58 protein-coding genes (2 of these 58 only partly in view) are annotated in these 57,228 nt (G+C 54.6%); 42 read left to right on the top strand and 16 right to left on the bottom strand.

Annotated features, from left to right (window positions below):
- The 6 genes from HW115_RS14050 to HW115_RS14025 all read left to right on the top strand — a co-directional run.
- Positions 1-560, top strand: the 3' portion of a protein-coding gene (locus HW115_RS14050; RefSeq protein WP_178933538.1) for an MBL fold metallo-hydrolase. The gene continues 49 nt to the left of window position 1, outside the view; 560 of the gene's 609 nt are visible here — the last part of the coding sequence; the start codon falls outside the window, past its left edge; the stop codon is at positions 558-560.
- 235 nt (positions 561-795) lie between these two features.
- Positions 796-1,167 (top strand): ElaB/YgaM/YqjD family protein, encoded by a 372-nt coding sequence (locus tag HW115_RS14045; RefSeq protein WP_178933537.1) that lies wholly within the window; start codon positions 796-798, stop codon positions 1,165-1,167.
- A 336-nt stretch (positions 1,168-1,503) separates the two neighbouring features.
- A complete protein-coding gene (locus HW115_RS14040) occupies positions 1,504-1,977 on the top strand; it encodes a phage holin family protein (protein WP_178933536.1) in 474 nt (157 codons plus the stop codon).
- Positions 1,956-2,348, top strand: coding sequence for a hypothetical protein (locus HW115_RS14035; protein WP_178933535.1), 393 nt, complete (start codon positions 1,956-1,958; stop codon positions 2,346-2,348). The genes HW115_RS14040 and HW115_RS14035 overlap by 22 nt, the downstream gene beginning before the upstream one ends.
- 61 nt (positions 2,349-2,409) lie before the next feature.
- Positions 2,410-4,914, top strand: a complete 2,505-nt coding sequence (locus tag HW115_RS14030) for an LPS-assembly protein LptD (protein ID WP_178933534.1) — start codon at positions 2,410-2,412, stop codon at positions 4,912-4,914.
- Positions 4,915-4,934: 20 nt separating this feature from the next.
- Positions 4,935-5,594 carry an NAD(P)H-dependent oxidoreductase gene (locus tag HW115_RS14025; RefSeq protein ID WP_178933533.1) on the top strand — a complete coding sequence of 220 codons (660 nt, stop codon included), beginning with the start codon at positions 4,935-4,937 and terminating at the stop codon, positions 5,592-5,594.
- A 53-nt stretch (positions 5,595-5,647) separates the two neighbouring features.
- Here the strand turns inward: HW115_RS14025 and HW115_RS14020 are convergent, their stop codons facing one another.
- The 3 genes from HW115_RS14020 to HW115_RS14010 all read right to left on the bottom strand — a co-directional run bounded on the left by HW115_RS14020 (position 5,648) and on the right by HW115_RS14010 (position 8,119).
- Positions 5,648-6,439, bottom strand: coding sequence for an endonuclease/exonuclease/phosphatase family protein (locus HW115_RS14020; protein WP_178933532.1), 792 nt, complete (start codon positions 6,437-6,439; stop codon positions 5,648-5,650).
- 110 nt (positions 6,440-6,549) lie between these two features.
- Positions 6,550-6,972, bottom strand: a complete 423-nt coding sequence (locus tag HW115_RS14015) for a hypothetical protein (protein WP_178933531.1) — start codon at positions 6,970-6,972, stop codon at positions 6,550-6,552.
- 43 nt (positions 6,973-7,015) lie between these two features.
- Entirely contained in the window at positions 7,016-8,119 is a 1,104-nt protein-coding gene (locus HW115_RS14010) for an MGDG synthase family glycosyltransferase (RefSeq protein ID WP_227021531.1), read from the bottom strand.
- An 89-nt stretch (positions 8,120-8,208) separates the two neighbouring features.
- Here HW115_RS14010 and HW115_RS14005 point away from each other — a divergent pair, with 89 nt between their 5' ends.
- From HW115_RS14005 to HW115_RS13945, 13 genes are all read left to right on the top strand, one after another.
- Positions 8,209-9,291 (top strand): hypothetical protein, encoded by a 1,083-nt coding sequence (locus HW115_RS14005; protein ID WP_178933529.1) that lies wholly within the window; start codon positions 8,209-8,211, stop codon positions 9,289-9,291.
- Between the two features lie 72 nt (positions 9,292-9,363).
- Complete coding sequence (gene aroC / locus HW115_RS14000) at positions 9,364-10,446, top strand: chorismate synthase (protein WP_178933528.1); 1,083 nt, start codon at positions 9,364-9,366, stop codon at positions 10,444-10,446.
- Positions 10,447-10,525: 79 nt separating this feature from the next.
- Positions 10,526-11,362: a CvpA family protein gene (locus HW115_RS13995; RefSeq protein WP_178933527.1), complete on the top strand. Its 837-nt coding sequence runs from the start codon at positions 10,526-10,528 to the stop codon at positions 11,360-11,362.
- A 133-nt stretch (positions 11,363-11,495) separates the two neighbouring features.
- A complete protein-coding gene (locus HW115_RS13990) occupies positions 11,496-11,696 on the top strand; it encodes a hypothetical protein (RefSeq protein WP_178933526.1) in 201 nt (66 codons plus the stop codon).
- A gap of 34 nt (positions 11,697-11,730) precedes the next feature.
- Entirely contained in the window at positions 11,731-14,277 is a 2,547-nt protein-coding gene (ccoN, locus tag HW115_RS13985) for a cytochrome-c oxidase, cbb3-type subunit I (RefSeq protein ID WP_178933525.1), read from the top strand.
- 36 nt (positions 14,278-14,313) lie between these two features.
- Positions 14,314-14,508, top strand: a complete 195-nt coding sequence (locus HW115_RS13980) for a hypothetical protein (RefSeq protein ID WP_178933524.1) — start codon at positions 14,314-14,316, stop codon at positions 14,506-14,508.
- Positions 14,505-15,098, top strand: a complete 594-nt coding sequence (locus HW115_RS13975; protein ID WP_178933523.1) for a cbb3-type cytochrome c oxidase N-terminal domain-containing protein — start codon at positions 14,505-14,507, stop codon at positions 15,096-15,098. The genes HW115_RS13980 and HW115_RS13975 overlap by 4 nt, the downstream gene beginning before the upstream one ends.
- Positions 15,099-15,303: 205 nt before the next feature.
- Positions 15,304-16,725 (top strand): cytochrome c oxidase accessory protein CcoG, encoded by a 1,422-nt coding sequence (gene ccoG, locus HW115_RS13970; protein ID WP_178933522.1) that lies wholly within the window; start codon positions 15,304-15,306, stop codon positions 16,723-16,725.
- A gap of 112 nt (positions 16,726-16,837) precedes the next feature.
- Positions 16,838-17,050, top strand: coding sequence for a hypothetical protein (locus tag HW115_RS13965; protein ID WP_178933521.1), 213 nt, complete (start codon positions 16,838-16,840; stop codon positions 17,048-17,050).
- A gap of 32 nt (positions 17,051-17,082) precedes the next feature.
- Positions 17,083-17,820, top strand: coding sequence for a sulfite exporter TauE/SafE family protein (locus HW115_RS13960; protein WP_178933520.1), 738 nt, complete (start codon positions 17,083-17,085; stop codon positions 17,818-17,820).
- Positions 17,821-18,008: 188 nt separating this feature from the next.
- Positions 18,009-18,977, top strand: a complete 969-nt coding sequence (locus HW115_RS13955; protein WP_178933519.1) for a transporter — start codon at positions 18,009-18,011, stop codon at positions 18,975-18,977.
- 416 nt (positions 18,978-19,393) lie between these two features.
- The gene (locus HW115_RS13950) at positions 19,394-21,802 is read left to right on the top strand and encodes a heavy metal translocating P-type ATPase metal-binding domain-containing protein (protein ID WP_178933518.1); all 2,409 of its coding nucleotides are present in this window, start codon (positions 19,394-19,396) and stop codon (positions 21,800-21,802) included.
- A 13-nt stretch (positions 21,803-21,815) separates the two neighbouring features.
- The gene (locus tag HW115_RS13945; protein WP_178933517.1) at positions 21,816-22,748 is read left to right on the top strand and encodes a helix-turn-helix domain-containing protein; all 933 of its coding nucleotides are present in this window, start codon (positions 21,816-21,818) and stop codon (positions 22,746-22,748) included.
- Between the two features lie 281 nt (positions 22,749-23,029).
- On the opposite strand, the gene HW115_RS13940 is transcribed toward HW115_RS13945, so the two are convergent.
- On the bottom strand, positions 23,030-23,479 hold the full coding sequence (locus tag HW115_RS13940) for a c-type cytochrome (protein ID WP_178933516.1): 450 nt from the start codon (positions 23,477-23,479) through the stop codon (positions 23,030-23,032).
- Positions 23,480-23,753: 274 nt separating this feature from the next.
- Complete coding sequence (ilvD, locus tag HW115_RS13935; RefSeq protein ID WP_178933515.1) at positions 23,754-25,454, bottom strand: dihydroxy-acid dehydratase; 1,701 nt, start codon at positions 25,452-25,454, stop codon at positions 23,754-23,756.
- A gap of 134 nt (positions 25,455-25,588) precedes the next feature.
- Between ilvD and HW115_RS13930 the strand changes: the two genes are divergently transcribed.
- A complete protein-coding gene (locus HW115_RS13930) occupies positions 25,589-26,059 on the top strand; it encodes an outer membrane lipoprotein (RefSeq protein WP_178933514.1) in 471 nt (156 codons plus the stop codon).
- Between the two features lie 123 nt (positions 26,060-26,182).
- Here HW115_RS13930 and moaA read toward each other — a convergent pair whose 3' ends face one another.
- The 6 genes from moaA to HW115_RS13900 all read right to left on the bottom strand — a co-directional run bounded on the left by moaA (position 26,183) and on the right by HW115_RS13900 (position 31,776).
- On the bottom strand, positions 26,183-27,202 hold the full coding sequence (gene moaA / locus HW115_RS13925) for a GTP 3',8-cyclase MoaA (protein WP_178933546.1): 1,020 nt from the start codon (positions 27,200-27,202) through the stop codon (positions 26,183-26,185).
- Positions 27,202-27,537, bottom strand: a complete 336-nt coding sequence (locus tag HW115_RS13920) for a hypothetical protein (RefSeq protein WP_178933513.1) — start codon at positions 27,535-27,537, stop codon at positions 27,202-27,204. Before HW115_RS13920 ends, moaA begins: the two co-directional genes overlap by 1 nt.
- Before the next feature lie 26 nt (positions 27,538-27,563).
- Complete coding sequence (locus HW115_RS13915) at positions 27,564-27,941, bottom strand: 4Fe-4S dicluster domain-containing protein (RefSeq protein ID WP_178933512.1); 378 nt, start codon at positions 27,939-27,941, stop codon at positions 27,564-27,566.
- A 110-nt stretch (positions 27,942-28,051) separates the two neighbouring features.
- Positions 28,052-28,873: a nitrate reductase cytochrome c-type subunit gene (locus tag HW115_RS13910; RefSeq protein WP_178933511.1), complete on the bottom strand. Its 822-nt coding sequence runs from the start codon at positions 28,871-28,873 to the stop codon at positions 28,052-28,054.
- 87 nt (positions 28,874-28,960) lie between these two features.
- A complete protein-coding gene (locus HW115_RS13905) occupies positions 28,961-31,381 on the bottom strand; it encodes a molybdopterin-dependent oxidoreductase (RefSeq protein WP_178933510.1) in 2,421 nt (806 codons plus the stop codon).
- 71 nt (positions 31,382-31,452) lie between these two features.
- Complete coding sequence (locus HW115_RS13900) at positions 31,453-31,776, bottom strand: hypothetical protein (protein ID WP_178933509.1); 324 nt, start codon at positions 31,774-31,776, stop codon at positions 31,453-31,455.
- Between the two features lie 180 nt (positions 31,777-31,956).
- Here HW115_RS13900 and HW115_RS13895 point away from each other — a divergent pair, with 180 nt between their 5' ends.
- From HW115_RS13895 to HW115_RS13860, 8 genes are all read left to right on the top strand, one after another.
- On the top strand, positions 31,957-32,595 hold the full coding sequence (locus HW115_RS13895; protein WP_178933508.1) for a hypothetical protein: 639 nt from the start codon (positions 31,957-31,959) through the stop codon (positions 32,593-32,595).
- Positions 32,596-32,616: 21 nt separating this feature from the next.
- Complete coding sequence (locus HW115_RS13890; protein WP_178933507.1) at positions 32,617-33,579, top strand: 4Fe-4S dicluster domain-containing protein; 963 nt, start codon at positions 32,617-32,619, stop codon at positions 33,577-33,579.
- An 84-nt stretch (positions 33,580-33,663) separates the two neighbouring features.
- Entirely contained in the window at positions 33,664-34,971 is a 1,308-nt protein-coding gene (gene dsrP / locus HW115_RS13885; protein ID WP_178933506.1) for a sulfate reduction electron transfer complex DsrMKJOP subunit DsrP, read from the top strand.
- Positions 34,972-35,150: 179 nt separating this feature from the next.
- Entirely contained in the window at positions 35,151-36,353 is a 1,203-nt protein-coding gene (locus tag HW115_RS13880) for a molybdopterin molybdotransferase MoeA (protein ID WP_178933505.1), read from the top strand.
- Between the two features lie 14 nt (positions 36,354-36,367).
- Positions 36,368-36,841: a cyclic pyranopterin monophosphate synthase MoaC gene (gene moaC, locus HW115_RS13875; RefSeq protein ID WP_178933504.1), complete on the top strand. Its 474-nt coding sequence runs from the start codon at positions 36,368-36,370 to the stop codon at positions 36,839-36,841.
- Positions 36,842-36,861: 20 nt separating this feature from the next.
- Positions 36,862-37,674, top strand: a complete 813-nt coding sequence (locus HW115_RS13870) for an NTP transferase domain-containing protein (RefSeq protein WP_178933503.1) — start codon at positions 36,862-36,864, stop codon at positions 37,672-37,674.
- Positions 37,675-37,705: 31 nt separating this feature from the next.
- Positions 37,706-38,140: a molybdenum cofactor biosynthesis protein MoaE gene (locus tag HW115_RS13865; RefSeq protein ID WP_178933502.1), complete on the top strand. Its 435-nt coding sequence runs from the start codon at positions 37,706-37,708 to the stop codon at positions 38,138-38,140.
- A gap of 113 nt (positions 38,141-38,253) precedes the next feature.
- Entirely contained in the window at positions 38,254-38,703 is a 450-nt protein-coding gene (locus HW115_RS13860; protein WP_178933501.1) for a hypothetical protein, read from the top strand.
- A 46-nt stretch (positions 38,704-38,749) separates the two neighbouring features.
- Here the strand turns inward: HW115_RS13860 and HW115_RS13855 are convergent, their stop codons facing one another.
- Positions 38,750-39,106: an MmcQ/YjbR family DNA-binding protein gene (locus tag HW115_RS13855; RefSeq protein WP_178933545.1), complete on the bottom strand. Its 357-nt coding sequence runs from the start codon at positions 39,104-39,106 to the stop codon at positions 38,750-38,752.
- Entirely contained in the window at positions 39,106-39,618 is a 513-nt protein-coding gene (locus HW115_RS13850; RefSeq protein WP_178933500.1) for a plasmid pRiA4b ORF-3 family protein, read from the bottom strand. The genes HW115_RS13855 and HW115_RS13850 overlap by 1 nt, the downstream gene beginning before the upstream one ends.
- A 121-nt stretch (positions 39,619-39,739) precedes the next feature.
- Between HW115_RS13850 and HW115_RS13845 the strand changes: the two genes are divergently transcribed.
- Together HW115_RS13845 and HW115_RS13840 are read left to right on the top strand one after the other, a co-directional pair.
- Positions 39,740-40,045, top strand: a complete 306-nt coding sequence (locus HW115_RS13845) for an ArsR/SmtB family transcription factor (RefSeq protein ID WP_178933499.1) — start codon at positions 39,740-39,742, stop codon at positions 40,043-40,045.
- 65 nt (positions 40,046-40,110) lie between these two features.
- Entirely contained in the window at positions 40,111-42,555 is a 2,445-nt protein-coding gene (locus HW115_RS13840) for an FAD-dependent oxidoreductase (RefSeq protein WP_178933498.1), read from the top strand.
- 97 nt (positions 42,556-42,652) lie between these two features.
- Here HW115_RS13840 and HW115_RS13835 read toward each other — a convergent pair whose 3' ends face one another.
- Positions 42,653-43,981: a class II aldolase/adducin family protein gene (locus tag HW115_RS13835; protein ID WP_178933497.1), complete on the bottom strand. Its 1,329-nt coding sequence runs from the start codon at positions 43,979-43,981 to the stop codon at positions 42,653-42,655.
- A 169-nt stretch (positions 43,982-44,150) separates the two neighbouring features.
- On the opposite strand from HW115_RS13835, the gene HW115_RS13830 reads away from it, so the two are divergent.
- The 8 genes from HW115_RS13830 to HW115_RS13795 all read left to right on the top strand — a co-directional run bounded on the left by HW115_RS13830 (position 44,151) and on the right by HW115_RS13795 (position 50,366).
- A complete protein-coding gene (locus HW115_RS13830; protein WP_178933496.1) occupies positions 44,151-44,507 on the top strand; it encodes an ArsR/SmtB family transcription factor in 357 nt (118 codons plus the stop codon).
- Positions 44,504-45,772, top strand: a complete 1,269-nt coding sequence (sqr, locus tag HW115_RS13825) for a type III sulfide quinone reductase, selenoprotein subtype (protein WP_178933495.1) — start codon at positions 44,504-44,506, stop codon at positions 45,770-45,772. Before HW115_RS13830 ends, sqr begins: the two co-directional genes overlap by 4 nt.
- A gap of 40 nt (positions 45,773-45,812) precedes the next feature.
- Positions 45,813-46,127 (top strand): TusE/DsrC/DsvC family sulfur relay protein, encoded by a 315-nt coding sequence (locus tag HW115_RS13820; RefSeq protein WP_178933494.1) that lies wholly within the window; start codon positions 45,813-45,815, stop codon positions 46,125-46,127.
- Positions 46,128-46,140: 13 nt separating this feature from the next.
- Complete coding sequence (locus tag HW115_RS13815) at positions 46,141-46,635, top strand: DsrE/DsrF/DrsH-like family protein (protein WP_178933493.1); 495 nt, start codon at positions 46,141-46,143, stop codon at positions 46,633-46,635.
- Positions 46,636-46,692: 57 nt separating this feature from the next.
- Positions 46,693-47,898: an OmpP1/FadL family transporter gene (locus HW115_RS13810; protein ID WP_178933492.1), complete on the top strand. Its 1,206-nt coding sequence runs from the start codon at positions 46,693-46,695 to the stop codon at positions 47,896-47,898.
- A gap of 94 nt (positions 47,899-47,992) precedes the next feature.
- Positions 47,993-48,478 (top strand): peroxiredoxin family protein, encoded by a 486-nt coding sequence (locus HW115_RS13805; protein WP_227021528.1) that lies wholly within the window; start codon positions 47,993-47,995, stop codon positions 48,476-48,478.
- A gap of 30 nt (positions 48,479-48,508) precedes the next feature.
- Positions 48,509-49,129, top strand: coding sequence for a peroxiredoxin (locus HW115_RS13800; protein ID WP_227021527.1), 621 nt, complete (start codon positions 48,509-48,511; stop codon positions 49,127-49,129).
- A 160-nt stretch (positions 49,130-49,289) separates the two neighbouring features.
- Complete coding sequence (locus tag HW115_RS13795) at positions 49,290-50,366, top strand: phosphate acyltransferase (protein ID WP_178933490.1); 1,077 nt, start codon at positions 49,290-49,292, stop codon at positions 50,364-50,366.
- Positions 50,367-50,641: 275 nt separating this feature from the next.
- Here the strand turns inward: HW115_RS13795 and HW115_RS13790 are convergent, their stop codons facing one another.
- The gene (locus tag HW115_RS13790; protein WP_178933489.1) at positions 50,642-51,532 is read right to left on the bottom strand and encodes a sugar phosphate isomerase/epimerase family protein; all 891 of its coding nucleotides are present in this window, start codon (positions 51,530-51,532) and stop codon (positions 50,642-50,644) included.
- Positions 51,533-51,703: 171 nt separating this feature from the next.
- On the opposite strand from HW115_RS13790, the gene HW115_RS13785 reads away from it, so the two are divergent.
- Positions 51,704-52,228, top strand: coding sequence for a hypothetical protein (locus tag HW115_RS13785; RefSeq protein ID WP_178933488.1), 525 nt, complete (start codon positions 51,704-51,706; stop codon positions 52,226-52,228).
- Positions 52,228-53,268, top strand: a complete 1,041-nt coding sequence (locus HW115_RS13780) for a M23 family metallopeptidase (RefSeq protein WP_178933487.1) — start codon at positions 52,228-52,230, stop codon at positions 53,266-53,268. The genes HW115_RS13785 and HW115_RS13780 overlap by 1 nt, the downstream gene beginning before the upstream one ends.
- Here HW115_RS13780 and HW115_RS13775 read toward each other — a convergent pair.
- On the bottom strand, positions 53,265-54,644 hold the full coding sequence (locus HW115_RS13775) for a DUF2851 family protein (RefSeq protein ID WP_178933486.1): 1,380 nt from the start codon (positions 54,642-54,644) through the stop codon (positions 53,265-53,267). The two genes, HW115_RS13780 and HW115_RS13775, sit on opposite strands and share 4 nt — an antisense overlap.
- A gap of 183 nt (positions 54,645-54,827) precedes the next feature.
- On the opposite strand from HW115_RS13775, the gene HW115_RS13770 reads away from it, so the two are divergent.
- Both HW115_RS13770 and HW115_RS13765 read left to right on the top strand, forming a co-directional pair.
- Positions 54,828-55,751, top strand: coding sequence for a hypothetical protein (locus tag HW115_RS13770; protein WP_178933485.1), 924 nt, complete (start codon positions 54,828-54,830; stop codon positions 55,749-55,751).
- Positions 55,752-56,084: 333 nt separating this feature from the next.
- A protein-coding gene (locus HW115_RS13765) for an excinuclease ABC subunit UvrC (protein ID WP_227021526.1) crosses the window boundary here: on the top strand, positions 56,085-57,228 show its 5' portion. It continues 440 nt past the right edge of the window; the window shows 1,144 of its 1,584 coding nt (coding positions 1-1,144); its start codon is at positions 56,085-56,087; its stop codon lies beyond the right edge, outside the window.

The raw sequence follows: 57,228 nt of genomic DNA, 5'->3' as shown, positions 1-57,228 counted from the left end.
CTTATCTCATCGGCGACAACGACAACTGCATCCTGATCGACGCCCCCGAGGGGGTGGCCAGCTGGCTGGCACAGGAGAAGGCAAGCCCGAAGGCCCTGCTACTGACCCATCAGCACTACGACCACGTGGAAGGAACCGCAGAACTCGCCGCCACCGGCGTCCCGGTCTACGCCCACTCACCATATTCTCGCGAACTGACTCTGGAGCAACTGCTTGAACAATCAGGCATGCCTCTCAAGGTAACGCCCTACCAGGTCGACCAGCTTTTAAAAAACCAACAAACCGTCGACATTGGCGACTGGAGCTTTGAGTTGGCTTATGTTCCGGGGCACGCCCCTGACAGCTTGGCCTTTTTCCTTGGAGATCTTGCCTTTTCCGGAGACACCCTCTTTGCGGGAAGCGTCGGCCGACCGGACCTGCCAGGCGGAGACATGGACCTGCTGATCCAAAGCATCCGGGACCACCTGCTCAGCAGAGGGGACCAACTGAGCATCCACCCAGGACACGGCCCCGTCACCAGCATCGGACAGGAGCGAGCCAGCAACCCCTACCTGCAATAAAAAATACAGCGGGTCCAGCCCATCAGAACAGACCAACAAAACCCAACAAATAAGTCTCCTTTTTCTTTGCGTTTCCGAGGATTTGGTGCCAATCTAAACACGAGGACTTCCTCGAAACTCCCTGAATTTGATCTAGGTTTTTGATCGTGATGCCGCTCCTTTGCAATTGGGGTCTCAACCAGAAAACCGACAAAAATTCAGGAAACTCAATATTAACCACTCACAACAACATATCATGGAAGAAACATTCGCAGATCCAAGCATCCAGCATGCCGATGAAAAAACCAGCCCTGTGCCACTGCGCGACAAGGCCGGCAAACTGGCCCACGAAGCCGGAGCCAAAGCTCAACAAATCAAGGATTCCGCTGTTGAAAAAGCCAGCCAAATCCGCGAAGTCGCCGGCAGCAAAGCCAGCGAAATCAAAGAAGCTGCCGCTGTCAAAACCCAACAGATCAAACAAGCCGCCGGAGAACAAATCCAACACGGACAAGTAAAGGCTCGCGAAGCCCACGCTGATGCCGAGGAATACATCCGCCAGAACCCAACCAAATCCGTGCTCACCGCATTGGGTGTTGGATTTTTGATCGGTTTGGTTGTGCGTCGCTAAACCAAGCGCACCGCATTCCCCTTTAAGAAACCATATCAGGAACACCGTCCGTCAGCCAAAATCCAACCGGACCCAACCGGACCCAACCGGACCCAACCGGACCCAACCGGACCCAACCGGAATCCAGCTGGGACCCGGCCCCGGAATCCAGCTCCGGACGGTGCTTTTCTTTTTTCTCTTTTTTCTCATCTATCGCTCTCTTTACGTCCTCGTCCTCTCGCCCCCTCCTCATCTCACGCGCTTCATTGATCCTGACCTTCAACGGTCGCGGCTGAACCAGAGGCAAGAGACGCAGCCCCTTTTTCTTTTCCCGTCCTACGCCTTTTCCGTCGAAACATGGCCACACAAACGTCAAATCAAACAACGCAGACGCCTTCATCCCTTGGGAATGAAGCTTCTCATCCAGGTACGCCTGTCGAGGCACCGCAGACGGTCAATCTGCCCAAGGAAATCAGTGATTTTATTGCTGCCCGCATCGAGCTTGCCAAAATTGAAGCTCAGGAAGCAGCGGAATTCAGCATCCGAAAAGCCATTCACGGTGTTGCTCTCGCCCTCTGTGGATTGTTCACCTGGGCCTTGGTTCTTGCAGCCCTGACCGGCACACTGGCACCGTGGGCGGATCGCTGGATGGAAGGTAAAATTGACCACCTACCGGGTTGGGCGGCCATCCTTTTTTTACTTGCCTTCATCCACGGGGTAGGAGCGCTTGTCTTCCTTGGCCAACTAAAGAAAAAGCCAGCATCCCCGCTCTTTGAACTGTCACGTCAGGAAATCGAAAACGACAAACAATGGCTCAGCAACAACAAATAAACCAGCGCAAGCAAGAGCTGGTCTTACGTCTTAAAGCATCCCGCCAGTCCATCACCCGTGGTCAGCAGGAACTCAAGACCAAGCTTTCCCCGAAACGTTTTCTTCATCGGATTTTCACGGAAAAACCAAAAGCGGTTTTTGCCGGCTCCTCTCTGGCCGGATTAGGAGCTGCGCTCCTGTTGCGCCGACGTAAAAAATCAAAAAAACAACCACGTCCGTCACAACCACTGCATCTGGTTCTGATCAGCTGGCTCCTTTCTCTGGTGAAGCCTGTTGTCAAAGCCTGGCTGTTGGCACGGGCAAAAGAGGCACTCGTTACCCGCGCTGAAACGGCGACGACCCGCCCTGCACCGCCGGCCAGACCCCTCTAAAGCAAAATCGCCCAGCTTTACTCTTTACTCCCGGCCCTGATTCCCGCCAAGGTAGGCGCGGATGAAATCAATTCGATTAGGCCTTTTTCTCTACCTGCTCCCCCTGTCGCTCATCGCACAGGAACCAGCGACCCCTCCGGCCCCCAACAAAGAGAAATCTCCGGATGAAAACAAAGATCCCACGGGCGCCGGCAGCCTACTGGGCGATGACTTTGCTGGTATGCCCGACATGCCAAGCCTACCCGACAGCATCCGGGTCACCAACGATGGCAAACTGGAATTTGACACCGAAAAGGGAACCTACCTGTTTGAAGGGAATGTGCATGTCCATGGAGACAATGGTCTGGAGCTCAAAGCAGGCAAGGTCATCATTTATGCCAAACAGGAAACCGCGACACTCACCGGGAACGTCTCGGTCATTCAAAAATCCAGCACGGACGAAACGGGTCGCATTCTCCCCGGCGTGCAACTCTTCGCCGACAAGGTGCTCTTAAATGCCAAAACCAAACTCATCACTCTCGATGGCAACGTCTCGGTCTACCAAGGCCCGACCCTGCACCGGGGTGAACACGCGGCTTACAATTACGAATCCAAAAAACTCGACACCACCGGACTCGGCAGCAAACTCGGGCCTATCGTCCTGGAGTCCGACCAATTTGAAATGGTCGAAAACCAAGGGAAGATTTCCTTTATCGGAAAAAATGCGGGGATCACCACCCACGATGTGGCCGAGCCCAACTACTGGATCCGCTCCGAGCAAACGACCATTTACCCTGACGACAAAATCATCTTCAAAAATATGAAACTCTACGCCGGAGAAACCCCGGTGTTCTGGTTCCCTTACCTCTCCCAACCTCTGGATGCCGACCTCGGACTGCATATCCTGCCCGGAGCGAGAAGCAACTGGGGGGCATATATCCTGAGTAGCTACGGCATTATGCTCGGCGGAGAAGTCAACGAGGAAACCGGCGAAAAAGAAAATGCATGGCTTCTATCCAAATGGCATCTCGACCTGATGAGCAAACGTGGCATCGGTGCCGGCCTCGACCTCCACGACACCCGCCTGAAGGACAATGAAAACCTTGGCTGGTTAAAGTATTACTATCTCAACGACCGCAACCCATCCCAAAAACGCACCGACGAATCCCGGGGCTTTGTCAATGAAGACCGATGGAAGTTTGAACTCAAATACCGGCACCAACTCTTTGAACGCGGGCAGCATCAGACCTATGCCGACGTCAACATGATGGCCTTGAGTGACCGCTACTACCTCGAAGATTTCGAACCAGGGACCTACAAAATCAACCCGAACCCCAACAACGAAATCGGCATCTTCCACCGGCACCCCCGCTTCCTTGCCGGCTTTTACACTCGATTCCGCCCCAACGACTTCTATCAATCCGACACCCGGCTTCCCGAATTGTTCCTCGACCAAGTCCGGGCACCCGTGTTCAGCACCCCCGTCCTTCACGAAGGCCAAACGACCTTGGGCATTTACCGGGAGTATCTCGATGACGACTACGAAGACGCATTACGTGACGAAGCGGACGGCCTGACCCCAGGAGATCCTAAGCTCGACATCATCGACGGTCTTCTCGAAGACAAAGGTTACACCCGCTTCCACACTTGGCAGGAATTCAGCATTCCTTTTGATCTGGACGGCAAGGTCTCCATCACTCCGCGAGCTGGTGCCGGCGTCACAAGCTACTGGGATGTGCAAGACGACACCGATTCCTTCACTCGGACTCACTTTGCGGCGGCCGTTGACGCCTCGATGAAATTCACACGTGTCTTCCCCGATGTGCAAAGCCAATCCTGGGGGCTCGACGGCTTACTCCATATTCTTCAGCCCTACGCCAGCTTTTCACAAGTGGCCACCAACAATTTCGACAACGATTTTCGAGGGATCGAAACCCTGGCACCATCCACCCGCCCGCCACCACTCGAAGTCGGAAGATTTCCAGCCACCGACGATCTTGCCGACTGGAGTATCTTACGGCTCGGCACGCGCAATATTCTACTCTCCCGCCGCGATGGAGATTCCCACCGCTGGCTGGCACTCGACACCTACATTGATGTCTTTCTCAATGATCTGGAAGCCAACCGTAGCCTCTCCAACCTCTATAACGACCTCGTCTGGCAGCCCCTTCCATGGATGAAACTCAACCTCGAAACCCAGTTCCCGGTTGCCCATAACGATGCCAACTTCTCCGAGCTTACCAGCAGCTTCACCTTTATGCCCAACAATTCGACCGAGTTCCAACTAGGTTACCGGATTCTTGACAACCACCCAACGCTGCAGGACAGCCACCGTCTGAGCCTACGCTCATACCTTCGCCTCAACGACGAATGGGGGCTGGGAACCTACCACCGCTACGAGTTCGATGACAACACACTGGAAATCCAACAATATGCAGTGCACCGCGACTTCGACAGTTGGCGCACCTCGCTTGGTTTTTTGGTTCGTGACAACCGCGACAACAACACCGAATATGGTCTGATGCTCAACTTCACCCTGAAAAACTTCCCCTCCGTTCGCGTCCCCCTTTCAATCGACGCCGAATAAGCCGCTACCCTTACCTCTTCATGACTCCAATCAGCCCTGACGCCCTGCTCGAAAGCCTGCAATGGCGCTATGCAACCAAAGTGTTCGACCCGCAGAAAACCATCCCTGCCACAAGCATCCAGGCGATCGAAGAAAGCCTGGCCCTGAGCCCCTCCTCATTCGGGATCCAACCATGGAAATTCATCGTCGTCACTGACCCCGAAATCAAAGCCGCGCTGCTCCCCCATTCATGGAACCAGACACAAGTCATCGACTGTTCCCATCTGGTGGTTCTCTGCGCGAAAGAACAAACAAGCGAATCAGACATCCAACGTTTGCTCAAATGCATCGCTGATAGGAGAAATGTTGAACTCGAAAGCTTGAGCGACTACGCCGCGATGATGTCAGGTTTCATTAAACGAATGGATCCCGAGCAATCGATTGCATGGGCGAAAAACCAAGTCTATATCGCGCTGGGGCAACTCATGACCAGTGCTGCCGTTCTCGGCATTGACGCCTGCCCGATGGAAGGGATTTGTCCCGCGGAATACGACCGCATCCTCGGGCTGGATCAAGCGCCCGCATCCGAGCGTTACCTCACCACCGTCGCCTGCCCGATGGGTTACCGCTCGGCGGATGACAAATACGCCCAACTTGCCAAAGTTCGCTTCCCCACCTCGGAAGTCATCGACCACCACTAATCGCCCCGCACAGCCAGGCAGGGTTCACATAACACAAGGCAAAGCGCCGCCCCTCACTTCTGTGCCGTGGTCAACTCGGCATAGATTGGTCGGTGATCCGAAGCCTTGAATTCCTGAATGACACCGTGAACGTAGGAACTTAACTTGAGTCCCTTCAACACGACAAAATCGATTTCCTTACGACCTGGCAGGGTGGCATCTTTTCGATGCTTCTCCCCATGAAAGGTCCGAATGCCATTACCATCATTCTTACTGAGTACATTCCAACCACCCTTCACCAGTTGCTGGATAGGTTCTCCCTCTCTGTGGGCATTAAAATCACCAGCCAGAATCACAGCATGATCTCGCCCCCCCATCCGTTTCATGACCGCCATCACCTGCTCACTTCTGGCATCGGCGGCATTGCGCTCCAGATGCAAACTCACAAAGGATAACTCTTTACCCTGGTATTGAGTCCTTACCTCCAACGCAATTCTGGGCTCTCCTTTGCCGGGAAGCTTATGCACCACGGATTGGCCAAGCGGAAACTTGGACAATACAGCCAATCCGTATTCCCCACCCTGCAGATCGATCGCCTTGGCAAACACGTAATCCATCTTCAGAAGCTTTGCCAACTCGGCAGCCTGATCAACACCCCCGCTTCGCCTAACATTTTTATCAACCTCCTGCAATGCAACCAAATCAGGAGACTTCTCCGCAATCACCTTCGCGATCCGCTCCAAATCGACTTTTCCATCCATTCCCCGGCCATGATGGATATTATACGCCAGAACCTTAAGCGGTTGCGCTGAAACACTGGCCAGCAAGGAAATCGAAAAAAACAAATTAAACAAAAGACGTATCATCGCCCGTATCATACTCTAAAACCATGGCGATTCTTTCTCCAAAACGAACCATCTTTGACGGTTCCAAATCGATCGAATGACTCAGGCACCCACCCCATTCAGGCCGGGCATCAACCTTGGGGAACACCTCCACCCGAAGCTTTCAGACGGTTCTGATACCCCTGCAATAAACCTTGAAGAATTTTTTTCGCCATCGCCTTGTCTTTGTCCTGATAACGAACCTTCACCTCACTGTTAGCAACACTCGCTGAGAACTTCGATTTGACTCTCTGTTTAGCCGCTTCTGGTCCATCTAACTCCCAAAAAGCCACCAAATCATTTCCCTCGACAACATCCTCTACATTCTCATCCGCCAGGATCATGGTTTTGAATGCTTCCACATCAAACTGAGCCCCAACAGGAAACTTACCTTCGTAGCGGAACTCAAAATTCTTGCGCTGTTGTATTTTACGGTAAGCGTAATAAGCACCTCCGCCACCTAACACAGCAAGGATGATCAGACCAACCAGAAGAAGCGCGGTATTTCGTTTCATAAGCACTGCATAGCGTTTTTTTCGCCCCCTGCCAAGCAAAGCCTTAGGCTTCCTCTCGTTCAGATCCTATTCGATCCATGATAAACCGGGCCGCTGTCTGAGCAGCCTGAGGACGCGCATACCGTGACAAACTCCGCTTCATCGCCCGCCACACCCGGGCATCCTCACCTAGCAATTCACGCATATGCGCAGCCAAGGCACCAGGGGTATCCGCCAAGTCGCCCCCCTGCATCGACCTCAACAAGGCCAGATTTCCTTCTTCCTGACCAGGCACCAAATGGTGGATCAGCATCGGGCAGGCAGCAGCCAATGCCTCATGCACGGTTGCCCCACCCGCTTTCCCAACAACCAAATGGTGTTGATGGAGAAGTTCGGGCACTTTACGGGTCCAGCCTTTGATCTTCACCTTCCCCGGATAAGCATCGGAGATCTCTTTGGCCCTCGGGTATAGTTTCCTGAAATTCCTCCCCAGAACAATCGTCAGCCGAACATCCTCATCGGTCGCATCCAACAATTCCCGGGACACCCTGCGAACATGTGGCTTTTTGGGCGTTGGAAAATACAGCACCCGGAAAGGGTCTAGCCCCGCGTCTGCAGCCACCGGCATCAGCTCAGAAAAATGAGGTGCCACCGGAAAGCCGGTTTCAACGACCTTGGTTTCATCCAAGCCCTGCCGTATTAATCCATCCCGGGTCCGGGCATCCGTCACCAACCAGTAATCGGTCGGCGCTTTCCTCCAAGCAGCATTGATCTCGATCGAGTCGGTCACCACTGTGAACACCGGAACCTTCACCTCACCGGAAGCAAAAATCCGTTCCAAAAAATAAGGGTACAGGGGGTAGGTGCTGACGATCGCGCGGGGGCGGTGCAATTGGATCAGCTCCCGCAGCTTTTCCTCAGGTTTGCGCATCAGAGGAATTCGCTCTTTGGAAAAATCCTGCCGATCCGTCGACTGGTAAATACGCCGCCACAGCCAGGGGGCGTGCGTCGTGACGTCACGATAGAAACGCCTCAGGTAATCATTCACCTTGGGGGCTCCCAGCGCGCAAGGGTCCAACACCTTGGTAGGCACATGCTGATCCAATGCCAAGCCCAGGCTCAAGGCCGCACTGTTGTGCCCTTCACCAAAACCAGCGGTTAGTATCAAAATGTCGACCTTCCTACTCACGCGAGGCAACAATAAACACGCTCCGTTGTTGCGTCGATACAGCAATTGGTTTAATTGTCGTCAAACACATGAAGAAATCTTCTGAAAGACCTCCCGAACCACGCATCAAACCGGAAAGCGAACTGCGCCTAATCGACAATGATGACATAACGGCTGAATTAAAGATCTTGGAAGAAGCCGCCATCCTCACCCCTGACGAGCTGGCCAGGGTCAAAGCGAAATCGATCGAGCCGGAGGTTTCAGAAATCCTCGATCAAGCGGAAACATCAGAAGACCCCGAGGAAAAATGGGGGGATAAAAAACGAGCCCTTGCCCCCGGATGGTTTGTGCTCACCGCCCTGATCATCATTGGTCTGGCAACTTGGGCCATCACCAATGTATTCAAAGCCCAACCCACGATCCAATCGGCGAGCGAGCAAAAACAAACGATTCTGGAAGATGCCGCGCTCGACGACGAGGAAACCAAACAAACGCTCAGCAATATGGAGGACTGCGTCAAAGGTTACCTGAAAGCCACCAGCATTGAAGAGCTCCTGCCATACGTCCGTCACAACAAGCGGGTCAAACCCCTGATGGAACACTACTATCAATCCCATCAGCTAACCCCCGGCCATTTTTCCCAATTCAAACGTATCCGCTCGATTGGCATGGAAAACCATTCCTTTGTTTACGGCAAAGTCAGCTTGGTGGACGGGTCATCAAAAAAACTCCTGATTGAACAAATTGAGGACGGCTCCTTCCGAGTCGATTGGGAGAGTGATGTCTGCTACCAGCCACTTGCATGGGACACGTTCATTGCACAGAGACCAAGTTCACCGATGGACATGCGGGTGAACATCAGTCCGGACCACTTCTACGCTTTTGAGTTCCGGGATGAATCCCGCTACCAATGCTATAAAATCACCACCCGGGACAATAACGAGCATGTCTTTGGCTACGTCGATAAATCCAGCCCGGTTGCGATGCAAATCAAACGCATCATCCTCAAGAGCCAGGAACATGGAGGAGGCAGGGAAGAACCCATGACCCTCAGACTCCGCTTCCCGGAAAACAGTAACAGCAAACGAAGCGTGCATATCGAAGCGCTGCTCGCCCCACGCTGGACCTACCTCAACCCACCGGCCCCACAAAGTGCCCAAACCTCGGAATAATCAGCGAATTAAACATCACGACACATTCGCGCATTGATTATCCCGCAGCACTCTGCCAATTTCCGTGCAGATATGTCCAACAGCTTCGGTCAACTCTTTCGCATCAGTACTTGGGGTGAATCCCATGGCGGAGGTGTCGGCGTCGTCATCGACGGCTGCCCTCCCTGCATCCCCCTCTCAGAAGAAGATATCCAAACCGACCTCGATCGGCGCAGGCCCGGGCAAAGCGACATTGTCACTCCGCGCAATGAAGCGGATCGTTGTGAAATTCTTTCCGGGGTATTTGAAGGAAAAACACTGGGGACCCCAATCGCCATCTCGGTCAGAAACAAAGACCAACGGGCATCGTCCTATTCCGAAATGAAGGACAAGTATCGCCCGTCTCATGCCGATTACACCTACGATGCCAAATATGGCACCCGTGCCTGGCACGGGGGAGGCCGAGCCTCCGCCCGGGAAACCATCGGCCGGGTCGCAGCGGCGGCGGTCGCAAAAAAGGTCCTGGCCACCCTCTTTCCTGAGCTTGAAATCCTAGCCTGGGTCCAATCCATCAAAGATATCGAAGCTTCCGTCGACGCCGATTCCGTCAGCTTCGACACCATTGAATCCAACATCGTCCGAACGGGCGACCCCGATGCGGTCCAGCCCATGATCGACCTGATCAAGGCCACCCGCTCAGAGGGAAACTCCGTCGGAGGCGTGGTAGAGAGCGTTGTCCGCAACGTTCCTGTCGGGCTCGGCAACCCGGTCTTCGGCAAACTGGATGCCACACTGGCCCAAGCGATGCTCAGCCTGCCAGCCACCAAGGGCTTTGAAATCGGGTCCGGATTCGCAGGCACCCAACTCACCGGTGCGGAGCACAATGACCCGTTTTTCATGGATGGCGACACCATACGCACCAGCAGCAACCGCTCCGGCGGTGTGCAAGGCGGCATTTCCAACGGTGAAAACATCAGCTTCCGGGTCGCGTTCAAACCCACTGCCACGATCATGACCGCTCAACAAACGGTCAGCACCAGCGGCGAGGATACCGAACTCAAAGGCCGAGGCCGCCACGACGCCTGCGTCCTCCCACGTGCCGTACCCATTGTCGAAGCCATGACAGCTCTTACGCTGCTCGACCACGCCTTGCTCCAACGCGCCCAGTGCGGATAAGCCGGGGGCCCCCCTTCGCCCGACCACCAACGGAGGATCTTCCTTGATCTTTCCTTCCCTGAACCCTATAAGGACCCGTATGAACTTTCAGGAGCTGGGGCTAACCGAAATCATCGCCATCTGCATCCTGGCTCTGGCCGTGGTCGGCTTTTTGAAAGGACTGTTCCGAACGGTCTCCGCCCTGATCTGCCTCGGCATTGCCGGCTACGCCGCTCTCTGGGGTAATGAGCATGCGCACGACTTCACCGCTTCCTGGACCCACGCCATCCCCGCCATCTGGGCACCCAAAATTGTCGCCCTCGCCACCGGACTGGTGGTTTTTTTCGTCTGCCGCTACCTGCTCAACTTTCTGGTCGACCCCTTCGACGACTCCCAAACCGGCAGAAAAATCGGCTTCGGCCTCCCGGCTGCGGCACTCAGCCTGGTCGCGGGCCTGGTCCTGCTTTGGCTTGCATGCACCGGCATCCGCTACGCCTCCTCCCTCTCCGAGTTGCGTGATGTCCAACGCATGCTCAGCGTCGATCAGGCAGCAGAAGTCGAACACACCTCGGTACTCCTGCTCCGGGCCCAACGGGCGATCGATGACAGTTCTCTCGGCCTCTGGCAACGCAAATCCGATCCCTTTTACCACAGCGACAAACTTCCTCTCAGCAAGCTGCTCATCCTCTACCATCACGAACCAAGTCGGGTTGAGCTCCTCAAAAACCGAAGTGTCAGCCAGTTCCTCAACCAGCCTGAGTTCATCAAACTCGCATACAGCCCAGAACTCAAACACTACGCCCAAAGCGGGAAACCCCGAGACGTTTACAACGCCAAAGCCACCCAAGAGGCTCTGACAAACGAATCCCTGATGCAACAATTCCAACAACTTGACCTCGACAAACTCAGGTCAACATATGCACAATCTTCACCATAATCTGCGCAGCGATACTCAGAATATGCGCAGCAAGAAAAAAAATTCTCGATATACTGCGCGAATCTTCATCTGATCCCTCTACCGCCCTGGCCTCCGCCTGATCTGTCACCTCCTCTCCTGCCCATCACTTCTCATGAACGTTCTAGCGCTCACCATTTTGATTAGTGTATGTCTTGCGGCCATTTTTATTGTCTGCTTCATCGCAGAGCTGAAACGAAACAAACGCCGGGGAATCGAACATGATGCGCTCCTGCCACTGGATGACGACACCAGCCTCAAGGCGAGTCTGCCGTCCAAGCACGGCCAAGCGCACGATCAAAGCCACTCTTCCTAAACATTCTCATAACTGAACACCCAATAGCCCGACCATGAACACACCGTCCAATGCCGCTACCACAACGATCGTCTACGACGATAAAACCGTGCGACACTTCCTCACAGCCTCTGTCATTTTCGGCATTGTCGGCATGCTTGTCGGCGTGATTGCCGCCTTCCAGCTCAATTTCTGGCAGATGAACGGCAAGTTCCTCGAGTGGCTGACTTTTGGATACTTTAAAACCGAAGGCGTGGATCTGATCACCTTCGGCCGCCTGCGCCCCTTACACACCAACGCGGTGATCTTTGCCTTTGTTGGCAACATGATGTTTGCCGGTGTCTATTACTCAACCCAACGGCTATGCAAATGCCGGACTGCCTCGGATCTTTTATCGAAAATCCACTTCTGGGGCTGGCAGGCGATCATCGTCTCGGCCGTCATCACCCTGCCCGCCGGATTCACCCGGGGCAAGGAATACGCCGAACTGATCTGGCCGATCAACATCGCCGTCGCCCTGATCTGGGTGGTTTTTGCAGTGAACTTTTTCTGGACCTTGGCCAAGCGCAACGAGCCCAGCCTCTATGTCGCCCTTTGGTTCTACATTGCGACCATCCTGACCGTCGCGATGCTCTACATCGTCAACCACCTCTCCATCCCCACTTCGCTGACCCACTCCTACCCGGTCTTCGCCGGCGTGCAAGACGGCTTGGTTCAATGGTGGTATGGCCATAATGCGGTCGCCTTCTTCCTGACGACGCCGATCCTCGGCATCATGTATTATTTCATGCCGAAAGCGGCCGAGCGTCCGGTGTATTCCTATCGTCTTTCCATCATTCACTTCTGGGCTCTGGTCTTCATTTATATCTGGGCTGGCCCGCACCACCTGCTCAACACAGCCCTTCCCGAGTGGCTTCAACAACTCGGCATGCTCTTCTCGCTGATGCTCTGGGCCCCATCCTGGGGTGGTATGCTCAACGGCTTGCTCACCCTGCGCGGCGCCTGGGACAAACTCCGCACCGACCACGTCATTAAGTTCTTTGTGGTCGCCATCACATTCTACGGCATGGCCACATTCGAAGGCCCGCTGCTTGCCATCAAATCCGTCAACGCCCTGTCCCACTACACCGACTGGACCGTCGGCCACGTGCATTCAGGCACCCTTGGATGGAACGGCTTTATGGCCGCCGGTATGTTCTACTGGCTCGCCCCACGCCTTTGGAAAAACAACAAAGGACCGAACGGCGAAAGTGTGCTCTGGAGCAACAGCTGGGCCAACATGCACTTCTGGTTGGGTACCGTCGGTATCCTGCTTTACATCTCCTCGATGTGGGCCTCCGGTATCATGGAGGGCCTGATGGCCAGCGCCACCAACGAAGCCGGCACCCTGCTGAAATACCCCAACTTCGTGCAAATCATCCAGTCCAAGCACATCCTGCTGCTGTTCCGCGGAATCGGTGGAGGCTTCTACTTGATTGGCTTCATCATGTGCGGCATCAACCTCTGGAAAACCGCCCGCATGGGTAAAGCCACCGAAGTCAGCGTGGAGGTTCCGGTTGCCCGCGACCCGGAAACCGACTCCATCGGAGCTTTCCGCATGCTGTTCCGCAACGAGCCGCTGACCTACATCTTCTGGATTCTGGTCTTCCTCCTGCTGTGGATCTTCCTACCGAAGGGTATGGACATCGGCGCCTTTGCCATGATCGTGGTGCTCTCACTGCAAACGATCTGGATTTTCCGCAAGGACACAAACTCCTGGGTGAAGCTCTACGACTCCCTTGAGAAGAACTGGGTTCCCTTCACCATTCTGGTGTTCTTCGCCGCCGCCATCGGTGGTGCTGCCCAGATCATCCCGACCGTGATCGCCCAGAAAGGTGAATACGTCGATGAACGAGTGCAAAAACTCTACACCCCGCTCGAACTGGCGGGACGCGACATCTACATTGCAGAAGGCTGCTATAACTGCCACTCGCAGATGATCCGGATGTTGCCTGGCGACATCATGCGCTACGGTGACTACTCACGGATCGGAGAAAGTATCTACGACCACCCGTTCCAGTGGAGCTCCAAGCGCACCGGCCCCGATCTCGCACGCGAAGGCGGCCCCCGGGATAAAGATGGCAACTACAAGCCGATCCGCTCAGACGGGTGGCACTACAACCACATGATGGATCCACGCGAAACATCGGAAGGTTCGATCATGCCGGCCTACCCATGGTTGGCGGAGAAGGAAACCGATATCGACGCCTTGCCGAAAAAGATCTCGATCCAAGTCAACTGGCTCGGCGTCCCCTACGAAGCCATGACGGCTCACGAAATCAAAGACAAAGCCTACAAACAAGGGCTCGACATTGCCAAAGGTCTTGTTGCCAGTGGCGTCCTTCTTCCCGAGGATTTAGACAGCATGGACTCAGAGGCCAAAATCGCCGAAGAACTCTCCAAGCGCCAGATTGTCGCCTTGATCGCTTACCTACAGAAGCTGGGACAATACGACTTGGTTGACCCAAGTCAGAAAAAGGCAACCCCAGCCTTGGTCGATCCGGACCGCAAGCACCCGAACATCGCCCCTCAGACCGAGCCCTCCGCCGACGACAGCGAATAAACCAATAAAGGAACAGTCCAAACATCCAAGGTAATCATGTACGACATCTTCAAAGACATCGTCCTCGACAGTGGAGGCAAGACCCAGGGACTGGTCGCTTTCTTCCTCTCGTTCATCGTCTTTTCCTTCATCATGGTGCGTGCCTGGCGTGCGCGCCGCGATGATGAAAAACATGTCGCCAGCCTGCCACTCAACAACGACACCGAAACATCTCACACCACCCAGCCATGAACCCAGAATCCAACAAACCAGTGAACAAATCCGTCAAGGATGGCCCCGTGCTTCGCGACCACGTCTTCGACGGCATCGAGGAATTCGACCAAAAACTGCCGAACTGGTGGCTCTTCACCTTCTACATCGCCATCGCCTTCTACGTTGGCTACTGGGTGATCTACTACAGCTCTGACCTGCTTCAAAGCCCGGCGGAAAAGATCAACGCCCAGATGGAACTTATCAATGACGCCAAAAAGAAAGAGCTCGCCGCCATGCTTGACGAACTCGATAACAAGGTGCTGATCCAGTGGAGTGAAAATGCCGATATCGTGGCTGAAGGAGAAGCGGTTTTCAAAACCACCTGTGCAGCCTGCCACGGTGCGGACCTCAACGGAACCGCCATCGGGCGTTCACTGATGGATGACGAGTGGTCGCACGGTGGAGAACCCATGGACCTCTTCAATCTTGTGCTCAACGGCAGCCCAGCGGATGCCGAAGGCTTTAACGGCCAAAAAATGACCGCCTGGGGAGAAAACCTCGGCCCTGAAAAATGCGCCAAAGCGGTCGCCTACGTCCTCAGTAAAAACCCACCCAAAAGCGAAGAATAGACACATCCGGTTTGAATCCCGGCACAAGCTGTGGAATACTCCAACTCGTATAGGCCTTATAACACCATATAAGGCCTATTTTTCGCCCCCGAGTCTTCTCACAGAAATTCACTCAACTTTTCTCATCCCCCCAGAACTCCTATCCTCATTCCATACTAAACCCCCATTTCCCAAATAACCCGCAATCACCCAGCCTCATCATCGAGTGGCCACGCAAAAACAACCTAATCTGGATTCCGTCACCACCATCAACAAAGACGGATCTCATTTCAAGCTCCACCCTTCGGACGTCCAAGGGCCCTTCACCCTATGGCGGAGAATTGTCGGCTATGCCTTGATTGTTCTTTACGCTGCGCTCCCCTGGATTCCGATCAACGGGTACCCCGCCCTCTTTCTCGATACCGCCCAGCGCCGTTTCCACGTGCTCGGCATCACGCTGGCCGTCCAGGACCTCTGGCTGCTCTTTTTCCTTATCTCCGGCCTGGGCTTCTCCCTGTTTTTTATCACCGCTTTGCTCGGACGGGTCTGGTGCGGTTGGGCCTGCCCCTACACCGTTTTCCTCGACCACGTTTTCCGCCGGATTGAACGGCTTGTTGAAGGTGACGCCCAAGCCCGGAGAAAACTCGACGCCGCCCCCAAATCTCCGCAGAAAACAACCAAACGCATCATCAAACACAGCCTGTTCCTGCTCTGTTCCACCCTGATCGCCCACATCTTTGTTTCCTACTTCATCTCCTTGGAAAACCTCTACCTCTACATGCAGGAAAGCCCGGGAGAACATGCCGTGTCTTTTGGCGTGGTCGCTTTTCTGACCATCGTACTCTACTTCTGCTTTGCCTGGTTCCGTGAGCAGTTCTGCATCGTCATGTGCCCCTACGGCCGTATCCAATCGGCCCTCTCGGATGATGACACCATGGTGATCGGTTACGACACGCATCGCGGCAACCCACCCGGCAAACCCAAGGACCCCAATGCAGGTGATTGCATCGACTGCCGACGCTGCGTGCAAGTCTGCCCAACCGGGATCGATATTCGCAATGGCCTGCAAATGGAGTGCATTGGCTGCGCCGCATGTATCGACGCCTGTGATGCCATCATGACCAAACTCAAACGCCCCACCGGTCTGGTCCGCTACGACTCCCACAATGGTCTGGAGCAAAAGAAAAAGCGCGTTATTCGCCCGAGGATTCTCGTGTATGCACTGATGATGATGCTCGGGGCCACCGTGCTCTCACTCACCCTGTATAACAAAGCCCGCTCCTTCAGCGCCCAAGTCAACAAAATGCGTGGCGTCACCTACCAAATGGACAAAGCCGGCGTTCGCAATGTCTACCAGATCCACCTGTTCAACAAACGCAACCAGGATAGCACATTCGACATCCGGCTGGTGGATGCTCCCGAATGGATCCAAACGACAGGAACCACCGAAAACATCGTGCTCAAGCCCCTCGAGGAAAAAACCTACACCCTGGTGGTCACAGCCCCAGCCGAACATTACAAAGGAAAATTCAACTTCACCCTTCAGGTTCAATCCCGAATCGACGAAAGCACGGTTGACAACGAAGTCCGGTTCCTAGGCCCCAGCCCCCGCCTCTACCGTAAAAGCCTCGAAAAACCGGAAAAATAAGACCGGTTTTCAATCTGTCGATAAGCCAGCAAATCATCAAACCTAGCCCCTCAACGCATCCTTGCCTCCAAACCTACCGACAGGTTGAAGACCTGTCCTACACTCTCTACCAATGACGCTTTTCCCAAAAAAACACCCGTGGGTTGTGATGGTCGTCCTCTACGCGCTCATCATTGCCGGATGGGCCACCTTCATCGTTCTCGCCAAACAGAGGCACACCACCCGACTCAGCCCGGAAGAAGCCAATGAAGTGTATCAAAACAGCCTGAAAGAAAAACAGCTGGAGGCCGAAGGCAGCGGACAGCAGACCACAGAAACTCCATAAGCCCCCTTCCTAACTCTTCACTCCCACCATTCGTGTTCGAAAACATTAACAGCCCGGCTATCGCCCTTGTCACAGGTGCCATCGTCAGTGTTCACTGCGTCGGCATGTGCGGCCCTATCGCCTGTTCATTAACAGCGCTGAAAAAAGACGAAAGCAGTCGGGTCGGTGCGGCAACCGCCTACCATGGCGGGCGCTTGATTTCATACACCTTGATCGGAGCCATGCTCGGGGCGATCGGAGCCAAACCTCTCGAGTATTTTCATCACTCGTCTTTCAGCCTGCTGTCCTGGGTCCTGGTTGCCGCCTTTGTCGCCTTCGCCTTGGGCCTTGAGAAAAAAATCCCCCGTCCCGCATTCCTCAAACGCTGGGCCACGCGGCTCCGGTTCAAGGCCATGACCATCTCCGCCACCCGAGGCGGTCTTGCCATGGGGCTGGCCACACCCCTCCTCCCCTGCGCCCCGCTCTACCTCTTTTTTGCCATCTGCCTCGCCACCGGCAGCGCCATCAAAGGTGCCGAGTTCGCCCTTGCTTTTGCCTTCGGAACCGTGCCCCTGCTCTGGGCCTCCCAGCTCGGGATGCAGCGTATCCAATTAAAACTCGGGCCCAAGTGGGTCAAACTCATTCAGCGCAGCGTCGCCCTGCTTGCCGCCTTTTTCATCGCCCAGCGCCTGCTCTACGATCCCACTCCAGATCTCCACAAGGCACCTGAAGACAGCCCCTCGGGAGCCTCCCCCGTTCCCAGCATCCAAAGCGACGAGCCTCACGGATGATGCGGCTAACACCCATCCCGCAGTTTGCGGGATATCTTTTCAGCTTCCCTTGTTGGCATCTGCCCAGAAGGGCAAAAACAGCAAATATTGCGCACTTTCGAGCAAGCACGGTATAGCGAAAAAAGAATCTTTAATTAGAATTCCCTTTGTGCTGTATGTGAAGCAGCACGCAATCCAATATACTGACTATGAAAACCAGACTCATTGCCACCTCAGCGTGTGCAGCCGCCCTTACTTCCTCCGTTTTTGCTGGCCCAGCTCCCATGGAGTCCGAAAAAACCATCATCGACCCGCCGGCCGCCGGATTTGACGCGGCCCGTCGTCCCATTTCCAACCCCACCAAATTCGATCTCGCACTGCCCCGCACCAGCGTGCATCCGATCTATATGTATCACCGCCTGCCATCCAAAATCAACACCAGCCTTGCCAAGCTGGACCTCGGTGGCGACGTCAACCTGTTTGCGCTCCAGTTCGAGTATGCCTTCAACGAGCGCCTCTCGCTGGTCGCCACCAAAGACGGCTATGTTGACTTCAACCCGGACAACACGCTCGACAGCGAAACTGGCTTTGCCGACCTCGCGGCCGGACTGAAATATGCATTCGTTCTCGACCCCGTCGAGCAGCTCGCGGTCAGCGGCTCGGCCATCATCGAGCTTCCTACCGGTGATGAGGAGATTTTCCAAGGCAATGGTGACGGAGGTCTCGACATCACGGTTTCCGCACTCAAGCTGCACGAGAAGTGGCAATTTGCCGGAGCTCTCGGAGCCTATCTCCCATTCGATAACGACGAGGAGTCTACCACGGGTTTTGCGAGCGCCCACGTTGGTTACAACCTGACCGAAAAATGGTATATCCTTGGCGAGCTCAACTGGTTCACCGTGTTGTCACGCGGCGAAGGAACTGCCGCCTTCGGCAACCCAAGCGCACTACCTGACACAGCGGTTTCCGGTATCGTTGAATTCGAGGGAGGCGATCTATTCAACCTCGGTGCTGTCAACTCCGGCAAAAACCGTGACATCGTCACAGCCGCCGTCGGCCTGCGCTACAAAATCTGCGACATGGCCGACCTCGGTGTGGCTTACGAGCTTCCTCTGACCGACGAGGAAAACAACCTGATGGACGACCGCATCACCGTCGACCTGGTGCTCACCTTCTAATTTTGAACGGATTGTTGTTTCTATGAGACCATTGCGGGAGTCTCCCATCCGGGGGCTCCCGCAATTTTTTTGTGGCAGAACTCCACAGCTGCAAAGTTCCGAAGTTTCCAGTGTTCAGCCCCTGCGGGCACCATGACTAAGGAGAAACAAAGCCAAAGGAGTCATTCATCCGGAACTCTCATCGATCACGCAGTGCTTTTCCACATACCTCAACAACGATCAATCGTCTCGTCTGTTTTGCGGAGTGGTATAAAATAGCATGCACCTTCAGTGCTTAAACGGCGACAATGTTGTAAATACCATCCATTTCGTGTCTTCCTCTTGGCAAATGGGATACATTCAAATCTGTCATCTGCCGTCACTTACTGGCACTACATTTTCTTTACCTTGTCATCGATGCAGCATAGCTCTGCTTTGTGCCGAAGCATTGCATCCACTGCCAGACTCCTCTGGAACCAAGCCAAGAGGCATCAGGTTTTTGCTGTACCGGATGTGAATTTGTGTATCAGCTCATCCACAACGAAGGGCTGGAAAAATTCTACGACCTGAAGCGGGATGAGGCGAGTGCCCCGCTACGCGACCAGCCGTTCCAGCAATACGACTTCCAATGGCTGCAAGACGCGGTCACCCAACAAGTCGAAGAAGAGCCGGAAGCCCAGACCATCGAATTCATCGGCTCGCTCCAAGGGATCTCCTGCATCGGCTGTGTCTGGCTGGTAGAAAAACTCTTTCTTCGCCACCCCGGCAGCATCCGCTGTGACATCGTGCCCAGCACCGGTGCCATTTTCCTGACCTGGAAGCGTGACAGCCTGAACATTCTGGATTTTGCCCGCGAATTACAGCAATTCGGCTACCTGCTTGGTCCGGCGCGAAGCGCCCAAAAACAATCCGGCGAGTTCAAGCAACTTGGAGGCAAGCTCGGCATCTGCGGGGCCTTTGCGCTGAATGGCATGGTCTTCTCCCTGCCCCGCTACCTCGGCATGAAGCCCGACTTCGCCTTTGCCAATATTTTTGACCTGATCACTTTTATTTCCGCCACACTCGCGATGCTGGTCGGTGGCTCCTGGTTCATCAAGCGGGCGATTCAAGGGGTCAAAGCCGGAGTGATCCACATGGACCTGCCGATTGCACTCGGCGTCAGTCTGGCTTACCTCGGCTCGCTGGTCGGCTGGCTGCTGCGCTACGAAGCCCTGATGTATTTCGACTTTGTCGCCATATTTATCTTTCTCATGCTCGGTGGCCGCTGGCTCCAGACCGCAGCCGTGGAACGAAACCGCAACCGCCTGCTTGAACAAACACCGGTTCCCCTCAGCGTCCAGGATGCCGAAGATGGGCATGCGATCGAAATCGATGATATTGCCGAAGGAACCAAGTATCAACTTCCCGCGGGTCAAACCGCCCCGGTGGCCTCAATCATCGCCTCCGGCAGTGCCGATTTTTCCTTGGAATGGATCAACGGAGAGCCCGACCCGGTGCACCGCAGCAGTGGAATGTCGATTCCTGCTGGAGCCATCAACCTGAGCGACAGCCAGGCGGTCCTGACAGCCGAAGAAAACTGGTCCGACTCCCTGCTGGCAAAACTGATTCGTCCGGGTGAGAGCTCAGCCCGGTCGCCCTTGATGGAAACGATCCTGAGATACTACCTGGCTGCGGTCCTGATCATCGGCATCGGAGGCGGACTCGCCTGGCTTCTTACCGGCAACAGCCTACCCGCAGCTATTCAAGTCACCATCTCGGTCTTTGTGATTTCCTGCCCCTGCGCCCTCGGAGTCGCACTCCCACTGGCTGACGAACTGGCCTCCGGCAAAATGCGCACCCTCGGCGTCTTCATCCGCCGGCCTGCCTTCTGGAGTCGGATCCGGCAAATCCGCACGATCTTCTTCGATAAAACAGGGACCCTCACGCTGGAACTCCCCCAACTCGTCGACAAGCGGGAGCTGGAAACGCTCGACGATCAAGCGGCATCCGCACTTGCCCAACTCTGCTCCCGATCCCGTCACCCGCTGTCCCGCTCGTTAATGCACGCACTCGGCATCCGGGGACAACAACTACTCAGCCAAACCAAATCCTCACAACAAAACGCCCACTCGAAACCCGAAGAACTACCCGGACTAGGCACCCGCTTTCTGGACGCACAAGCCGTCACTTGGTCTCTCGGGCGCGGAGGGTGGGACGGCCAGTCAGATGCCATCGAAGCTGCTACACGTGCAGGCAGTGAACTCAGACGAGACGGCAAGCTGATCGCCCACTTTACTTTCCACGAATCCCTGCGGCCTGAAGCCAGGAAAACCTTACTCGCGCTAAAAGATCGCCACCCGCATATCCTGAGCGGCGACCACCCCGACCGCGTCCAAGCGATTGCCAAAAACCTTGGGATCAAACCAGAACTCGTCCATCCGGCACTCAGCCCGGAAGACAAAGCCAGACTGGTCAAGGAAATCGACCCCTCCGGCAGCCTGTTCCTCGGTGATGGAGCCAATGACTCACTCGCCTTCGATGCGGCGTGGATGACCGGAGCCGTCGCCGGCCGTGGCTTGCTTGAGGCGAAAGCCGATTTCTATTTCCTCTCAAATGGTCTGCAATTTTTGCCCAAAATGCTGAATTTGGCCAAAAAATACGCTTTTGCCATCCGAAGTGTCTTTACATTCAGCCTAAGTTACAATCTGATCGCCGTTGGTATCTGCTTGTCAGGACACATGAACCCGCTTCTGGCAGCTATTTTGATGCCTCTCAGCTCGCTCATTTCCTTGGCAATCATCACCTTTCTCATCCCCGCAAACACTCGTTCAAACGATCTGATTGCCAAATCAAGTTCCTCACTGTAAAATCCCAATACCCATGACCGTAGAGCGCATTCACCACCTGTCGGAAACCATCTACAAACGACTTATCGAAAGCCCCTCGTTTTCTGAATATGAGTCCGCTTTTCGATCGGCCACCGGACTTCCGATGCGACTCGTCGTAGCCGACCCCAACACCTTTGCCCTCAACGAGCACCGCGACAACCAAAGCCAGTTCTGCGAGATGATCAACCCTTGCGGGGAAAGAGCATGCGATGCTTGTATCAAGGTCAATCAGGACCTGATGCAGAAGTCATCCATCAAAGGGCCAACCTCCTGCAACTGCTTTGCCGGCCTCAAAGCCACCTCCATCCCAGTGTATGCCGGCACGATGGTCGTCGGCTACCTCAAAACCGGCCAGGTCTTCCACCGCACTCCCACCGAAGAGGACTTCGAAGCCGCGCTCACCAAAATCAGTGAAAGCCGGAGTTTCACTGACGTTCAAATCGAGGGCTTACGTAAAGCCTATTTCGAAACCGAGGCCATCAGCCCGGAACGCTACCAAAGCATGGTCACCCTGCTGGAGCACTTCGCACGGGAACTCTCCACCCAGTCCGAAAAACTCGCCATCGCAGCCAATGAACAAGAGCCAGCCCCCATCAGCCGCGCTCGCAAGCATATCCATGCCCAACTCGATGAAGCGATCTCATTGCCGCAAGTTGCCCGTATCGCGGGGATGAGCGAGTCCCATTTCTGTCGTCAATTCAAAATGGCCACCGGCATGACGCTCACCGAGTATGTCAACTACACTCGGATTCTCTGGGCCAAAAGCGAACTGCTCAAACCGAGCGCGCGCATCTCGGAAATCGCCTTCCAGGTCGGATTTCAATCGCTCTCCCAGTTCAACCGCTGCTTTGCTAAATTCCACGGCGGCTCCCCGAGCCAGTATCGGGATGAAGCCTCGGCCAACCCAGCGAAAGCAGCGAGCTAAGCCACGCCAATCGGCAACATGATCGGTAGGGCTGATTGGCCTCAATCAGCCGTCGACCACCCGTCGATAGCCCGTCCTTGGGCGACCGTCGCGACTGGGTAATTATTTCAAGCGTTCAACCCAGGGCATTGAGCAGCCTTGTCATTGTCGACAACGATCGTCCGACACTTTTCTCACCGCCGCATAATACGCAGGGCTGATTGGCCCCCTTCTCAGCCGGCAATTCAGCCGGCCATAAAGGAAAAAAATGGCTCCAGCGGACGTGGAGCCATTGATGAAAACTATTTTTTGTTGAGTTCGGTCAACTTGGCACGAGGGATCGGACCTTTCTCGTCCTTCCACTGGGCTCGAAACTTGGCAACCTCCTCTGGGGTCACCGCGGCAGCCGTATTGCCAAACGACTGGCGAACGTAGCTCAGCACCGCAGCCAGCTTTTTATCATCGGCAAAGGAGGCTTCAAGCGGAGCCATTGGCAGGAGATAGGTCGAGCCCTCTTGCTTGATCCCTTTCAAGACGGCCAAGGCAAAGACCGACGGGTCACCATTGACCACTTTCGATCCCGCAAGAGAGGCAGCCATCATTTTTGCGCCGGCTTTCACGCCTTTTCCATCAGGGCCGTGGCAGGCCTGACAAATGGCATAGGCAGCCTTACCTTCAGCATTTTCTTCAGCAGTAACACTTGCAGCGGCAAGGCCGAGCACAACAGGGGTGAGTAGGAATCGCTTGGACATGGTTCGTTCGTGGATAGTTAGTGGGTGATTAACGGGTGGTTAGCGGGTGATTAACGGTCAGTTAGAACAATTGAATACAGCCAATCAAATGACAGGATGGGACACCCTGAAATTGAAACAGCTCAGTATCAATAACAGAAACTTGGCACAGGAACATATGATTTCCAGCCAATTTTCAACAATTGGCGACATACAAGCCCCCCTCTGCCGCAGCAAACTGGAACCACCGCGCGTAAAGGAGATCGCCCCCGCCACACGTTGGATCTAAAAACGTTTACTCAAACTTATCGGTGACGGCTCCCTCGGATGCGGAGGTCACACTGGCGGCATACTTTGCCAACACCCCGCGCTTGTAGCGTGGTTCGTATGGTTGCCACTGAGCCCGACGAGCCTCGAACTCCTCATCACTCAGATTGGCACTGATCTTGTTATTCACGGCATCGATTGTGATTTCATCGCCGTCCTGAAGGAGAGCAATCGGACCGCCCACATGAGCCTCTGGAGTGATGTGTCCTACCACAAACCCGTGACTACCGCCGGAGAAACGTCCGTCTGTGATCAACGCAACCGTGTCACCGAGTCCACGACCCATCACAGCACTGGTGGGCCCAAGCATTTCCCGCATGCCCGGACCACCTTTAGGCCCCTCACGACGAATGACAATCACATCGCCGTCCTGAATTTTGCCGTCGAGAATAGCAGCCATACCATCTTCCTCACAATCAAACACGCAGGCTTTTCCTGTAAAGCTGTCGCCTTCTTTGCCTGTGATCTTGGCCACGGCACCTCCTGGAGCGAGGTTGCCGTAGAGAATCCGCAAGTGGCTGTCCTTTTTAATCGGGTTATCAAGTGGACGAATAATTTCCTGTCCCTCTGGGTACTTGGTGTTGAGGTTGGCCAGGTTTTCAGCCATGGTTTTCCCGGTAACCGTCAGGCAGTCTCCATGCAGCAGGCCGGCATCAAGCAACATTTGCATCAGCGGCACCGTTCCTCCGATTTTCACCAGATCGGACATCACGAAGCGGCCACTCGGCTTCAGATCTGCGAGCATGGGAACGCGTTTCCCGATTTCGGTAAAGTCATCGATACTGAGCTCGACGCCCGCCGCGTGAGCCATCGCCAGGAGGTGCATCACGGCATTGGTTGATCCACCCAGAGCAATCACCACCGTGATCGCATTTTCAAATGCCTTACGGGTCAGGATGTCACGAGGGCAGATTCCTTTCTCGAGCATGTTCATGACAGCAGCACCGGCATCAAAGCAATCGCGCATTTTATCCTCGCTGATCGCATCCTGCGCGGAACTGTTCGGCAGGGACATTCCGAGCGCCTCGATCGCTGAAGCCATGGTATTGGCAGTGTACATGCCACCGCAGGATCCTTCACCCGGAATGGCATTTTCCTCAACCGTCTGAAGGTCTTCGTCCGTAAACTCGCCTGCAGCATGTTTACCCACGGCTTCGAAAACCGATACCACATCGAGGTCTTTTTGCTCCCCCTGCACCGTGGCACAGCCCGGCTGGATCGTTCCTCCGTAGACAAAGACACCCGGGCGGTTCAACCGAGCCAGGGCGATGATGCAGGCCGGCATGTTTTTATCACAGCCACCAATCGCGACAATCCCGTCCATCCCCTCACATCCGGCAACGGTTTCCACGGAATCCGCGATGACCTCACGGGACACCAGAGAATATTTCATCCCTTCGGTTCCCATTGAAATACCATCGGAAATCGTAATGGTGTTGAAAATAATCGATTTACCACCTGCGGCGTCCACGCCCTTGGCTGACTCCTTCGCCAGTCGGTCGATATGGACGTTACAAGGAGTCACCTCACTCCAAGTGGAAGCCACTCCGATTTGAGGTTTGTCAAAGTCCTCTTTTTTGTGGCCCACGGCATACATCATTGCACGACTGGGAGCGCGGTCTGGACCATCGAATACTTGGGACGAATAAGTGCGGCGTGAATCGGACATGGCCCTGTGCTACTGTATCTCCGCGCCCTTGTAAACAGGCAATTGAGTCCAGTTGGCACCTTGTCCAGCATCCGTCGTCCTCCTCTATTTTACCGGTTTACAAACCAAACAAGCAGCGTTAGGGTTGGGCTCCTATGAAGACTACAATCAAACCATCCCTTCTGCTGGCCGCGGCCTGCCCTTTTTTGGTCCTGTCCTGCGCCCAGCCATCCAACACTGGCGACACCTACTCCAAGTATGAAGCCGGTAGCGCCCAGTCGGTCAAAACCGGAAAAATCACTTCGATTCGCAACGTGAAAATCGAAGGAGGCACAGCAGCAGGCTCACTGATCGGTGCCGGTGCCGGTGCCGTCGCCGGCCACAACATCGGCTCAGGCAGCACAGCGAACACCCTGGGTGCCATTGGTGGCGGCTTACTCGGTGCCGCAGCAGGCTCCCACATCCAGCAAGGTATGGGATCCAAAAATGGCCTCGAAATCATGGTCAAACTCGACAAAGGTGGCAGCATCTCTGTCATCCAGGAAGCCAACTCCCGTGAGACATTCCGGGTGGGCGAGCGAGTCCGCGTGCTCTACAACGGTAACAAAACCCGCGTCACGCACTAAGCTAATCATTACGCCATCACCAACGGAAGAAATCCATTTAAGCCAGAACATCGACGGCGGATTGAGGCCAATCCGCCCTAGCGTTCATCTTCCAAGCACGGCAGTTCGACTGCCGTGCTTTTTTTATCCTCCAATGTAGGACATTTCAGGTTTCGCCTGCGTCCCTCCGATCTGGCTACGCAGTTCCGAGTAGCGGTCGTCCCGAGCTGACCACAGTTGGTGAATGATCCCAGCCAGCTCTTCGTCTGACACACCGCGGCGCATCGCGGATTTGATATCGTGCCCTTCGGAGGCAAACAAACACGTATACAGCTTCCCATCCGCAGACAGGCGGATTCGATTGCAGTCCGCACAAAACGGCTTACTCACAGAAGAAATAAACCCGACCTCCTGGTCAGGTGAATCTTTATAACGGAAGCGGCGTGCCGTTTCCCCAACATGGGCAGGCTCCATGGCCTCCATCGGAAAATGTCGATGCAGGGTCTGGACCATCTGAGTATAGGGCACAATCTGTTCAAGCTTCCAGCCGTTGGTATTGCCCGTGTCCATGAACTCAATAAAACGAAGGGTCACACCTCGATCACGGGCAAACTCAGCAAGGGGAAGGATTTGGTCTTCGTTCACTCCTTTCTGAATCACGCTGTTTACCTTAACGCCCAAGCCGTGGTCCAAGGCTGAGTCAATGCCATCGAGCACGCGCTCAGGAGACGCTCCCACGCCATTCATCCGGGAAAAAACTTCAGGATCCAAGGCGTCCAAAGACACCGTCACCCGTTGCAAACCTGCCTGAGCCAACTTTTTAGCCTTCCGGGCCAGTGCCGTGCCATTGGTCGTCATCGCCAAATCCCTCTCACCGGGGATCGCATCCAGCATGGCAATCAATTCATGCAGGCCACGCCGCAATAAGGGCTCACCTCCAGTCAGCCGGATTTTTTCCACCCCCAAGCCACAAAATACAGTCGCGAGCCGGGCAATCTCCTCCAAGCCAAGAATCTCCGGTTTGGGCAGATAAGGGTAATCTCCATCAAAAACCTCAGCCGGCATGCAGTAGCGGCACCGGAAGTTGCATCGGTCGGTAACCGAAATTCGAATATCCCGAAGCGGACGTGCCATGGCATCCACCGATGTGACTTTATCCGGCATCATGCAAAATCATGTTGTATCCGGACAATCCGGAATCCCCCGCTTTGGGCATCAGGCAAGAGCGTATCCCACCACTGACTTCCCTGATATTGGTAACGAATCTGCAAGCCCCGCACCCGTCCACTCAGTAACAGAGCTCGACCTTCCTCCAAGGTCAGCGTTCCACACTCCGGCACATACCCCTGTGCGGCCGCCTTGGGAATCACCTCAAGCACTTCCGTCAGTTCAGAAAGATCGGAAAACAGCTGGGACAAGGTCTCGGGATCGAGCACCGACTGCTGAAGATCCGGCAAGGGCGTTTTTTCAGGGGATTGAGGGGGGTCTTGTTCACTCATGGAAATCAACAAATAGAAAAGAGGGTTCAGGGATGGATACCGTCACGGGATGGCGACTGATCCACCATCAGAATAGCATTGCGCGGGGCCGGGCAGAGGTCATGACAAATAGAGCAACCCGTGCATCGATCCGCGTGCACCGTCGGAATACCTTTGTCCGTCGTGATCGCACCAGGCTCAGGGCAGCGCTCCGAGCAGGTAAAACACATGCTTCCTTGGTAAGCAAGGCAGAAGCGCCCTTGGATAACCGCCTTTTTAGGCACAGGCTCAGCTTCGGAATCCTTTGCAGAGCCGTTCACAAGGCTGGCATCGGCTCCCCCATGCTCATCCAGATGCCGGCTGAAGGGTCTGGCCAAGGCCCGAAACAAACCTCGCCTTGATATCGGCTGTGATCGATCACTCATAACAAATCATACGCTGTGGAACCATAGGACGTCTGACAAATTCATCATCCACCGGGCAGGTGCGTGCTCCGGCATGACACCCCGTCTGGCTCCAGACAGCAACGGACGTTCTACTTTTTCTCCCAAGGAGCCAGAGGCTCGGCAATCATCTCCCGGTTGTCATAACTCGCATCCTGGGCGTGGCACTGCAAGCAGTTCATCCGCATCGGGTGAGACACCGTGATGGCATCCGGCATTCCGGGGCCATGACATGACATACAATTCTGCCGCATCGCAATCCGGTGAGGAACCGTCGGTGGAGCTCCGGGGAATGCACGACTCCCGGCCCCCGAGTGGCTGGCACCAATAAACTGGTTATCGACCACCAGCCCGACCGTACCTGAGTGCTGCAGCATTGCCAAGCCCTCCATCGGAGCATGGCACTGGGTGCAGTTCGCCATAAACTGGTGGCTCATCGCCGGCGACCGGCGGCCTGCAATCAGGATATTGGCATCCTGATCGTGACAAACAGTGCAGGAATTTACATCCTGGTAATTGATCGCATGAGGAATCATCGGCGGAGCTCCGTCATAGGCCCTGCGTGACGAGCGGTCGCTGAGAACATCCCTGCGTTCTTCAATTTCCAATGGTTTTTGTTCAACCAATTGCATCGGTTGCCGGGGCAAATCAGCGAGGGCATTACGCCAGTCTTTGTTTGCCTTCCATTCGGCCGTGGGAATATCAGCATAACTCGGAGCCACAGGAAACACCTCCTGCTCTTCCAAGGACGCCTCTTCCGCATCCAACCAAGGTGACCTCCATTGATCATCGTTGGTACTCTGACGCATTCCCATAAAAAAGCCGGAAACCGAAGCGATCCCAACAATGATCAGCACCACCGCCAGCACACTCCGGTGTGAGGCAAAGTAACTTTCTATATCCTTTGATTCCATGATAACTCTGCTTGGTCAGTGATCATCGCTTGAGGCAATCCGGAATCCCCAACAAGGAACCCGAACCCTCGGCTTCTGATCGTTTGCTTAAGGCAACTCCTTTTTCTCCTTCGGGTTATACTTCTCGACCTTCACCGCGCACTTTTTATAGTCGGGTTCTTTCGATACCGGACAGGTGGCATCCAAGGTCAGACGGTTGATCAATTGCTTTTCATCGAAAAAGGGAACAAACACAGCTCCTCTTGGGGGGCGACCCCGGCCATTGATCCAGGCAGGCATCACCATTTCGCCTCGTTTCGTTGTTAGCTTCACGAGATCTCCATTGGTAATCCCTTTTTCCGCGGCATCCTCCGGGTTCAGTTCGACGTAGGCCTTGGGCATTGCATTTTTCAACTGCTTCACCCGCATCGTCATCGACCCGGTATGCCAGTGCTCCAGCACCCGGCCCGTGCTGAGCCAGAATGGATATTCAGAATCCGGCTCCTCCGGTGCCGGCTCATAAGGGCAGAACCAAATCTGAGCCTTGTCATCCTTGGTCGTGGAATTGTAAAATTGAATCCCAGTTCCTTTTTTAACAAACGGATCATCAAACTCAGAAAAACGGAAGCGTGTCTCACGCCAGTTCCCATCTTTGGTCTCTACCACCGGCCAACGCAGACCGTGGGCATTCACCAGAATATCATAGGGGGCCACATTTTTCTGTTTGGCATGAGTCAGCGGCCGGTATTCCTCATACAATGCCTTATCGACATTGATGTCGTAATAACTTTCGAAATCCCAGACCGGAACCTCCTCGCCATCCTCATCCTTGAAGGTGAAGATGAACTGACCGTCCTTATCCTTCATCCCAGGGAAGCCCATGTCGTAAAGTTTCCGGGCAATCGCAATCGTCATCCAGCAATCATCCCTGGCCTCTCCCGGCGGTTCGACCTGCTTGAACCACTGCTGGGTCCGTCGCTCCGAGTTGCCGTAAATTCCATTTTTTTCAACCCAAAGCGATGCCGGCAAAACCAGATCCGCAATCTCGGTGCTCGCCGTCGGATAGACCTCGGACACAATGAGAAACTTGTCCTCCAAGTTCTTCTTGGCTTCGAACAATTTATAAAGGTTAGGCAAACTCTGCCCCGGGTTTGTGACTTGCACAAACAAGGTGGAAACATCGCCACCCTCGGCCGTGGGTGTGCAGAATTTCTCAAACATTTTAACTGTGTGATACCCCGGCTTCGGATTGATCCGACCTTCGGGCATATTCCAAACCTTCTCACAGGCGGCCCGGTGCTCAGGCTTGGCCACCAGACGCCCACCAGGCAAGGCATGCGCCAAGGTCCCCACCTCCCTCGCAGTGCCACAGGCAGACGGTTGGCCAGTCAGACTGGTCGGTGCATCCCCTGGCTTGCCAAAGTGGCCGGACAACAAATGAATACCATGCAACAAGCGGTTCATTGCCGTTCCGCGATAGTGCTGGTTCACCCCCATACACCAGAGCGAGGTAATCTTCAGCTCGGGGTTGGCGAAGGTTTCACACAAAATCTTCAATTGCTCCATCGGAACACCCGACAACTGGCTGGTGTATTCCAGCGTGTAGGTTGACATCTTCTCCTTGTATTCCTCAAGGGTGCTGGCCTTACCAAAAAGATCACGGGTTTCGTCATCCTTATCGATCCGGAAATTACAGTGCTTGCTGACAAAGTCCTTGTCGTATTTGTCATTCTCCAACAAATAGTTCGCAATACAGTTGGCAATCGCCAAATCCGTCTGCGGCCGGAAATTTAAATAGTGGTCTGCAAATTCCGTCGAACGCGTCCGCCGCGTCCCAATGTCAATCAACGTCACCTTCTCGCCCAGTGCCCGACGATCCACAATCCGGGAGAACAGAACCGGGTGCATCTCAGCCGGGTTGTTCCCCCAGAGGATCACCACATCCGCCTTGTCCAAGTCGTCATATGAACCCGCTGGCTCATCCACACCATAAGTGGAAATAAAACCGGTCACCGCCGACGCCATACAGAGACGGGCATTGGGGTCAATGTGGTTATTGGATAGCCCCCCCTTGGTAAACTTCTGAGCGGCGTAACCTTCTGGGATCGTCCACTGACCGGAGCCATAGAAGGCAAACTCCTTCGGCTTGTCATAAATGCGCTTGGCAATGATCTCAATGGCTTCTTCCCATTCGATCGGCTCCAGCTTGCCATTTTTTCGCAGCATCGGCTCAGTCAAACGATCCTTTCCATATAAAATTCCACCCACATGGTAGCCTTTAACACAAAGCAAGCCCTTGTTGACGTCAGCATCCTCAGCCCCGGCAATCGCCATCACCCGGCCACTTCTCACTCCAACCTTCACGTGACACCCGGTTCCACAGAACCGACAAGGAGCCTTGTCCCAGGTCAAGCCATGGTTGTCTGTATAGCGAGCCGTGCGCTCCACTCCCGCACGGGCTTGGGCAGCCGCGGTCGCAGCCGTCATGGCTGCCATCTTTAAAAAATCACGTCGTTCCATCGTATTCATTGTTTCACTCTAAGTTAAAAATTCGTTATTGTGAATGTTTATTTCTCTGTTTAGTATTGGGATTGTCCTTTTCATTCACTAGGTAATTCGGCGTCCGTCTCACGACTCCGTTCCCCCGCCTTTTGATTCGCCTCTTGATCCGATGACTTCACCTTTTCACCCGGCTCAGACACACTCGAAAAAACCACATCCACCATCAGCACGCCTTCCACACTTTGCAACCATTCATGTACCTCATGGGACTGCCTCGTCCCCTCCGTCTCCACTACAACCGGCTGCCAACGCCCCGTCCTCTCTCCCAACTCAATGTCCTCCCTCCCTGCCACAACTAACAGAGCATCCTGCGCAAGCTTTTCATCTTCCGTCAGCGTCAGTAATAGTCCATTAACAGGCATCTTTCCAATCAGCGCTTATGCTAGGCTACATACAGACGGAAGCCCCTCTCCTTTACAAGAAAAAAAATTCTTTTTTTAAGTTGCACAAACCTAGCCAATTCAACAGTATAAGCACACTGAAAGATTCGGACTCCTATCCATAAACCCGGACCTTCACCACTCGCCACCACCACGCGAATCATGCAAGAGATAACAAAAACGGGCAGGATCGTGGTAGTCATCGCACTACTCATCATCGCAGGATTACTCTCAGCCACAGCAGTTAGCCTGATGCAAGGGTCAGCCACTTCAGACCGGGATGAGCTCGAAACCTGGACACCGGGCGACAAGCAGCACTTTGTCGAGGTTCGCAAACCCGATCATATTCCGATGGTGGATTCTGGCAAAAAAGACAAGGACGGGAATCCGGTGATGGTGCGCTGCAATAACTGCCACGACACCCAGAAGACCAACATGCTGACGGAGAATGCCAAGGATCTCAAAAACTTCCACCAGCATATGTCCTTTCAGCACCAATCACTGAAGTGTGTAAGCTGCCACAATCCGGACGACCACGAATCCCTGCGCCTGGCAGACAGCTCAACCATCTCATTTGTCAACGTCATCGAACTCTGCGCCCAATGCCATGGCCCGCAGTATCGCGACTTCAAAAACGGCAGCCACGGTGGCATGACCGGCTACTGGGACCTTAGCCGAGGCGGCCGCAAACGGAACAACTGCGTGGATTGTCACGACCCCCATCATCCGGCCTACCCGAAAGTCATGCCTGTATTCCCACCTAAATCAAGGGTCGGAACAACCGGAACATCCAAACACTAAGCCCCCATCCTAACATCCAACATGAGCGACAAACCGAAAGAATCCTGCAGCAGTAACTGCGCGTGCCACGGAGCCCCGTCGGAAGGACTGTTTAACCGCCGCAATCTCCTCAAGGGAGCGGGCGCCACACTCGGCGTCGCAGCTTTCGCCAAGGCGATGGCTCCACTCACCGAGTGGAAAGAGAGCGTTTCCGTGGATGAGTTTCTCCAAACCCACTACCGGGAACTGAGCAAAGCTCAACTTGATGAAGTCATCGCCCGGCTCGAACAAGAAACCAAGGACCAGTATGGTGCCGACGTCACCATCGAAGACGTCCGTCCGCAAAAAGGAGTCAAATTCGGCTACGCGCTGAACCTGAGCGTCTGTGTGGGATGCCGCCGCTGCGCCAAGGCATGCCACGAGGAGAACAACCACGACCGGGCATCCGGAAACTCCTACATCACGGTGCTTGAAATGAGCAAGGGCTCGATGGACATGGAGCATGGCAACGCCCACTACAACCACCCGGTCCCCCAACCCGACAAATTTTATATGCCGGTGCAATGCCAGCAATGCGAAAACCCACCCTGTGTCGACGTTTGCCCGGTGGAAGCCACTTGGAAAGAAGAAGACGGCATTGTGGTCGTGGACTACAACTGGTGTATCGGCTGCCGTTACTGTGAGGCCGCCTGCCCCTACCACGCCCGCCGCTTCAACTGGACCAAGCCGGAAATCCCGAAAGAGGAAATCAACCCCAAGCAAAGTTACCTCAGCAACCGGATCCGACCACAAGGAGTCATGGAGAAGTGCACCTTCTGCCTGCACCGCACCCGGAAGGGTCAACTTCCAGCCTGTCTCGAAGCCTGTCCGACCGGAGCCCGGGTCTTTGGCAACCTGCTCGACCCCACCTCTGAAATCCGCACGATCCTCGCGAACAAACGGGTCTTTGTCCTCAAGGAAGAGTTAGGGACCCGACCTAACTTTTTCTACTTCTTCGACAAGTAACCCGCCACCGACGCCCCTGTTTACTCTGTTCACCCTAGACGAACGACTATTCCATCAACACCGACTTTATTCCTCTAACCAGCAATGAACGCCGAAGCCACCACCGAAAAGCCAGTGCTTGCGGAAGACACTCCGCACAGTGCGGAATTCCACATCACCAGCTACCCTAAATTTCTCCGCCTCGCGCTCAGGCTCTGCACGCAAGGGTCATGGACGTTTTATGCATGGATGATTTTTCTCACCTGCGTCGCCTTGGTGGGAGCCAACGCCTGGGCAGTCCAAGTGCGTGACGGCATGATCCACACTGCGATGACGGACCACGTTTCCTGGGGTCTCTATATTGCCAACTTCACCTTTCTCGTCGGTCTTGCTGCAGGGGGCGTGATGATGGTCATTCCAGCCTATGTCTACAAAGACAAGGACATGCACGACACCGTCATCATTGGTGAACTCCTCGCCATTGCATCGATCATTATGTGCATCCTCTTTGTTGTTGTCGACCTCGGACGCCCCGAGCGCGCATGGCACATGATCCCGCTCATCGGAAAATTCAATTTTCCGATTTCGATGCTGACTTGGGATGTGATCGTACTGAACGGCTACCTTCTTCTCAACCTGCACATCTGTGGCTACATGCTCTACAAGCGTTTCCTCGGAGAAAAGCCCAACCCCAAATGGTATGTGCCTTTTGTCTTCATCAGTATCGCCTGGGCCATCTCCATTCACACGGTCACCGCGTTTCTATACTGCGGTCTGGGCGGACGCCCCTTCTGGAACACCGCCTTACTCGCCCCCCGCTTCCTAACCACTGCATTCTGTGCAGGGCCTGCCTTTATCATCTGTGTGCTCCAATTGATTCGTAAACTTCCCAGCGTCAGCAAACTCCCCAACACCGGAGTCGCGGAAGGCTCGATCCGAACACTGGCCGCCATCATGCGAGTCACCATCCTGATCAACCTCGTGATGCTCATTTCCGAACTCTTCACCGAGTTCTACACCGGAGGAAGCCATTCCACCGCCGCAAGGTACATGTATTTTGGTCACCACGGAATGAACGCCCTGCAACCATGGGTCTGGACCTCCCTTGTCTGCGTCGTGGTCGCAGCCATCCTCCTGCTGCGCCCCCAAATCCACAAACACATGACCACCTTGACCATCGCCTGTGTGCTCGTCTTTGTCGGGATCTGGATCGAAAAAGGCATGGGTCTGATCATCCCCGGCTTCATTCCATCCGCCCTGCACGAGTGGGTGGAATACGTTCCGAGCGCCATCGAATGGAAAGTATCAGCCGGCATCTGGGCCGGAGGTTTGATGATCTATACGCTTTTACTCAAGATCGCCATTCCTATCTTCACCGGACAAACAGGAGCAGTCAGCGGAAAACAAAAGTAGGCTGGCTCAGCAAGGCTGCCGACATCTTTGAACGCCCCCCTCAGCGGAGCCCCCCAGCGGAGTATCAGCCATCTGCCTCTACTCAACGCAGAGCTAACCATTACCCTCCGGCTGGCAGGTGACACCAGCCCGAAGGGCGACACGAGGATCAGCTGCGTTCATCACCCACCGGCAACATCATGCAACAACTCATCACAGTCACTGAAGCCGAGCAGATCATCCAAAGCCACCTCCTGCCGATTTCCCGCACCGAAGCCGTTTCTCTCACCGAAGCCGGAGGCCGGTATTTAAAACAAGCCATCCGCGCCGACCGACCGCTGCCTCCATTCGACCGAGTGATGATGGACGGCATCGCCATCCGGCACAGCGCACACCAACTCGGCAAACGGCACTTTAGCATCGCGGCCACCCAGGCGGCCGGAGACACCCCCGTCAAGTTAACAGACAAGGTCACTTGCATTGAAGTCATGACCGGAGGCGTCCTCCCCGAAGGCTGCGACTGCGTCATCCCAGTCGAAGAAATCACCGTCAGCCAGAATGAAGCCACCGTTCGGGTGGGATACTCACCTCTCAAGGGACAGCACATTCACCGCCGAGGCAGCGATACAGCCGAAGGAGCCATCTTGGTGGAGACCGGCCAGTGCCTCCAGTCACCGGAGCTCACGATTGCCGCCTCCTGCGGAGTGACTGAACCCACCGTCGCCGCACTTCCAAACATCACTCTGATCAGCACCGGAGACGAACTCGTCGCACCGGAACAAATCCCCGGCCCCCATCAAATCCGACGAAGTCACGCCACAGCCCTGAGATGCAGCATCGCGGCAGAAAAACTTGGCCACGTCTCCGAGCAACACCTTGCTGACGATCCGGCACAGCTCGAAACCGCGCTGAAAGCGGCGCTGAAAACCAGTGACCTCCTCGTGCTCACTGGCGGAGTCTCCCGAGGCAAATACGATTTTGTCGCCCCTGTGTTGCAACAACTACTCGGCAAACCGAAATTCCACGGCATTGCCCAGCGTCCGGGAAAACCCATGGCCTTCTGGGCGGCTCCCCACCATCCACCGGTCTTTGCCCTACCTGGCAACCCGGTATCCGTTATGGCATGTGCCGCCCGTTACCTCTTTCCCGCGCTCCGCCAGATCCTAGGAGGTTCATCCAGCCATGTTGACTCCCTGCCTACCCATGGCACATTCAACTGCCCGCCCCAATTCACCGGACTCATCCCTTGCCGACTCCTCAATGGAACCCTCGAGCTTGTTCCCCCATCCAACTCGGGCAATTTCCTCAGCATGGCCGGAACCCATGGCATCGCCGAAGTCCCCGGTAAACTGACACGCACCAATCTCGAAAACCATCTCACCCGCTTCTACCCTTGGGGGTAGAACACTCTTCACTCATGTCTCTTACTCACGTTAACGAAAATAACCAGCCGGGAATGGTCGATGTCTCCCGTAAAGAACGCACCCGCCGCGTAGCGACGGCCCAGAGCCTGATCGAGGTTGGCCCCGATGTCATGGCCCTGCTGGCCGACGGCGACATTCAAAGCAAAAAAGGCCCGGTCTTTCACACCGCCATCATTGCGGGCACCATGGCGGCAAAAAAAACCTCCGAACTCATTCCCTTCTGCCACCCTATTCCGCTCGAAGACTGCACAATCGTCATCACTCCTGAGGCAAACAACATCATCTCCATCACCTGCACCTGCATCACAACCTCGCGCACCGGTATTGAGATGGAAGCTCTCGCAGGAGCATCCGGAGCAGCCCTCACCCTCTACGACATGTGCAAAGCGGTCTGCAAATCCATGCGCATCCTTGAAACCAAGCTGCTCAAAAAAACCGGTGGCAAGTCCGACTACTCAGCCACTTAATTCCAATATTCAACCTCCCCATGAACGGTCTCCTTTTAGTCGGTGGCAAATCCTCCCGGATGGGCACGGATAAATCCACACTCGTTTTCCGTGATGGCCTCAGCCAAAAAGAACGAGGACTCAAACTATTAGCATCCGTATGCGACAAGGTGTTTACCTCCGTCCGCGACGACCAGGAAACGGAAGCCAGCACCATCGTCGATGCCTTCGGTCCCATCGGCCCACTTGGAGCCATCGCCTCGGCCCAACAATCTGCCCCCAACACCCCCTGGCTGGTGCTCGCATGCGACCTCCCCATGCTCGAAACATCCCACCTCCAAGCGTTGGTCGACGCCCATCAGGAAAACAAAGATGCTACCTACTTCCTTAGTGCCACAGATGACCTGCCGGAACCGCTCTGCGCCATCTGGGGTCCAACTTCAGCCGAAGCAGTCAGCGATGCTGTGCGGACAGGTAAGCGCTGCCCCCGCTCAGTGCTTAAACAACTCACAGCCACCGCCGTCCCTTCCCCGGGCCTCTGGATTCTAGCCAATACCAATACCGAAGCCGACGCCCGGGAAATCCGGACCCGACTCCAACAAACCAACATCGTGAAACACATCACCGTCAGTTACTTTGCCCAACTCCGTGAGCTCACCGGAACAAGCAGTGAAACCATCAAAACCGAGTCGGAAACCCCGGCTGGACTCTTTGAAGAACTACGGGCCCAATACAAAATCCCCCTCAAACGCAAAGGTATGATGGTCGCCGTCAATGGCGATTTTTCCGACTGGAACCACACCCTCAGCGAGGGTGAAGAAATCGTGTTCATCCCCCCCGTAGCCGGAGGGTAAGCTCATTCACCATCTTGATCCCTCTCCCGACATGTTCAAATTAACCGATAAAGCAATCGTTCCTCACGAGCTCGTGGATGCTGTCCGCCGACCAGATGCCGGTGGGCTCGCCACCTTTGAAGGCTGGGTCCGCGACCACCACCAGGGCCGTGAGGTTCGTTCACTTGAATACGAATCCTTCCCCGAACTCGCCGAAAAAGAAGGCAATCGCATTCTCCAAGACATTCTCGCAGAGCATGACATCCTCGAGGCTCAATGCATTCACCGGACTGGCCACCTCGCCATCGGTGACATCGCCATCGCCATCGCCGTCAGCTCCGCCCACCGTGATGCAGCCTTCGACGCCTGCCGTGCCATCATCGACTCGATTAAATCCACCGTCCCCATCTGGAAAAAAGAACACTACACCGACGGCAGCTCGGTCTGGGTCAAATGCCACTCCTGCGCCGAACACCAGCATCACTAAACCGCTGCTCTGGCGCCAACCCCATCATTGACGCATCCCAGGCCAAGTTCATGATTTGCCCACTTCGATTCTTGTGATAGTGTCGCTCCATCGGCCTTGGAGCCCATGCCATCATGCCTGACGAATCATCCATCCCCCACAGCCAGCTCGAAAAAGCTGCACCCTTTGGTCGAACCTATCTCTTTGGAGGACTGATCTCGATCGCGCTCGCCTTCCGCACCGTCCCCAAGTGGGATTATGTTGCCTGGATACACCTCGGCCTGCTGGTGATTTGGCTGATCCCGTGGGTCCGAAAAGGCAGCATCCCCTGCCATATCCGTCTCACCCTCGCCAGTACCTGGGTTCAACTGATCGTCAGCTTCTTCTTGATTGCCTCAGTGCATCAGGAAATGATGCAATCTTTCGCCCAGGAAACTCACAGTGAAGCGGAAACATCCGGCTACTACCTGATGGGTTTTTTCAGCATGTCCATCATTGTGCTCATCCCTTGGATCCTCGCCTTGCTCAAAGGCTATAGGTTGATCTTGCTCGGTCACCGGACCTTCACAGCGGACCCGTCATAATCCATTGACCGTGTCTGGGTGTTTGAACCAAACCCGACACAAAACGCTACAGCTCTTCCAGCTCATCACGTCGTTTTTTAGTCAGGCCCTTCACCACCAGCTGATACGAATGCTCAATCAGCTCCCGCATCAAAGGGTCGGGCACGCCTCCATCCAATACAACGGTATTCCAATGCCGTTTGTTCATGTGGTAGCCGGGGAGGATCGATGCGTATTCATCCCGCAACTCCACTGCCCGCTCCGGATCACATTTTAAATTGACCCGTGAGGGAAACCCATCCGGAGAAGTCAGGGCAAACATTTTCCCCATCACCTTGTAGACCAAAACATCAGGGCCAAAAGGTGTCGTTTCCTCGACTCCTTTCAACGCTAAGCAGTGGTCAATTAATTCCGGCAAATCCATCATTTTAACTCCACCGCATCCGGATCAAAGGCCTCCGGGTCGTAATCGTCATCCATCCACTCGTCAAAACCAGCTACGCACTCACGATAACCGAAGGCTCCACCACAATCTTCCGGCGGACAGGCACGCTCACCTCCGAGAAGCTTGGGCGCATCTTCTTCCTCACCCTTCTGTTCAATCACCAGCTCATGAGTCCAATCATCGTAAAAATCATAGCGATACATCATCCGTAATGGCAAGCGACGACGCCCAACCACATCACAGATCCTCACGTCCTTTTCATCCTTAAAGTCATCCCCTGGCGCCACCTGCTCCTTGGTGTCGGCAATCACATTTCCCAAGTGCCTGCCCTTGCCATGACGAAACTGATGCGATTGCTCATCATTCCATCCCATGGCTTTCTGAATGACCCGGTGCAACTCCGCAAAGCTCGCCTCGGCAGGTATCGTGAAACGACGCCAGATCTCGGGCTCAACCTCATACAGGAATACCTTGATTGTGTAAGATGCCATACACAGAACGTAGGGGATTTGGCAGGATATGGCAATAGAGATCCACTCAACACAAACGAGCGTTTACCATTTCTTCAAAAAAGAATTCGTCAAACAGTATTCGATATTCCATATATAGAATATGGCTTTCGCAAAAACCGAACAATTTGATCCTGAGATCATCGAGATGGCGACCTTTGCCAGTGCATTATCCCACCCGGCCCGGATTACCTTGTTGAAATACTTACTGGATCACCCGGACTGTCGGTGCTCCGAGCTCGTCGATACGCTTCCGCTTTCCCAGCCCTCTTGTTCCCGCCATCTTGCTGAGCTACGCAAAGCGGGCCTCGTGGAAGGCAGCCAGATGGGAAATGAAGTGCGCTACCACCTGAAGAGTGAACGGATCAAACGTTTTTGTGACGCATTCCATTGCACCCTGAACCCTTAGACGCCCTCTTAAACCAAATCATCTATAACCAACAAAGCAATCAACCAACAAAGCAATCAACTACCATGAACACAGACCATACTCAACACATCCTCATCATTGGCGGAGTGGCCGGCGGAGCCTCGGCAGCCGCACGCGCACGCCGTCACAGCGAAACGGCTCACATCACCTTAATCGAGCGAGGGCCCGACGTTTCTTTCGCCAACTGCGGACTCCCTTATCACATAGGAGGGGAAATTGCAGACCGTGATCGGCTCGCGTTACAAACACCGGAGTCGCTTAAAGCCCTGCTGAACCTCGATGTCCAGATTCGAACCGAAGCCATTGCCGTCAGCCGGGAGAAAAAGGAAGTGACCGTGCGCCGACTCGATACCGGTGCCGAGGAAACGCTCTCCTACGACAGTCTGATCCTAGCTCCGGGAGCCAGCCCGATCGTGCCTCCACTCGAAGGCATCGAACACGAAAGAATCCTGAGCCTACGTAATTTGCAGGACATGGATAAAATCAAAGCCGCAGCTGAAACCACAGATTCCGTGCTAGTCATTGGAGCCGGGTTTATTGGTTTGGAAATGGCTGAGCAACTCCGCCACATCGATAAAAAAGTTCAGGTCGTCGAACTTCAGGAGCAAATCTTACCCCAGGTCGATCCCGAAATCGTGGCACCCGTCGAAGGAGAAATGACAAAACACGGCATCGAACTGATCCTCGGCGACGGCGTTGCCTCGTTCTCCCACGAAAATGATCTCGTGAGCGCTCAATTAAACTCCGGCAAAACGGTCAGCGCCGGACTGGTCGTCTTGTCGATCGGAGTCAAACCGGAAAGCGATCTCGCAAAAGATGCCGGACTGGAACTCGGGCCCCGGGGGCACATCGTGGTCAATGAATATCAGCAAACAAGTGATCCATCGATTTATGCTGCTGGCGACGTATGCGAAACACTCGACCCCATTCTCGGAACCCGGACCGCGATTCCTCTGGGAGGCCCTGCCAACCGTCAGGGGCGCACCGCAGCCGACCATATTTTCATGGGCAACAATGCCCTGGCCTACCCCGGCAGCATCGGAACTTCAATTGTCCGGGTGTTTGACCAGGTGGTCGCCACCACCGGATATAACGAGAAGCGCCTGCTCGCTGCTGGAGTCGATTTCGACACCGTAACCATCAACGCTCACAGTCATGCAGGATATTACCCAGGTGCGCTCAACGTCACCCTCAAGCTGCTGTGGAGAACCTCGGACGGCTTGATTCTCGGAGCCTCCGCGGTCGGTGCCGATGGTATCGATAAACGCATGGATGTCATCGCTACAGCCATCACGGGCAAACTAACGATTGACGACCTTTGCAACGTCGAACTTTCCTACTCACCGCCCTTTGGCAGTGCCAAAGATCCGGTCAACATCGCCGCCTTTGCCGCTTGCAACATCCGTGACGGTCTGGTCACCCCGGCTCTGGATCTCTCGGATGACAAGCTTCAGCTGATCGATGTCCGACCAGCCGAAATGTCAAAAATAAGACCCCTCGACCCCAGTTTCGGGGCAAAGGCCATCCCAGTCTCGCAATTGCGTAACCGACTGGACGAGCTCGACCAGTCCCGCCCGGTCACCGCCGTATGCGCCCTAGGGAAAATGAGTTACTTCGCCAGCCGGATTCTAACGATGAATGGCTTCGAGGCCCGAAGCGTAACCGGGGGCCTGGCCCTCAACCCAGATCTCGCCAAATCCAGTAACGACACCCCTGGGACAACAGCACCGCAGGCCAAGCCTGTGACGTCAAGCCCCGCCAAACAACTCGATTGCACCGGCATCGCCTGCCCCGGTCCCATCATGAAAGTGAAGGAAGCCGCCAGCGAGCTCCAAGCCGGTGAAATTCTGGAAGTGAAGGCCAGCGACGGAGGCTTTGCCAACGATTTGCCGGCATTTTGCTCGGCCAATCAATACGAATTTCTCGGTGCCGAAACCAACAAGGGCATCGTCACGGGTCGTCTACGGATTCCAGAACAGGGAAATCTTCCTGCTCCCGTCACCGGCGGAGCCGCCAATAACGACACCACCATGGTGGTTTTCTCTCAGGAAATGGATAAAGTCATGGCTGGTCTGGTCATCGCCAACGGCACACTGGCGATGGGAGGAAAAGCCACCCTGTTCTTCACCTTCTGGGGACTCAACGCCCTGCGCAAACCCGGCACAACAGCCGTGGATGGCAAAACCATGATGGACAAAATGTTCGGTATGATGCTGCCCCAGGGAACCCCCAAGCTCCCGCTGTCAAACATGAACATGGGGGGCATGGGCATGCGGATGATGAAATCCCGGATGGCGGCCAAAAACTTGCCCAACCTCGACGGCCTGCTCGAAGATGCCGTGAAGGGAGGAGCCCGTCTGGTTGCCTGCGCCATGTCCATGGAAGCCATGGGAATCCACCAGGACGAACTGATCGACGGCGTGGAGATGGGAGGCGTCGCAGAGTTTCTCGCAGCATCCTCACGCAGCGGAACCAGCTTGTTCATCTAACATAGACAGCAATAAGATCCCGTCGAGGGATCTCCGAAGCATCCATTTCGGTCCTAAGCAACAAGCGGAAGTCTTCAGACTTCCGCTTGTTTGCATCTCAGGAGCAAAAGGCCTCCCGCAGCGCTTCGATTTTTTGAGTCTCCATATCAACGGCTCCACCGAGTGAGCGCGCCAGTAAAACCGACTGTGCGGTAAACTCGCAGACTTCCAAGCGGTCAAAGGTCTGCATCATTGACCCTCCACTGACAATCATGGCTCCGTTATTCAGCAACACAACCGGAGTCTCCGGCCCCAAAGCCGAAACAATGGCATCCACTCCGGCATCCCCGGCCAAGGCAACCACCTCGCGGACAAACACCCAACTTTCCGGGTTGGTCGTCACGTCCAAGCGCTCATGGGCAAGTGCATGTGCCATCACTGCGGGAGCCTGAGTCACAATCAGAGAGTCGATATCCGGGTGGCTATCATAAATGGCACGATGCAACTTCCATGATTCGTCAGGGTGCACTCGCTTCCCTATTTGCCCAGCCTGAATCAGGGCCGTATCAGCTCCGCCGACACAGTCTCTCGGGACACCCGCCGCATTGATCACAAAGCTATCGGAACCATGCCGTGCCGAAACCGAACCAAAGGACCTCGGCAACAGACCTTGCCTGCTCGCTCGATCCATCGCCATCCTGACAGATCGTGCTGCTGCCGATTCACTTAGCCCCTCAAACGGGACAAACGTTCCGCTTTCTACCGGGACGACTTGTATCGGAGTATACCATGGCAAGACATCTCCGCGGCCCGGCTTGGCTCCACCAAGTGTGCGAGCATCCAGCAAGGCCTGAGCACAAAACTCCGCAGCCAGCAAGCGGTTGTATGCTTGCTGCATATCCTTCCCCCCCACGGCCACCCCATGGTTTCCCATCACCACGACATTCGCCCCCGTCGCAAAACCATCAGCCACCACCTGGCCCAACATCTCACTCCCCGGCAAGCGGTAATCAGCAAAACATGTGCGTCCACATAACTCAGACACCGTAGGCATCATGGCCAAATCAGGCTCCTGGCGCGCAAGAGCGTAAGCGACCAAGGCCGGAGGATGGGCATGAATCACAGCCCCCAGGTCCTCGCGCTTTTCGTAAACCTGCCGGTGGATGGGAAATTCAGAGCTCGGTCGGTGTTTACCTTCAAGCGAACCGTCAGCGGCAACCTTCACCATGTCATCAGGAACCAAAGACCCCTTGTCCACACCCGCCGGGGTAATCCAGATACCCCCATCCTCCTCGCAAAGAGAAAAATTGCCGCCAGACGTAGTGGTCATCCCCGCACGGTACACGCGATGAATCGCATCCGCCAAAATATCAGCATACATAACAGCCCCCGAGGTCTGATCCATCGGCCCCAGCTGCCCCCCAGCTTCCAATTCACTAAGCTCCATGCGGGGTTCCCTATTCCCGACAAGGAAAAAAGAAAAGTGAAATCATGGAAGATGATCGGGAAAGTTCACACTTTTGAGCAAGATCAATGAAAAATAATGCGCATATTCTGCTCGAATATGCACAGACATTTCAACAATTGCTTATATGATGATCTATAGATAGGAAACCATGACGCAAGATCAATTAGATGCCATCAAGAGGCAATTTGAAGATAACCAGTTAGTTTGTGAAAAAGTGGTGGGGCTGTTCCATTTGTTTTCGAACAAGGTGAGATTTCGAACCGTCTGCATGCTGATGTATGGGGAAGCCTGTGTGCAAGAGATCGCGGAAGTTGTGACGGCCGGTAAAATGACCAACATCTCACAACAGCTCCGGGTCTTGAGACTTGCGGGGGTGGTCAAGCAACGGCGAAACAAGAAACAGATGCTCTACTCGCTGGCGGATCCGAAAATCGCCAGAATGATCGAATACCTCCGCTGCGAATTTCTGGAAGACTGCAATCCAACAACTGAAAACGACCAATGAAAAACATCCTTATCCTCGGTGCAGGAACAGCTGGAACCATCATGGCGAACCAGCTCCGAAAAAAAATGAATCTCGAACAATGGAAGATCACCATTGTCGACAAAGAAGGAGATCATTACTACCAACCCGGTTTTTTATTCATGCCCTTCGGCATTTATTCGGAGTCGGACGTGGTCAAACCCAAACGCCGGTTTGTGGGAGCGGGTGTTGACTATCTTGAGGCAGATGTCGATCGCATTGAAGCAGAACAAAACCAGGTCTTCTTGAAAAATGGAGAATGTCTTCCCTATGACGTCCTGATCGTGGCAACCGGCACGGCTCCGGTTCCCGAAGAAACCGAGGGGATGACCGGAGCGGACTGGGGTAAAAACGTCCACGAGTTTTACACCTTCGAAGGGGCCAAGGCACTGGCCAAAACCTTGGACGGGTGGCAAGGAGGAAGACTGGTGATGCATATTTGTGAAATGCCTATCAAGTGCCCTGTCGCCCCCTTGGAGTTTGTCTTCCTGGCCGACAGCTGGCTCAGGAAACGAGGCTTGAGGGAACAGACCGAGCTAATCTACGTCACCCCTCTTTCCGGAGCCTTCACCAAACCGGTTGCTTCGAAAATCCTCAGCGGCTTGCTGGAGGAAAAACAAATCGAAGTGGTCAACGACTTCAACATCGGGAGTGTCGACAATGAAGAACACAAAATCGTCTCATGGGACGAACGGGAGGTGGCTTACGACCTACTGGTCACGGTGCCCACAAACATGGGAGATTCCATGGTGGAACGATCGGGGCTCGGAGATGAATTAAACTTCATCCCGACCGATAAACACACCCTGCAGTCAAAGGCCCATGAAAATATTTTTGTTATCGGTGATGCCACCGACGCTCCGACATCCAAGGCTGGTTCCGTTGCCCATTTTGAAGCGGAAGTTCTGATTGAAAACATCATGGCCTTCACCAAGGGAGAGCCACTACCTGAAAAATTCGATGGGCATGCCAATTGTTTCATCGAATCGGGTAACGGCAAAGGCTTCCTTCTGGACTTTAACTACGACTTGGAACCCGTGCCTGGCAAGTTCCCGCTTCCCGGTATCGGCCCCATGTCCCTACTCACAGAAACCCGGCTCAACCACATGGGCAAAATGGCCTTCCGCTGGGTTTACTGGAACATGCTTCTTCCCGGCCACCCGATCCCCATGGTCGGTCATCGAATGACCCTGACCGGTAAAAACATTCCGGAGGGCGTCAAGATCCCTGAGTCTCTGGATGCCTGACATCCAATCCACAACGAACCAAACCATACAAAACAATACCATGCCTGATAAGACGATAAACGGAGTAAGCATCAGCGTCGACGATGACGGATTCATGACCGACCACAGTCAATGGAACAAGGAACTGGCGGCCGCACTAGCAGAAGAAGAAGGTATCAGCCTGAGCGATGGCCACTGGAAGGTCATCGACTACATTCTGGCCGATTACGCAGAAAAAGGGACCGTTCCTGGTATGCGCCGCATCAACAAAGTCGGTGGCATTCCGACCAAGGAACTCTACGCCCTGTTCCCCGGTGGACCGATCAAAAAAGCAGCCAAAGTCTCGGGCCTGCCAAAACCTACCAGCTGCGTCTAGAAAGGATTACATTATGAGTGAAGAACCTATCAAAAAAGTATCCATCATTGTTTCCCGCGGTTCCCTTGAAGGGATCTATCCCGGCCTGATCATGGCCAATGGCGCGAGAATGGAAGGCATTGAAGCCAACCTTTTCTTTACCTTCTTCGGTCTCTACGGAGTCCTGACAAAGTATATGAATAGCATTAAAATCGCAACGGTCGGCAATCCGGCCATGCGCGTCCCCGATGCCAAGGGTTTCCCTCTCCCCACGTGGATGGGTTCCATGCCCGGCATGTCGGCCTTTGCCACCCACATGATGAACAAGGAGATGGAAAAAATCGACATCCCGCCGGTCGGAGAATTCATCGAAATGATCTCAGATGCCGGGTGCAACATCTATGCCTGCAAGGCCACGGTGGACATGTTCCACCTGACAGATGACGACTTCTGCCCACAGATGGACCGGGTCCTTACCGTCGGTGAGTTCTATGAACTTTCTGCCGGATCCCAGATCATCTTTACCTAACCACCAAGCCCGATCAAAGACCTCCAGACCAAGAGAAACAAGCGAATACTGAATACCATGAAATACAAAAGCACCGGCATTGCCATCACAGCAGCAAGCCTCGCCATCATCAGCCAGGCCAGCGCCACCAACGGCGTGAACCTTATCGGAATCGGCCCCATTTCCCGCTCATTGGGAGGGACTGGTATCGCCGCACCCCAGGATGCGGTTAGTGCCGTATTCTCCAACCCAGCGGCCATGTGTATCAGTGAGTCCTGCAGCAAACCACAGGCAGACTTCTCACTAACCACCTTCATGCCATCGACCAGCGCCAAAATCAGCATGGGGCCAAACACGTTCAAAGGAGACAGCGACAGCGACCTCTACTTCATCCCGGCGATGGGTGTTTCCCTGCCCATCGGCCACGAAGGAAGCCACTGGCGGGCCGGCATGGCCATTTACGGTATTTCCGGACTGGGTGTGGATTACGAAAGCGAACCCATCGGCTCGGTGATTCCTTTCAATTTCACTGAGCTGCAAATCATGAAGGTCGCCCCATCGGTTGCCTACTCGATCAACCCGGACGTCTCGATCGGTGCTTCGCTGCACGTGAACTATGCCAGCCTCGAGATTGGATCCGGGGTGTTCCCAACCGGCAAAAACGACGACACGGACTGGTCCATGGGCATCCAACTGGGGGCCACCTGGAGAATCAGTAACTCCGTCACCGCCGGCCTGACTTACACCACGGCCCAATCCAACACCTTCGAAGACGTCATGCCCGAATTCGGCATGATGGGACCAACCGGAGCCACCACCGACTTCGATTTGGAACTGCCGCAGCAGGCAGGCATCGGAGTTGCATGGGTCGGCATGGAAGAGCGCCTGACCCTGTCATTTGATTGCAAATGGATCAACTGGGGCAGTGCCGACGGCTACAGTGATTTTGGCTGGAGGGACCAGTGGACCTTCGGCCTAGGAGCCCAGTATGAGGTGATCCAGGATACCATGGTGCTGCGGATCGGGTACAACTACGGCGAAAACCCACTCCGCAACCAAGAATTCCAACAGGACGTCATGAGTATTGTCGGATTCCCCGCCATTGTGGAACATCACCTCGGCATGGGCATTGGCTATCAAATCAATGAAGACTTTGTCCTCAACCTCTCATGGGTGCACGCCTTTGAGAATACGATGAAATCAAAGACCCCTGACGGCTCGGCAAAAGTCGAATCCTCGCTCTCCGAGGACACCATCGATGTGGGTCTGACCTGGAGATTCTAGTCTGGCGGATACAACCCGGGGAGCGGTTCTTTCGATCTTGGCTCCTCGGGTTTTCTGATGGGACTTTTTGTCAAATCGTGTTACCTTCGCGACTATGAAATATGCGTTTCAATCTTGTCTTCTCATTCTTCTCGCCGGAATACTCCATTCTTGCTCAACGGGAAGCTCAACATCTGAATCATCCTCAGGCCCTGCCCCCGGTGGTGATTATCGAAACTCCAAAGCCGACATTGTCGTATTGAGCTTCTTCGACATGTATTGTCCACATTGTCAGCGCAGTGCGGGCGACGTCAATGAGCTCTACGCAATGGTTCAATCCCGGGGAAAGGGGCGCCAGATCGCTTTTTATGCCATCGGTAAAAACAACTCCCCGATGGAAGCCCAGCTCTATCAAAAGCGCTACAAGGTCCCCTTTACAGTCCTACCGGACAAGGACCTCCAGATTTCCTCACGCTTCTCCAAGGTGACGCCACCCATGCTCATCGCGCTCAAAAAACAAGGAGGCACTTGGCAGGAATACTATCGTGTAAGCAAAATCGAAGGTAACGCTGCGGGCATCTATCCAAACATCCAACCATAACGGCGAAAACAGCTCTCCAGGTTTACGGACATGAATCAACACAAACACCCTCACCGGAACATCTCCCTTGCCATCAGCACATGCTTGATCGCTCTTTGTGGTGCCTGTTCCCCACCAGCCCCCCTGCCCCAAGGCATGGACTCGGTGGTCTACCGCCCGCAAAAAAGCAAACCGGTCGATAGCGCCACCACATTGAAACCGGGCCAACGAGCACCGGGCTTCTCACTACCATCCGTTTCGGGAGGGCAAATTTCACTTTCCCAATTCAGAGGAAAAAGGCACGTCGTTCTCTCATTTGTGCCGGCAGCCTTCACCCCGGTCTGTTCGTCCCAGTACCCTGGATACAACATCGCACTCGATCTCTTTGAGAAAAATGATGCTGTCCTGCTAGGTATTACATCCGATAATATCCCGTCCCTCCACGCATGGGAGGTCTCGATGGGAGGACTTGACTTTGACCTTCTCTCCGATTTCTGGCCACATGGCAAGGTTGCCTCCCAATACGGGATATTGCGCAGCGACGGAACCAGCGAGCGGGCTCTGATCGTGATCGACAAACAAGGAGTGATCCGCTACGTCGACGTCCACGATATCAACAAACGGCCAAAGCTGGAGGATTTGGCCAAGGTTCTGAACGAACTCAACCCATAGCCGTCCCCGTCGTGAGCCACGGCTCACCACGCTCTGGCGCAGGTCAAACAGCTCGGAAGCCAAGACCAGGGCTGTGACACAGGTATCACGACTTCGCTCTTGCACCCGAGAGTGCATTCGACCTAGTCTCCCTCCCCCCAGAACAAGTCTCTCTGTGATCATGTCCGATTCCTTTTCATTCCCTGAAGCCAACGCTCTCACTGCCAAGCTTTACACCAAACTCAAACGACACCCCAAGCGTATCGTCTTTGCCGATGGTGAAGACATCCGCGTCCTGCGGGTTGCGGCCAAAATGGTGGAAATGGAAATCGCAGTGCCTATCCTGCTTGGCAATCGTGACCGCATCTATCAAATGGCGGAAGCCGAAGGTATTTCGATGCTCTTCGTCAACGTCATCGAGCCCTCGACCTCTTCCGAAGTCTCCCTGTTCTGTAAGCGACTGGAGAAAGTTTCCCGCTACCAAGGAAAAGAAATCGCAAACCCGTGCGAAATTGTCAGCCGCCCTCACAACTTTGCCGCCATGATGGTCCAATATGGCCACGCTGACGGTATGGTTGCCGGCAACCAGTCCATGCCCGCCACGGTCTTCCGTGCGGCAATGACCATGATCAAGCCCATCAAGGAAGTCCCCACCGTCTTCGGAGCGATGATCCTGGTAGCCCCACCCCACCTTCAACACTTTGGCAAGGACGGGATTCTATTTTTAGCCGACTGCGGCGTGATCCCCACACCCGACGTCAAGCAGCTCGCATCCATTGCCGTCCAAACCGGGGATTTGGCTCGCCACTTTCTCGCCCGGACACCGAAGGTCGCCATGCTCAGCCACTCGACCCACGGCAGCGCCAACACCGAGTCATCTCAAAGAGTCGTTGCCGCAACCGAACTCGCACGGCAAAAAGTCAAAAAGAACTACCTCGACATGCAAATCGAAGGTGAATTGCAAGCCGATGTGGCACTCGACCCGGAAGCGGCAGAACAAAAACTCGAAGGCAAGCCCGCCGGCAACCCCGCCGATGTTCTGGTATTCCCAACACTCGACGCAGGCCATATCTCACTCAAGCTCCTCCAACATGTGGGAGGTGCCCAGAATTACGGGCAGATCATCATGGGTCTTACCAGACCCGCCGCCCAAGTCCCCCGCACCGTTTCCGAAGAAACACTGCTGGGAACAGCCGCCATCGTCGGCATCCGGGCCATCGAATTCCACAACCTGTATCTGGAAAAGGAACGAGGCTAACAGATTGAAAACCATCCAATCGCAGCACCCGAAAGTAGGGCAGGTTTCCAACCTGCCGGCAAGCTTGACTCACGGAGAGTTGACTTGAGCCCATCCTTGGGATGCCGACAGGATGGAATCCTGTCCTACATTCCACACATCCGCTGTCTCCCGACCACTTCTGCCAACAGCGAAGCAAGTCAGTACAGCTTTCCAACCTGGCAGGCAACCTTTGCAGCAGCAAGGTCACGCTTCGGCAAGCCGAAGCTCCCCTGCCACTTTTAGTAAACCACAAGCTAGGCGTCGATACCGCGATAGGACTTGAGCAACTTTTCAAGACCCTCTTTTCCTTTGGCGCTGACTCCGTGCTCCATACCAATCACACCGGTGTATCCCTGCTTACGAATCCAAGAGGTAACGGCTTTGTAATCCAACTTGCCGGACCCCGGTTCCTTGCGCCCGGGAACATCCCCGTATTGAACATAAGCAACCTCGGACCATGTTTTTTCGGCATTGGGAAGCAATTCATTTCCGATCTGCCCCTCATGATAAAAATCGGCTAACAGCTTGCAGGATTTACGCCCCACAGCCCGGCAAAGATCATAACCGTCCACAAAACTCCGCAACAAGGGAGCCCCACCTTTCACTCCGTGGGAAAGTGGCTCCTGCACCAGGATGATACCGTGTTCTTCGACGATGTCACAGCATTGCTTCATCAGGTCAACGGCTCCTTTGATCTGCGAAGCCAGATCCTCACCTTTGCGGCGGGTTCCGGGGATCATCGTCATACACGTCTGCCCAGTTCGCTTGGAGGTCTCGACCCCCTTTTTCATATCGGCCAGGACTTTCTCCTGCCCCGCTTTGTCCGCTGTCGCAAAATGCAATCCATTGCCTCCTGAAATCACCGTCACGCCAAGAGCCATTCCCTTTTCACGACAAAAATCTCCCACCTCTTGCTGCAACTTCGCCGGTTTACGAATCAGTCCATTGTCTTCCCAAGCCCGAAATCCAAGATCATAAGCAAACTTCAGTTGGTCCAGGTAGCCTTTCGGAGCCGTCGGCAACTGGCCCGGGTGAGGAGCAAAGGCAGACAAAAACGGTTTAGCTTGTTCGGACTTGGCCCAGGCCGGAGCCACGCCACTAATCGCAGCAGCCCCACACAACACGGAAAAGGATCTTCGTTTCATAATCAAATCAATTGGAATTGCGTATCCATACGACTCCATCCAGCAAGTTCTATCGCTTAGTTTATTTCCATCTCCGATGGCTAGATCCTTCGCTCGCTCACGTACAGGCGACAAGCAAGACATTAGATTTTTTTGCTTTCAGACACCATAAATTGGAGGCATGGTGGGGGCATGAGCCTCTTTCGATTTCTCGCATGGTCCCTGCCATTGGCCATTGCGCTGGTGCCAACGGCCAGTGCCAACGGCAAAAAGACCCCCCCGGCGTCCATTACCTTCCACGTCGAAGGAACCGCTGCCGAGGCCCCGAAATTCACCCGCAAGGTTGAGACCTTGGCGGGAGAACGCTATTTCCGCAAAGTCCCGGAGGTCAGCACCAATGACATCATCGCATTCAGTCCCTTTCCGGCTGACGACAAAAAAACCTACGGCGTCGTCTTCCAACTCAACAAACAAGCAGCTCAGCGACTTCATGCATCCACCAACCTCAACCAGGGAAAACTCCTGCTCGGTTTGGTCAATGGACAGGCTGTAGGCGTGGTGAGAATCGACAAACCGGTCACCGACGGCATGCTTGTCATCTGGAGTGGCATCCAGCAACATGAAATCAAACTCTACGATAAATTGGCCCCACGAATCGGTGAAGATCCCAAGGTCTGGAAAAAACGCCTGAAATACGAAGAAAAGAAAAAACAGTAATGACTTCAGCCCTCACCCTTCGCATTCTTACCGCCACCCTTCTCACTGCGATTCTCAGTCCTGCTGCCGGGGCCAGTGAGACCTCGCTCAAACTCCCCACTGTCAACGAACACCTCTATGGTGATGACGGCAGTAAGTTTTACATGTGGGTCCCTCGAGTCTTTGAGGGAAAAACCTCCCGCCCATGGACGGCGGGCAAATACGGGTTTGTCCGCACCCTGAGACGCACTGAGGACGGCGTCATCGGCACAAAGTTCCACGAGGGCATCGATATCAAACCGATCAAACGTGACCGGTCTCAGAATCCACTCGATGCGGTCAACGCCCTGGCCGCAGGCACCGTGGCCTACGTCAACCCCTACGCCGGCAATAGCAACTACGGCAAATATGTCGTCGTCAAACACAACTGGCAAAGCGGCCCGATCTATAGCCTGTATGCCCACCTATCCACCACCGAAGTCAAAACCGGCCAGGTTGTCAAACAAGGGCAGAAACTCGGCAAAATGGGATACACCGGTCGAGGGATCAACCGTGAGCGCTCCCACGTGCACCTGGAACTCGACCTGATGATCTCCAGCCGTTTCAACACCTGGCACAACAAAAGCTTCGGCAGCAAAAACCACCACGGCTTACACAATGGTCTGAACATGTCCGGAATGGATATCGCTGAACTCTTGCTCCAGCAAAAGAAAAACCCCAACCTCACCATCCCGGCCTTTTTCGCCACCATCCCCGTGTATTACAAAATCACCGTTCCTCGAAAAGGGCCTCTGGAAATCGTCCAGCGCTATCCGTGGATGGCCAAGGGAGATCACCGGACACGCACCCCGTCATGGGAGATCTCCTTCAGCCAGTCAGGGCTACCATTAGCCGTCAGCCCCAGTAAGCGCAGCGTCCCTGCACCACGCGTTACTTCGGTTAAAAAGTGCCTGTCAAAACACGAATATCACACCAAAGGATTACTCACAGGGACAGGTCACCGGGCTTCTCTGACCCGCATCGGGCTACGCTATCTTTCGCTGGTCACGGGGGAATTCTAAGGCGCGCCTTCGCGCCATTGTCCAAGCTGCTCGGGAAACGGGCACTGCTGGCAATCACTGATATCCTGCAAACAAAAATCCTGATAAATCTGTAATAGCGCCTGATGCTGCCAGGCTTTTTTCAGATACGCCGTCTTCTGCGGATGATTGCCCCAGAGGCGGCACGAGGCCACATCCACCTTCTCACTCAGAACGGGTGCCGGTATCTTCATAAAATGCCGCCATGCAGTCTGATCGTCAGCGGCAAGGCGCAAGGGTAAGAGATGATTCACCACAAACTCCCTCACCCGCTGTTTGCCCACCAAAACCATCCGCCTGGCACTGGTTTGACTCGTCAAGGTGAAATGCCAGTTCCAATAAGGATGCCCGAGCCCGAGTAAAAATGACTCCACATCCTGCACATGCTGACATGCTCGTCTGAATGCCGCCCACTGCCGAACCACCCCCGCCAGACAGGCCAACCTCCGCTGCGGATGATTCACCGGCCGGATCCCTGCCAAACGCCACGGAATCTGCCGCTCGGGAATCAATTCATAATCCGCCCTGAGACGCCACCAAGACTCCCAAAGCCCACGTAAATACTCCCGGCTGTCCCCCTCCGCCTGATCGTAAATCTCAGCCGATAAAAAACCCGCCACCCCAAACAAAAGCGCCTCCGCCTGCTCAGGACGATCCAGCAACAAGCGGATCGGCAAGCGCTGGGCAAGCAGCGTCATCGCCAATCGATTCGGCCGGTAACCCATGGTTGTGGCCAGAGCCTGCCACAGCCATTCATCCTTCGACTGAGCCTCAACCGTCTTCATCCGCCATCTGGCCTTCCGGCGCATCCGGTGCTTGGCAGCTTCAAGTAACAGCCGCTCGACATCCCCGTCAGTCATCGACCCCATGGACGAACAGCAACGCCCCGGGTGAGCCCGAGCCACCTTCAGCCTGGGCCGATCCAAAGCATCCTCAAGCACATGAGCAGCCACCACCACCCGAGGAATCTCACGATGTTCGCTAGTCCGGGTAAACACACATGGACCTCCCTCCTCAAACACCACATGCAAGACCACCCGGTTAAAGGACTCATTCTGAGCATGACCATGCGCTTCCCAGTCCGAAGCCCGGTGGTCCAACTCAATCGTTCCACAACAAGTCTCCCCGCCAATCTCCACCACCGCATGCAAAAAATCCGGGCCAGCCGCATGATTCCAATGACCAAACTGAACCACCTTAACCGACTCTCCGGACAAGGTGACAAACTCACGCCCCAACTGCCCGGCAAACCATAATGCCTGCAACTCCAACTCCGAAACCACCGGTCCCGCGCCCCACTCCTCCATCACCCACGACTCCCGACCGCAGGCCCGCAACAAATCCAGATAAGACGTCATAAACCCAATCTATCAGAATCTGATAGATCTAGCAAATGCCGATCAGTAAAAACCATAATCCTCTGATCGCCTCCCAATCGAACCACCCTCTTGATTGCCTGCCAGCACCTTCCAATTTGAAGATTGCAAAAACTTTATATTTAAGTAATGCTAAGAATCTCCACGACCCACCGGGCATCACTCATGAGATCGCGCAAAAGCTCCATCCCACGCAGACCAAGCCGCACACGTGCGCGCAATAGCCGTCGGCAGGGACGTCCGAGTCTACGCGAAGCGATCCATGACGCCAATCATCGTGCGAAACAGCGTGCCAACAGGCGGATGGGCCGCCGGTTGGGCCTCACCTCGGTCCAAGCCGCCATCGCGGATACCATGGACGATGGCATCGCCCATCTCGGCTTCCCACAACGTCTGTTGCGCTGGTGTATTGCCTTGGCCCTGCTTCCAGTCTGCGCCATCACGACCATGGCCCTGTTCAATGTCACGGACTCGTATGCGGGCCAGACCCAGTCCTTCTGGATGGATTTGATCCGGACCCGGCATTTTCTCTACTTTTCCATCGGTATGTTTCTGATGTCCGGTTGGTTTTTCACCGGCCTAATCGAACGCTTTTTCCTTTATCTCTACGTTCTGGGCCATGAACTGACCCACGCCATCTTTGTCTATCTTTGCGGGGGCAAGGTTTCGAGCATGCACATTACTGCGGATGGCGGGTATATCATGACCAACAAGAGCAATGTCATCATTGCCCTGTCTCCTTATTTCATCCCGTTTTGGTCGGTAGTGGTTTTATTGGTTTCCACCCTACTGGGCAGCTTCTACCGCATCCCCTACCATGAGGAGGCGCTGTTTTGCCTGATTGGGGCAACCTGGGCCTTTCACCTGCTCTGGACGATCTGGATGATCCCTCGAGACCAACCTGATCTCGAAGAAAATGGCACCTTTTTTTCCATCGTCATCATCTACTTGGCCAATGTGATTGTTTTGTCCGTCTTACTCTGCCTTGCTCCAGGAAACCTGACCTGGCACCACTGGGCCAACCAGTTCATGGACGCTGCCATGGTCTTTAAGCAATTCACAATACAGCTGATGCAGCAATTTCTCTAATGTCGTTATAAACGGTTGTTTATCAAAACTGCAGAAAAACATACCTTTTTTTCTTGCGAATTTTACGAGCTGCAGCATAATCAACTCATCGCTCAGCAATGAGCGGTATTTGGGGGGGAACAGACCCGTCAGTGATGTCTTCGGACCGAGCTGGCGGGTCTGTCAATTTTTAGGGGTATCGCAAAAAGACTCATCCAAGTTAAACACAAGTCTTAGGCTCAGCTAGCCTTCCCTTGCCACTTACTGGACTCATTGATGCTCCGAGGAAGTTGCCCCGATGAGATCTCCTGGTGTAGGCATGGATCTCACTTGCTTTACGGTCCAATCAAGCTGATGCTTCAGACCATCAGCCTCCATGAGCCCGACATGAGCGTCAATGCGATCCAAACCAAACTCCGAGACACCCCGCACAAACCAGGCGTGTATCTGATGAAAGACCGACTGGGCTCAATCATTTATGTAGGTAAGGCCAGAAACCTCAAAAAACGAGTCAGCAGTTACTTTATGCCCTCCCGAAAAATGCGGGCTGATCTGAAAACCCGGGCCCTCATCGACAGCATCACCGACTTCGATTTACAAATCGTCCGAAACGAACAAGAGGCTCTGATCCTGGAAAGCAAACTCATCAAACAGTACCGCCCGCGCTATAACGTCAGCCTACGTGATGACAAACGGTTTTACATGGTCAAACTGCAATGGGATGTTCCACTTCCCCGCTTTGTTCTCACGCGGCTCAAAAAAGACGATGGAGCCCGCTACTTTGGTCCCTTTGTCCATTCAAGCGCCTTAAAAGCCACACTGGAATGGATCAACCGTGAGTTTGGCCTGCGCACCTGCCGCCCCCGCATCCCCGGAGAAAAAGATTACCGCCATTGCCACGCGGATGTGATTCGGAAATGCGCGGCCCCCTGCATTGGTAAGGTCTCGGAAACCGAGTACCGGAAGCGGGTCGAAGAGGCCGTAGCCCTGCTCGATGGAAAGGGACGGGGCAGTCGACTCCAGTCGCTGCGCGATGCCATGGCCAAGGCGGCAGAAAACCTGCAGTTTGAAAAAGCGGCAAAGCTGCGCGATATCATCAGCAATCTGGAAAAGACACTGAGCCCCACCCGTAGCTTCACCCGAGGGCATCAATTACCAAGCACCATCAACCCCAAGGAAGACCTCGCAGAACTCCAGCAAGCCCTCGGCCTGCCGGACAAACTGCACATCATGGAATGTTTTGATATTTCCAACGTCTCCAGCAACCACATCGTAGCCTCGATGGTCCGCTTCATCGACGGCAGCCCGAACAACCAAGGGTATCGCCGCTATCGAATCAAAACCGTACAGGGGCAAGATGATTTTGCCAGCATGGCGGAGGTGATCCGTCGCCGCTACTCCCGTATCCTCTCTGAAAACAACAGCCCGAGCAGCGAAACATCCCAGGAGTCGCCACTGGAGGCCCTCCGCCGACTGGCCCGGGAAGGCAAATCTCCCC

Source organism: Oceaniferula marina, from assembly GCF_013391475.1.
GTDB classification, from domain to species: domain Bacteria; phylum Verrucomicrobiota; class Verrucomicrobiia; order Verrucomicrobiales; family Akkermansiaceae; genus Oceaniferula; species Oceaniferula marina.
The sequence above is the reverse complement of the archived record's forward strand: the minus strand, read 5'-3'. Positions and strand labels throughout refer to the sequence as shown.

Excerpts from the sequence above, each read along its gene's own strand:
- HW115_RS14045 (WP_178933537.1), top strand. The coding sequence starts at position 796 with ATGGAAGAAACATTCGCAGATCCAAGCATCCAGCATGCCGATGAAAAA.
- HW115_RS14040 (WP_178933536.1), top strand. The coding sequence starts at position 1,504 with ATGGCCACACAAACGTCAAATCAAACAACGCAGACGCCTTCATCCCTT.
- HW115_RS14035 (WP_178933535.1), top strand. The coding sequence starts at position 1,956 with ATGGCTCAGCAACAACAAATAAACCAGCGCAAGCAAGAGCTGGTCTTA.
- HW115_RS14030 (WP_178933534.1), top strand. The coding sequence starts at position 2,410 with ATGAAATCAATTCGATTAGGCCTTTTTCTCTACCTGCTCCCCCTGTCG.
- HW115_RS14025 (WP_178933533.1), top strand. The coding sequence starts at position 4,935 with ATGACTCCAATCAGCCCTGACGCCCTGCTCGAAAGCCTGCAATGGCGC.
- HW115_RS14020 (WP_178933532.1), bottom strand. The coding sequence starts at position 6,439 with ATGATACGTCTTTTGTTTAATTTGTTTTTTTCGATTTCCTTGCTGGCC.
- HW115_RS14015 (WP_178933531.1), bottom strand. The coding sequence starts at position 6,972 with ATGAAACGAAATACCGCGCTTCTTCTGGTTGGTCTGATCATCCTTGCT.
- HW115_RS14005 (WP_178933529.1), top strand. The coding sequence starts at position 8,209 with ATGAAGAAATCTTCTGAAAGACCTCCCGAACCACGCATCAAACCGGAA.
- aroC (WP_178933528.1), top strand. The coding sequence starts at position 9,364 with ATGTCCAACAGCTTCGGTCAACTCTTTCGCATCAGTACTTGGGGTGAA.
- HW115_RS13995 (WP_178933527.1), top strand. The coding sequence starts at position 10,526 with ATGAACTTTCAGGAGCTGGGGCTAACCGAAATCATCGCCATCTGCATC.
- HW115_RS13990 (WP_178933526.1), top strand. The coding sequence starts at position 11,496 with ATGAACGTTCTAGCGCTCACCATTTTGATTAGTGTATGTCTTGCGGCC.
- ccoN (WP_178933525.1), top strand. The coding sequence starts at position 11,731 with ATGAACACACCGTCCAATGCCGCTACCACAACGATCGTCTACGACGAT.
- HW115_RS13980 (WP_178933524.1), top strand. The coding sequence starts at position 14,314 with ATGTACGACATCTTCAAAGACATCGTCCTCGACAGTGGAGGCAAGACC.
- HW115_RS13975 (WP_178933523.1), top strand. The coding sequence starts at position 14,505 with ATGAACCCAGAATCCAACAAACCAGTGAACAAATCCGTCAAGGATGGC.
- HW115_RS13965 (WP_178933521.1), top strand. The coding sequence starts at position 16,838 with ATGACGCTTTTCCCAAAAAAACACCCGTGGGTTGTGATGGTCGTCCTC.
- HW115_RS13955 (WP_178933519.1), top strand. The coding sequence starts at position 18,009 with ATGAAAACCAGACTCATTGCCACCTCAGCGTGTGCAGCCGCCCTTACT.
- HW115_RS13945 (WP_178933517.1), top strand. The coding sequence starts at position 21,816 with ATGACCGTAGAGCGCATTCACCACCTGTCGGAAACCATCTACAAACGA.
- HW115_RS13940 (WP_178933516.1), bottom strand. The coding sequence starts at position 23,479 with ATGTCCAAGCGATTCCTACTCACCCCTGTTGTGCTCGGCCTTGCCGCT.
- ilvD (WP_178933515.1), bottom strand. The coding sequence starts at position 25,454 with ATGTCCGATTCACGCCGCACTTATTCGTCCCAAGTATTCGATGGTCCA.
- HW115_RS13930 (WP_178933514.1), top strand. The coding sequence starts at position 25,589 with ATGAAGACTACAATCAAACCATCCCTTCTGCTGGCCGCGGCCTGCCCT.
- moaA (WP_178933546.1), bottom strand. The coding sequence starts at position 27,202 with ATGCCGGATAAAGTCACATCGGTGGATGCCATGGCACGTCCGCTTCGG.
- HW115_RS13920 (WP_178933513.1), bottom strand. The coding sequence starts at position 27,537 with ATGAGTGAACAAGACCCCCCTCAATCCCCTGAAAAAACGCCCTTGCCG.
- HW115_RS13915 (WP_178933512.1), bottom strand. The coding sequence starts at position 27,941 with ATGAGTGATCGATCACAGCCGATATCAAGGCGAGGTTTGTTTCGGGCC.
- HW115_RS13910 (WP_178933511.1), bottom strand. The coding sequence starts at position 28,873 with ATGGAATCAAAGGATATAGAAAGTTACTTTGCCTCACACCGGAGTGTG.
- HW115_RS13905 (WP_178933510.1), bottom strand. The coding sequence starts at position 31,381 with ATGAATACGATGGAACGACGTGATTTTTTAAAGATGGCAGCCATGACG.
- HW115_RS13900 (WP_178933509.1), bottom strand. The coding sequence starts at position 31,776 with ATGCCTGTTAATGGACTATTACTGACGCTGACGGAAGATGAAAAGCTT.
- HW115_RS13895 (WP_178933508.1), top strand. The coding sequence starts at position 31,957 with ATGCAAGAGATAACAAAAACGGGCAGGATCGTGGTAGTCATCGCACTA.
- HW115_RS13890 (WP_178933507.1), top strand. The coding sequence starts at position 32,617 with ATGAGCGACAAACCGAAAGAATCCTGCAGCAGTAACTGCGCGTGCCAC.
- dsrP (WP_178933506.1), top strand. The coding sequence starts at position 33,664 with ATGAACGCCGAAGCCACCACCGAAAAGCCAGTGCTTGCGGAAGACACT.
- HW115_RS13880 (WP_178933505.1), top strand. The coding sequence starts at position 35,151 with ATGCAACAACTCATCACAGTCACTGAAGCCGAGCAGATCATCCAAAGC.
- moaC (WP_178933504.1), top strand. The coding sequence starts at position 36,368 with ATGTCTCTTACTCACGTTAACGAAAATAACCAGCCGGGAATGGTCGAT.
- HW115_RS13870 (WP_178933503.1), top strand. The coding sequence starts at position 36,862 with ATGAACGGTCTCCTTTTAGTCGGTGGCAAATCCTCCCGGATGGGCACG.
- HW115_RS13865 (WP_178933502.1), top strand. The coding sequence starts at position 37,706 with ATGTTCAAATTAACCGATAAAGCAATCGTTCCTCACGAGCTCGTGGAT.
- HW115_RS13860 (WP_178933501.1), top strand. The coding sequence starts at position 38,254 with ATGCCTGACGAATCATCCATCCCCCACAGCCAGCTCGAAAAAGCTGCA.
- HW115_RS13855 (WP_178933545.1), bottom strand. The coding sequence starts at position 39,106 with ATGGATTTGCCGGAATTAATTGACCACTGCTTAGCGTTGAAAGGAGTC.
- HW115_RS13850 (WP_178933500.1), bottom strand. The coding sequence starts at position 39,618 with ATGGCATCTTACACAATCAAGGTATTCCTGTATGAGGTTGAGCCCGAG.
- HW115_RS13845 (WP_178933499.1), top strand. The coding sequence starts at position 39,740 with ATGGCTTTCGCAAAAACCGAACAATTTGATCCTGAGATCATCGAGATG.
- HW115_RS13840 (WP_178933498.1), top strand. The coding sequence starts at position 40,111 with ATGAACACAGACCATACTCAACACATCCTCATCATTGGCGGAGTGGCC.
- HW115_RS13835 (WP_178933497.1), bottom strand. The coding sequence starts at position 43,981 with ATGGAGCTTAGTGAATTGGAAGCTGGGGGGCAGCTGGGGCCGATGGAT.
- HW115_RS13830 (WP_178933496.1), top strand. The coding sequence starts at position 44,151 with ATGACGCAAGATCAATTAGATGCCATCAAGAGGCAATTTGAAGATAAC.
- sqr (WP_178933495.1), top strand. The coding sequence starts at position 44,504 with ATGAAAAACATCCTTATCCTCGGTGCAGGAACAGCTGGAACCATCATG.
- HW115_RS13820 (WP_178933494.1), top strand. The coding sequence starts at position 45,813 with ATGCCTGATAAGACGATAAACGGAGTAAGCATCAGCGTCGACGATGAC.
- HW115_RS13815 (WP_178933493.1), top strand. The coding sequence starts at position 46,141 with ATGAGTGAAGAACCTATCAAAAAAGTATCCATCATTGTTTCCCGCGGT.
- HW115_RS13810 (WP_178933492.1), top strand. The coding sequence starts at position 46,693 with ATGAAATACAAAAGCACCGGCATTGCCATCACAGCAGCAAGCCTCGCC.
- HW115_RS13805 (WP_227021528.1), top strand. The coding sequence starts at position 47,993 with ATGAAATATGCGTTTCAATCTTGTCTTCTCATTCTTCTCGCCGGAATA.
- HW115_RS13800 (WP_227021527.1), top strand. The coding sequence starts at position 48,509 with ATGAATCAACACAAACACCCTCACCGGAACATCTCCCTTGCCATCAGC.
- HW115_RS13795 (WP_178933490.1), top strand. The coding sequence starts at position 49,290 with ATGTCCGATTCCTTTTCATTCCCTGAAGCCAACGCTCTCACTGCCAAG.
- HW115_RS13790 (WP_178933489.1), bottom strand. The coding sequence starts at position 51,532 with ATGAAACGAAGATCCTTTTCCGTGTTGTGTGGGGCTGCTGCGATTAGT.
- HW115_RS13785 (WP_178933488.1), top strand. The coding sequence starts at position 51,704 with ATGAGCCTCTTTCGATTTCTCGCATGGTCCCTGCCATTGGCCATTGCG.
- HW115_RS13780 (WP_178933487.1), top strand. The coding sequence starts at position 52,228 with ATGACTTCAGCCCTCACCCTTCGCATTCTTACCGCCACCCTTCTCACT.
- HW115_RS13775 (WP_178933486.1), bottom strand. The coding sequence starts at position 54,644 with ATGACGTCTTATCTGGATTTGTTGCGGGCCTGCGGTCGGGAGTCGTGG.
- HW115_RS13770 (WP_178933485.1), top strand. The coding sequence starts at position 54,828 with ATGAGATCGCGCAAAAGCTCCATCCCACGCAGACCAAGCCGCACACGT.